This is a genomic window from Caballeronia sp. ATUFL_F2_KS9A (assembly GCF_023630765.1).
Taxonomy (GTDB): Bacteria; Pseudomonadota; Gammaproteobacteria; order Burkholderiales; family Burkholderiaceae; genus Caballeronia; species Caballeronia zhejiangensis.
This window is the reverse complement of sequence record NZ_JALQEK010000006.1, coordinates 1-56464: the sequence shown is the minus strand read 5'-3', so window position 1 is coordinate 56464 and position 56464 is coordinate 1. Positions and strand designations below refer to the sequence as shown.

Annotated in this window: 54 protein-coding genes (1 of these 54 cut by a window edge); 31 read left to right on the top strand and 23 right to left on the bottom strand. The window is 64.1% G+C overall.

Translation table 11 applies throughout. From position 1 onward, the window contains the following. From ligD to NCS67_RS06895, 8 genes are all read left to right on the top strand, one after another. Positions 1-417: the 3' portion of a DNA ligase D gene (ligD, locus tag NCS67_RS06930; protein WP_250434795.1), read on the top strand. 2298 nt of this gene lie to the left of the window's left edge; only the last 417 of its 2715 coding nucleotides appear in the window; its start codon lies off the left edge, out of view; it ends in the stop codon at positions 415-417. Positions 418-437: 20 nt separating this feature from the next. After that, positions 438-740 (top strand): hypothetical protein, encoded by a 303-nt coding sequence (locus NCS67_RS06925; protein ID WP_008349427.1) that lies wholly within the window; start codon positions 438-440, stop codon positions 738-740. A gap of 203 nt (positions 741-943) precedes the next feature. Beyond that, positions 944-1573, top strand: coding sequence for a biliverdin-producing heme oxygenase (locus NCS67_RS06920; RefSeq protein ID WP_008349429.1), 630 nt, complete (start codon positions 944-946; stop codon positions 1571-1573). Beyond that, positions 1570-3942 (top strand): ATP-binding protein, encoded by a 2373-nt coding sequence (locus NCS67_RS06915; protein WP_244807386.1) that lies wholly within the window; start codon positions 1570-1572, stop codon positions 3940-3942. Before NCS67_RS06920 ends, NCS67_RS06915 begins: the two co-directional genes overlap by 4 nt. Continuing rightward, positions 3935-4399 carry a response regulator gene (locus NCS67_RS06910; RefSeq protein WP_008349436.1) on the top strand — a complete coding sequence of 155 codons (465 nt, stop codon included), beginning with the start codon at positions 3935-3937 and terminating at the stop codon, positions 4397-4399. The genes NCS67_RS06915 and NCS67_RS06910 overlap by 8 nt, the downstream gene beginning before the upstream one ends. A 74-nt stretch (positions 4400-4473) precedes the next feature. Then, positions 4474-6411, top strand: a complete 1938-nt coding sequence (locus NCS67_RS06905; RefSeq protein WP_008349438.1) for a hybrid sensor histidine kinase/response regulator — start codon at positions 4474-4476, stop codon at positions 6409-6411. 132 nt (positions 6412-6543) lie between these two features. Continuing rightward, the gene (locus NCS67_RS06900; RefSeq protein ID WP_008349441.1) at positions 6544-7017 is read left to right on the top strand and encodes a VOC family protein; all 474 of its coding nucleotides are present in this window, start codon (positions 6544-6546) and stop codon (positions 7015-7017) included. 38 nt (positions 7018-7055) lie between these two features. Then, positions 7056-7532: a VOC family protein gene (locus tag NCS67_RS06895; RefSeq protein WP_008349443.1), complete on the top strand. Its 477-nt coding sequence runs from the start codon at positions 7056-7058 to the stop codon at positions 7530-7532. Position 7533: 1 nt separating this feature from the next. Here the strand turns inward: NCS67_RS06895 and NCS67_RS06890 are convergent, their stop codons facing one another. Beyond that, positions 7534-8349 carry an ABC transporter permease gene (locus NCS67_RS06890; RefSeq protein ID WP_008349446.1) on the bottom strand — a complete coding sequence of 272 codons (816 nt, stop codon included), beginning with the start codon at positions 8347-8349 and terminating at the stop codon, positions 7534-7536. Beyond that, a complete protein-coding gene (locus NCS67_RS06885) occupies positions 8346-9035 on the bottom strand; it encodes an ABC transporter ATP-binding protein (protein WP_250434803.1) in 690 nt (229 codons plus the stop codon). The genes NCS67_RS06890 and NCS67_RS06885 overlap by 4 nt, the downstream gene beginning before the upstream one ends. A gap of 124 nt (positions 9036-9159) precedes the next feature. Between NCS67_RS06885 and NCS67_RS06880 the strand changes: the two genes are divergently transcribed. Beyond that, positions 9160-11541: an AsmA family protein gene (locus NCS67_RS06880; protein WP_034473425.1), complete on the top strand. Its 2382-nt coding sequence runs from the start codon at positions 9160-9162 to the stop codon at positions 11539-11541. A gap of 15 nt (positions 11542-11556) precedes the next feature. Here NCS67_RS06880 and NCS67_RS06875 read toward each other — a convergent pair whose 3' ends face one another. From NCS67_RS06875 to NCS67_RS06845, 7 genes are all read right to left on the bottom strand, one after another. Continuing rightward, positions 11557-13644, bottom strand: coding sequence for a TonB-dependent receptor family protein (locus tag NCS67_RS06875; RefSeq protein ID WP_033537159.1), 2088 nt, complete (start codon positions 13642-13644; stop codon positions 11557-11559). A 161-nt stretch (positions 13645-13805) separates the two neighbouring features. Then, complete coding sequence (locus tag NCS67_RS06870; RefSeq protein ID WP_284504058.1) at positions 13806-14198, bottom strand: DUF2946 domain-containing protein; 393 nt, start codon at positions 14196-14198, stop codon at positions 13806-13808. A gap of 503 nt (positions 14199-14701) precedes the next feature. Further along, positions 14702-14944, bottom strand: coding sequence for a DUF2795 domain-containing protein (locus NCS67_RS06865; protein ID WP_034473428.1), 243 nt, complete (start codon positions 14942-14944; stop codon positions 14702-14704). A gap of 39 nt (positions 14945-14983) precedes the next feature. Next, entirely contained in the window at positions 14984-15250 is a 267-nt protein-coding gene (locus NCS67_RS06860) for a hypothetical protein (RefSeq protein WP_008349457.1), read from the bottom strand. Between the two features lie 228 nt (positions 15251-15478). Beyond that, positions 15479-17215, bottom strand: coding sequence for a ClcB-like voltage-gated chloride channel protein (locus NCS67_RS06855; RefSeq protein ID WP_008349459.1), 1737 nt, complete (start codon positions 17213-17215; stop codon positions 15479-15481). 154 nt (positions 17216-17369) lie between these two features. Beyond that, positions 17370-18173 carry an aldo/keto reductase gene (locus tag NCS67_RS06850; protein WP_250434789.1) on the bottom strand — a complete coding sequence of 268 codons (804 nt, stop codon included), beginning with the start codon at positions 18171-18173 and terminating at the stop codon, positions 17370-17372. Positions 18174-18199: 26 nt separating this feature from the next. Further along, positions 18200-18934 (bottom strand): glutathione S-transferase, encoded by a 735-nt coding sequence (locus NCS67_RS06845; protein WP_250434787.1) that lies wholly within the window; start codon positions 18932-18934, stop codon positions 18200-18202. A gap of 191 nt (positions 18935-19125) precedes the next feature. On the opposite strand from NCS67_RS06845, the gene NCS67_RS06840 reads away from it, so the two are divergent. Then, positions 19126-20367 carry a cystathionine gamma-synthase family protein gene (locus tag NCS67_RS06840; RefSeq protein WP_008349465.1) on the top strand — a complete coding sequence of 414 codons (1242 nt, stop codon included), beginning with the start codon at positions 19126-19128 and terminating at the stop codon, positions 20365-20367. Positions 20368-20388: 21 nt separating this feature from the next. Here the strand turns inward: NCS67_RS06840 and NCS67_RS06835 are convergent, their stop codons facing one another. The 4 genes from NCS67_RS06835 to NCS67_RS06820 all read right to left on the bottom strand — a co-directional run bounded on the left by NCS67_RS06835 (position 20389) and on the right by NCS67_RS06820 (position 26166). Further along, positions 20389-21327 (bottom strand): dimethyl sulfoxide reductase anchor subunit family protein, encoded by a 939-nt coding sequence (locus NCS67_RS06835; RefSeq protein ID WP_175982237.1) that lies wholly within the window; start codon positions 21325-21327, stop codon positions 20389-20391. A 19-nt stretch (positions 21328-21346) separates the two neighbouring features. Beyond that, the gene (locus NCS67_RS06830; RefSeq protein ID WP_175982236.1) at positions 21347-22078 is read right to left on the bottom strand and encodes a 4Fe-4S dicluster domain-containing protein; all 732 of its coding nucleotides are present in this window, start codon (positions 22076-22078) and stop codon (positions 21347-21349) included. A gap of 11 nt (positions 22079-22089) precedes the next feature. Next, positions 22090-25020, bottom strand: coding sequence for a molybdopterin oxidoreductase family protein (locus NCS67_RS06825; RefSeq protein ID WP_250434785.1), 2931 nt, complete (start codon positions 25018-25020; stop codon positions 22090-22092). 75 nt (positions 25021-25095) lie between these two features. Continuing rightward, a complete protein-coding gene (locus NCS67_RS06820; protein ID WP_008349474.1) occupies positions 25096-26166 on the bottom strand; it encodes a YeiH family protein in 1071 nt (356 codons plus the stop codon). 114 nt (positions 26167-26280) lie between these two features. Here NCS67_RS06820 and NCS67_RS06815 point away from each other — a divergent pair, with 114 nt between their 5' ends. The 8 genes from NCS67_RS06815 to NCS67_RS06780 all read left to right on the top strand — a co-directional run bounded on the left by NCS67_RS06815 (position 26281) and on the right by NCS67_RS06780 (position 34613). After that, a complete protein-coding gene (locus NCS67_RS06815) occupies positions 26281-27171 on the top strand; it encodes a LysR family transcriptional regulator (protein WP_008349476.1) in 891 nt (296 codons plus the stop codon). A 141-nt stretch (positions 27172-27312) separates the two neighbouring features. After that, the gene (locus tag NCS67_RS06810; RefSeq protein ID WP_051996656.1) at positions 27313-28122 is read left to right on the top strand and encodes a sugar phosphate isomerase/epimerase family protein; all 810 of its coding nucleotides are present in this window, start codon (positions 27313-27315) and stop codon (positions 28120-28122) included. Positions 28123-28178: 56 nt separating this feature from the next. Continuing rightward, positions 28179-29180, top strand: coding sequence for a sugar kinase (locus tag NCS67_RS06805; RefSeq protein WP_008349480.1), 1002 nt, complete (start codon positions 28179-28181; stop codon positions 29178-29180). A 44-nt stretch (positions 29181-29224) separates the two neighbouring features. Next, positions 29225-30508, top strand: a complete 1284-nt coding sequence (locus NCS67_RS06800) for an MFS transporter (protein ID WP_008349482.1) — start codon at positions 29225-29227, stop codon at positions 30506-30508. A gap of 745 nt (positions 30509-31253) precedes the next feature. Next, positions 31254-32222: a 2-hydroxyacid dehydrogenase gene (locus tag NCS67_RS06795; RefSeq protein WP_250434783.1), complete on the top strand. Its 969-nt coding sequence runs from the start codon at positions 31254-31256 to the stop codon at positions 32220-32222. Between the two features lie 103 nt (positions 32223-32325). Further along, the gene (locus tag NCS67_RS06790) at positions 32326-33417 is read left to right on the top strand and encodes a LacI family DNA-binding transcriptional regulator (RefSeq protein ID WP_034473442.1); all 1092 of its coding nucleotides are present in this window, start codon (positions 32326-32328) and stop codon (positions 33415-33417) included. Next, positions 33418-34209, top strand: a complete 792-nt coding sequence (locus NCS67_RS06785) for a YhfC family intramembrane metalloprotease (protein WP_034473443.1) — start codon at positions 33418-33420, stop codon at positions 34207-34209. It begins immediately after the preceding gene. Positions 34210-34247: 38 nt separating this feature from the next. Then, a complete protein-coding gene (locus NCS67_RS06780) occupies positions 34248-34613 on the top strand; it encodes a DUF3022 domain-containing protein (RefSeq protein ID WP_250434782.1) in 366 nt (121 codons plus the stop codon). A gap of 6 nt (positions 34614-34619) precedes the next feature. Here NCS67_RS06780 and NCS67_RS06775 read toward each other — a convergent pair whose 3' ends face one another. Both NCS67_RS06775 and NCS67_RS06770 read right to left on the bottom strand, forming a co-directional pair. Next, a complete protein-coding gene (locus NCS67_RS06775; RefSeq protein WP_008349493.1) occupies positions 34620-35048 on the bottom strand; it encodes a PGDYG domain-containing protein in 429 nt (142 codons plus the stop codon). Between the two features lie 118 nt (positions 35049-35166). Continuing rightward, on the bottom strand, positions 35167-35685 hold the full coding sequence (locus tag NCS67_RS06770) for a Spy/CpxP family protein refolding chaperone (RefSeq protein ID WP_034473444.1): 519 nt from the start codon (positions 35683-35685) through the stop codon (positions 35167-35169). A gap of 160 nt (positions 35686-35845) precedes the next feature. Here NCS67_RS06770 and NCS67_RS06765 point away from each other — a divergent pair, with 160 nt between their 5' ends. The 3 genes from NCS67_RS06765 (at position 35846) to NCS67_RS06755 (ending at position 38563) form a co-directional block, all read left to right on the top strand. Further along, complete coding sequence (locus tag NCS67_RS06765) at positions 35846-36736, top strand: LysR family transcriptional regulator (protein ID WP_034473445.1); 891 nt, start codon at positions 35846-35848, stop codon at positions 36734-36736. Positions 36737-36848: 112 nt separating this feature from the next. Next, a complete protein-coding gene (locus tag NCS67_RS06760) occupies positions 36849-37304 on the top strand; it encodes an Lrp/AsnC family transcriptional regulator (RefSeq protein ID WP_008349499.1) in 456 nt (151 codons plus the stop codon). 149 nt (positions 37305-37453) lie between these two features. Further along, entirely contained in the window at positions 37454-38563 is a 1110-nt protein-coding gene (locus tag NCS67_RS06755) for a saccharopine dehydrogenase family protein (RefSeq protein ID WP_175983248.1), read from the top strand. On the opposite strand, the gene NCS67_RS06750 is transcribed toward NCS67_RS06755, so the two are convergent. Both NCS67_RS06750 and NCS67_RS06745 read right to left on the bottom strand, forming a co-directional pair. Next, positions 38560-39138 (bottom strand): P-loop nucleotide/nucleoside kinase family protein, encoded by a 579-nt coding sequence (locus NCS67_RS06750; RefSeq protein WP_250434780.1) that lies wholly within the window; start codon positions 39136-39138, stop codon positions 38560-38562. The genes NCS67_RS06755 and NCS67_RS06750 overlap by 4 nt on opposite strands. 31 nt (positions 39139-39169) lie before the next feature. Beyond that, positions 39170-40483, bottom strand: a complete 1314-nt coding sequence (locus NCS67_RS06745; protein ID WP_250434778.1) for a cation:proton antiporter — start codon at positions 40481-40483, stop codon at positions 39170-39172. Between the two features lie 238 nt (positions 40484-40721). Here NCS67_RS06745 and NCS67_RS06740 point away from each other — a divergent pair, with 238 nt between their 5' ends. Further along, positions 40722-42107, top strand: coding sequence for an FAD-containing oxidoreductase (locus NCS67_RS06740; RefSeq protein ID WP_250434776.1), 1386 nt, complete (start codon positions 40722-40724; stop codon positions 42105-42107). 136 nt (positions 42108-42243) lie between these two features. Here the strand turns inward: NCS67_RS06740 and NCS67_RS06735 are convergent, their stop codons facing one another. From NCS67_RS06735 to NCS67_RS06725, 3 genes are all read right to left on the bottom strand, one after another. Beyond that, positions 42244-43485 carry an MFS transporter gene (locus tag NCS67_RS06735; RefSeq protein WP_034473453.1) on the bottom strand — a complete coding sequence of 414 codons (1242 nt, stop codon included), beginning with the start codon at positions 43483-43485 and terminating at the stop codon, positions 42244-42246. A 31-nt stretch (positions 43486-43516) separates the two neighbouring features. Then, positions 43517-44689: a hypothetical protein gene (locus NCS67_RS06730; protein ID WP_008349510.1), complete on the bottom strand. Its 1173-nt coding sequence runs from the start codon at positions 44687-44689 to the stop codon at positions 43517-43519. A 143-nt stretch (positions 44690-44832) separates the two neighbouring features. After that, entirely contained in the window at positions 44833-45399 is a 567-nt protein-coding gene (locus tag NCS67_RS06725) for an ankyrin repeat domain-containing protein (RefSeq protein WP_250434773.1), read from the bottom strand. Positions 45400-45747: 348 nt separating this feature from the next. Between NCS67_RS06725 and NCS67_RS06720 the strand changes: the two genes are divergently transcribed. Continuing rightward, entirely contained in the window at positions 45748-46395 is a 648-nt protein-coding gene (locus NCS67_RS06720) for a DUF938 domain-containing protein (RefSeq protein WP_008349514.1), read from the top strand. A 12-nt stretch (positions 46396-46407) separates the two neighbouring features. On the opposite strand, the gene NCS67_RS06715 is transcribed toward NCS67_RS06720, so the two are convergent. Then, entirely contained in the window at positions 46408-47325 is a 918-nt protein-coding gene (locus NCS67_RS06715) for a DMT family transporter (RefSeq protein ID WP_250434770.1), read from the bottom strand. 97 nt (positions 47326-47422) lie between these two features. On the opposite strand from NCS67_RS06715, the gene NCS67_RS06710 reads away from it, so the two are divergent. From NCS67_RS06710 to NCS67_RS06695, 4 genes are all read left to right on the top strand, one after another. After that, entirely contained in the window at positions 47423-48343 is a 921-nt protein-coding gene (locus NCS67_RS06710; RefSeq protein WP_250434769.1) for a LysR family transcriptional regulator, read from the top strand. Between the two features lie 118 nt (positions 48344-48461). Continuing rightward, positions 48462-49619 carry a Rieske 2Fe-2S domain-containing protein gene (locus NCS67_RS06705; protein WP_250434768.1) on the top strand — a complete coding sequence of 386 codons (1158 nt, stop codon included), beginning with the start codon at positions 48462-48464 and terminating at the stop codon, positions 49617-49619. A gap of 101 nt (positions 49620-49720) precedes the next feature. Next, positions 49721-49993: a hypothetical protein gene (locus NCS67_RS06700; protein ID WP_008349524.1), complete on the top strand. Its 273-nt coding sequence runs from the start codon at positions 49721-49723 to the stop codon at positions 49991-49993. Positions 49994-50551: 558 nt separating this feature from the next. Continuing rightward, entirely contained in the window at positions 50552-51799 is a 1248-nt protein-coding gene (locus NCS67_RS06695) for a porin (protein WP_008349526.1), read from the top strand. A 107-nt stretch (positions 51800-51906) separates the two neighbouring features. Here NCS67_RS06695 and NCS67_RS06690 read toward each other — a convergent pair whose 3' ends face one another. After that, a complete protein-coding gene (locus NCS67_RS06690; protein ID WP_008349527.1) occupies positions 51907-52665 on the bottom strand; it encodes an SDR family NAD(P)-dependent oxidoreductase in 759 nt (252 codons plus the stop codon). A gap of 160 nt (positions 52666-52825) precedes the next feature. Here NCS67_RS06690 and NCS67_RS06685 point away from each other — a divergent pair, with 160 nt between their 5' ends. From NCS67_RS06685 to NCS67_RS06675, 3 genes are all read left to right on the top strand, one after another. Then, positions 52826-53212 carry a hypothetical protein gene (locus NCS67_RS06685; protein WP_008349529.1) on the top strand — a complete coding sequence of 129 codons (387 nt, stop codon included), beginning with the start codon at positions 52826-52828 and terminating at the stop codon, positions 53210-53212. A 178-nt stretch (positions 53213-53390) separates the two neighbouring features. Further along, positions 53391-53600 carry a hypothetical protein gene (locus tag NCS67_RS06680; RefSeq protein WP_008349530.1) on the top strand — a complete coding sequence of 70 codons (210 nt, stop codon included), beginning with the start codon at positions 53391-53393 and terminating at the stop codon, positions 53598-53600. A gap of 172 nt (positions 53601-53772) precedes the next feature. Then, positions 53773-54888 (top strand): hypothetical protein, encoded by a 1116-nt coding sequence (locus NCS67_RS06675; protein WP_250434766.1) that lies wholly within the window; start codon positions 53773-53775, stop codon positions 54886-54888. A gap of 160 nt (positions 54889-55048) precedes the next feature. On the opposite strand, the gene NCS67_RS06670 is transcribed toward NCS67_RS06675, so the two are convergent. Beyond that, a complete protein-coding gene (locus NCS67_RS06670; RefSeq protein ID WP_008349535.1) occupies positions 55049-55375 on the bottom strand; it encodes a DUF4148 domain-containing protein in 327 nt (108 codons plus the stop codon). Between the two features lie 110 nt (positions 55376-55485). On the opposite strand from NCS67_RS06670, the gene NCS67_RS06665 reads away from it, so the two are divergent. Further along, complete coding sequence (locus NCS67_RS06665) at positions 55486-56079, top strand: DUF4148 domain-containing protein (protein WP_250434764.1); 594 nt, start codon at positions 55486-55488, stop codon at positions 56077-56079. The last annotated feature ends 385 nt before the right edge of the window (positions 56080-56464 follow it).

Sequence of the window (56464 nt, the reverse complement as noted above, 5' to 3'; positions counted from 1 at the left end):
GGCAAGGGCTTTCATGTGGTCGTGCCGCTTGCGAAGCAGGCGAGCTGGGACGACATGAAGGATTTCTCGCAGGCCGTCGCGCAGCATATGGCGAGCACGCTGCCCAAGCTCTTCTCCGCGAAAATGGGCATGCAGAATCGCAAGGGCAAGATCTTCATCGACTATCTGCGCAACAACCGCGGCTCCAGCACGGTCGCCGCATTCTCGCTGCGCGCGCGGCCGGGGCTCGGCGCATCGATGCCGCTTGCCTGGGACGAACTCGATTCCGTCACGAGCGGCGACCAATGGCATATCGGCAACGTGCGCGAGCGGCTCGATGCGCTGAAGAGCGATCCGTGGGCGGGCTATGACAAGGCGCGTCAGCGGCTCACGGCGGAGATGAAGAAGCGGCTTGGCATGAACGCATCGCGCAAGTGAGCGTTCACAAGGAGACGAACATGAAGCAGGCGAGCGCGGGCCCGGAGAGCGTGCCCGAACGCGGACGCGAAATGGCGAGCAAGGATCGCGAGAAGCAGGCGCGCGACGATGCGTCGAACGCGCCGCTGCCTCACGAGGCGGATCAGAACGTCGAATCGCAACGCGAACATGGCGCGCGCGATGTTGGCAAGCAGGCGCACGAGGACCTCGAACACGGTCTCGTCGACACGGACCGGCGCGGCGGCGGCGACTATCAGCGCGACACGCAGCGCGACGAACATGCGAATGCGAACAGCGGCGAAGGGCAGTCGAAGGAGCGCTGAACCGAACGGTGAAAAGCCTTCGCGGATGGCAGCGCGCGGGCCGCTTGCGTAGAATGATTCGTTGATCGGGAGCGGGCTTGAACGCAACGTTCGCCGCGTTTTTTCTACCGATGCGCGTATTTCAACAAGCGCGCAAACCGGTAAGCCCTTCCGATGCTTGCATCCCATGACCGCTTTGCGGACTGAAGCCAACACAACGGAACATGCCACTCGACCTTCTGTCCCGTCTGAAGAACGAAACCGCTGCGTGCCACGCGCGGCTGGAGAATGCGCTCGACCTGATGCGGGACGACCTTCAGCGCGACGAATACATCGCGCTGCTCGAACGATTCTATGGTTACGTCGCGCCGTGGGAAGACGCGGCGGCCGCGTGCCTGCCGTCGTCGCTCGCGGACTTTTTCGATGCGCGCCGCAAGGCGTCGCTCCTCGCCGCCGATCTCGCCGCGCTGACGGGTGAAACGCCGTCCGCCGGATCGCTGCCGCAAGCCGGCGCGCGCGATGACCTGCCGCGTATGGACAACATCGGCGATGCCATCGGCTCAATGTACGTGATGGAAGGCAGCACGCTCGGCGGCCGCTTCATCGCGCCGCATGTGGCCGCGCGTCTCGATCTCGCGCCGGGCATCGGCAACGCGTATTTCGACGGCTACGGCCCGCGCACGGGCAGCATGTGGAACGCGTTTCGCGAGACCGCGGCGGCAAGCGTGCCCGAACGCCTTCACGACGATGCGGTGAAAGCCGCCATCGCGACGTTCGAAAGTCTGCAAGCGTGGCTGTGTCCTGAAGCAATCGGCATCGAGTATTCGCAGCCCGCGCCGGGAGCGGGTTCATGAGCGAGTCCGCGAGCGAGCCGCCCATCGGGGCGAGGGCCGTGCGCGAAGCATCGCAAGGACCGCCCGATGCCGAAGCGCGCCGGCGCACGCTCAGCTCGGGCGTCGCCAGCCAGGACTGCGATGCCGAGCCGATCCACATTCCCGGCGGCATCCAGCCGCATGGATTTCTGCTCGTGCTGTCCGACGATCTGCACATCCTGCAGGTCAGCGAGAACCTCGTCTCGCTGACGAACGCGGGTGTCGACGAACTGCTCGGCGCTCCGCTCGATGTCGTGCTCGGCGCGGCGGGCGCGCAGCGCATCGGGCAGGCGGCCGCCACGTCCGCGCTCGACGACGCGCCGCTTTACATCGGCCCGATCGATCTCGCGCCGTCGTCGTCCGATAAGGCGTTGCGCCTCGATGTGACGATACATCGTCATGACGGCACGCTCATCGTCGAGATGGAGACCGCCGCCGCGACGGGCGATGCGTTCGCGTCGATGTATCCGCTCGTCCGCACGTTCGCGCGCGGGCTGCAGGAGGGCGGCAGCGTGCAGGCGCTCGCGGAGCTCGCCGTGCGCGAAGTGCGGGCGATCACGGGCTTCGGCCGCGTGATGCTCTATAGCTTCGACGAGGAAGGCCGCAGCCACGTGCTCGCGGAGGACCGCGACGCGAGTTATCCGTCGTTCCTGCATCAGTTCTTCCCGGCGTCGGACATTCCGCGTCAGGCGCGCGCGCTGTATCTGAAGAACCGTATCCGCCTCGTCGCCGATGTCGACTACACGCCCGCGCGCCTCGTGCCGAGCGTGAATCCCGTCACCGGCCGCCCCACCGATCTCACGTTTGCGACGCTGCGCAGCTTCTCGCCCGTGCATCTGGAGTACATGCGCAACATGGGCACGCATGCGTCGATGTCCGTGTCGATCGTCGTGCGGGGACAGTTGTGGGGACTCATCTCGTGTCACGATCACAGCGCGCGCATCGTGCCGTTCAATACGCGCGTCGCGGTCGAGCATCTCGGGCACATGCTGTCCTTGCAGATCGAAGCGAAGGAAGAGCGCGCCGAGGGCGAATATCTGAGCGCGCTGCGCCGCACGATGAGCCGCCTGATTTCGGCGATGGGCGAGCACGAGAACTTCGTCGCCGGCTTGCGCGCCGTGCCGGGCGACGTACTGAGTTTCGCGCGTTCCGCGGGCGCGGCGATCGTCTTCGACGATCAGGTCACGCTGCTCGGCGCGACGCCCGACGAGGACACCGTGCGCGCGCTCACGCACTGGCTCGCGGAAAACACCTCCGGCGTGTGGGCGACGGATTCGCTCGCGCGCGAATGGCCGCCCGCCAAGGCGCACGCAGACAAGGCGTGCGGCGTGCTCGCGGTGCCGGTCTCGCAGATCTTCCGCAACTATTTGCTTTGGTTCCGTCCCGAACTGATGCAGACGATCGAATGGGCGGGCGAGCCGGTCAAGATCGAAAGCGCGGATGGCTCGAGCGCGCCGCGCACGAGCTTTTCGCCGTGGCTCGAAACGGTGCGCGGCCATTCGGCGCTGTGGCGTCAGAGCGAGCTCGAAATCGCCGCCGAACTGCGCGGCGCGCTGCTGAACATCGTGCTGCGCCGCGCGGAAGAGCGCGCGGAACTCGCGACCGAACTCACGCGCGCGAACAAGGAGCTGGAGGCGTTCTCGTATTCGGTATCGCATGATCTGCGCGCGCCGTTGCGCCATATCGCCGGATATGGCGATCTTCTGCGCGAGCAGGAAGGCGAGCGCATGTCGGACAAGAGCCGGCGGTTTCTCAACAACATGCTGGAATCTGCGCGTTTCGCGGGCACGCTCGTCGACGACCTGCTGACGTTCTCGCAGATGGGCCGCGCCGCGCTCCGGCCCGCGCCGGTCGATCTCGGCCTGCTCGTGAAGTCGGTCGTGCAGGAAGTCGAGGTGGAAGGCTCCGGAAGAAGCATCGAATGGGTGATCGGCGATCTGCCGCGCGTGACCGGCGACGCCGCTTTCCTTCAGCTTGCGGTGCGCAACCTGATATCGAACGCGGTGAAATATACGCGGACGCGGGAATCGGCGAAAATCGAGATATTCGCGACCCGAAGCGGCGACGAATACGTGATCGGCGTGCGCGACAACGGCGTCGGCTTCGACATGAAGTACGGCGCGAAGCTGTTCGGGGTGTTCCAGCGCCTACATCGCGCGGAAGAGTTCGAGGGCACGGGCATCGGGCTCGCCAACGTGCGGCGCATCATCGAGCGTCATGACGGGCGCACGTGGGCCGAAGGGCGGCTGGGAGAGGGCGCGGTATTCTATTTCTCGCTGCCCGTGACATTCCGCAACGCGAACGGGACGCAAGGCGCGCCAAATACAAAGTCAAGAAAAAACCATGCTTAAACCGATATTGCTCGTCGAAGACAATCCGAACGATCTCGAGCTCACGCTCGTCGCGCTCGACAAGAGTCAGCTCGCCAACGAGGTGATCGTGGCGCGCGACGGTCAGGAAGCCATCGACTATCTCACGTCCGAAGGCGAGTGGAAGGAGCGCGCGCCCGGCAATCCGGCGGTGATCCTGCTCGACCTGAAGCTGCCGAAGATCGACGGCCTCGAAGTGCTCGACATGATCCGCTCGAACGCATCGCTGAAGAGCGTGCCGGTGGTCATGCTCACGTCGTCGCGCGAGGAGCAGGATCTCATCCGCAGCTATGAACTCGGCGTCAACGCATATGTGGTGAAGCCGGTGGAATTCGCCGAATTCGTCGAGGCGATCAGCGATCTCGGCGTGTTCTGGGCCGTGCTCAACGAGCCGCCGCCGGGCTCGACGCGCTTTCGCCGCCCGCCGCCCGCGCAATGACCGCTGCGCCCATGAGCACGAATCCGTCCCGGCCGGTGCGCCCGCAAGCGTCCTTTCAAGAGGACGCCTAGATCATGCAGCCTCTGCATCTGCTTCTCGTCGAAGACAACGCACTCGATGCGGAGCTGACGATCGCCCAGCTCGAACGCGCGGACTATGCGGTCGAGGCGTCGATCGTGTACGACTCCGCGGCGTTCATCGCCGAGCTGGAGAAAAAGCGCTTCGACGTGATCCTCGCCGACTTCGTGATGCCGACCTTCTCGGGCATCGAGGCGCTCACGATCGCGAGCGAGCGTTCCCCGGACACGCCGTTCATCTTCGTGTCGGGCTTGCTCGGCGAAGAGCATGCCGTCGATATGCTCAAGCGCGGCGCAACCGATTACGTGCTGAAACAGCGCCTGCAGCGGCTGCCCGCCGTCGTGCGCCGCGCGATGCGCGAGAGCGCCGAGCGCGCGCAACGCATCGCCGTCGAGCGGGCGTTGCGCGAAACGGAGACGCATTTCCGCCTGCTCATCGATGCGCTGAAGGATTACGCGGTCATCACGCTCGATCCCGAAGGCCGCATCCGCACATGGAACGCGGCGTCGGAGCGCATTCTGGGCTTTCCCGCGCAGGACGTGCTCGGCCAGTCCGCGAACATCTTCTATGCGCAGGAAGATCGCGAGGGCGGCGTGTTCGACGCCGAGCTGGAAACCGCGCGGCGCGAAGGCAGCGCGAGCGACGACCGCTGGCTCTGGCGCAAGGATGGCCATTCGTTTTTCGCCTCGGGCGTGACGACGGCGATCCGCAGCGAGCACGACGAACTGATCGGCTTTTCGAAGATCGTGCGCGACGCGACCGACGCCCACATGGCCGCCGACGCGCTGCGGCTCGCAAAGGATCAGGCGGAATCGGCGAATCGCGCGAAGGACCATTTTCTGGCGGTGCTCTCGCATGAACTGCGCACGCCGCTCACGCCGATTCTCGCCGCCGTGCGCCTGCTCGAAATGAAGCACTCGCTGCCGCGCGAGGCGCATCCGACGCTCGATCTCATCCGCCGCAATGTCGAGCTGGAAGCGCGCCTCATCGACGATCTGCTCGATCTCACGAGCATCGCGCGCGGCAAGCTGTCGCTGAATTTCGCGAGCGTCGCGCTCGATACCTTGCTGACGAGCGCGCTCGACATGTCCGAAGCCGATCTGCGCGCGAAGAGCCTCACGCTCGAAACGCATTTCGACGCGGGCCGGTTCGTCGTGCTCGGCGACGCGGCGCGCCTTCAGCAGATCATCTGGAATCTGATGAAGAACGCGGTGAAGTTCACGCCGGCGGGCGGGCGCATCGACGTGCGGACCTGGAATCCGGATCCGTCGACGATCGCCGTTTCCGTGACGGACAGCGGCATCGGCATCAGCGCGGAGGCGTTGCCGCGCATTTTCTCGGCGTTCGAACAGGCCGACGATTCCATCACGCGCTCGTTCGGCGGCCTCGGGCTCGGTCTCGCGATCGCGAGCACGCTCGCGCAGAAGCACGGCGGCACGCTTTCGGCCTACAGCGAAGGCCGCGACGCGGGCGCGCGCTTCACGCTGACGCTGCCGCTCGCGAAACTGCAACCCGCGCGCGAGGACGAGCCGCTCATCGAAGCCGCGAGCCGGGAACAGGGACGCGCGCTCAAGGTACTGCTCGTGGAGGACAACGAGCAGACGTCGTCGGCGATGGCCGAAGTGCTCGAAATGCTCGGCCACGAAGTGTCGGTTGCCGTAACGGTCGCTCAGGCGCTCGAACGCGCGAAGAGCGGGCCGTTCGATCTGCTCGTCAGCGATATCGGCCTGCCGGACGGCAGCGGACTCGATATCGCGCGCGCGTGGCAGAACCTGCAGCCCGACAAGCCGTCGGTGGCGATCACGGGCTACGGCATGGACGAGGACATCCGCCGTTGCCGCGAAGCCGGTTTTCGCGATCATCTGACCAAGCCGGTCAATTTCTCGCGGCTCGAAGCGCTGATTCAATCGCTCGCGGAACAGCATTCGAAATAAGCTATCGGCGCGCGCCGGTCGAAGAAATTTGACAGGCGTCTGCGGGCTTGTGTCGATTCGCGCGCGGCCCGTTCGTCGTAGGCTATGAGACCGCGCCAAACCCGGCGCGCTCACTCACTACACGGAGCCGACATGTCCCAATCCGCCGTCAAGCCGATTCCCGAAGGCATGCGTTCGCTGACCCCGCATCTCGTGTGCGCGGGCGCCGCAGAAGCGATCGAGTTCTACAAGCGCGCGTTCAACGCCATCGAGCTGGGCCGCATGCCCGGGCCCGACGGCAAGCTCATGCACGCGATGGTCAAAATCGGCGATTCCATGCTGATGCTCGTCGATGAGTTCCCGCAATTCGGCTCGGTCGGTCCGAAGGCGTTGAACGGATCGCCGGTCACGATTCACCTGTATGTCGAAGACGCCGACGCCACCGTGAAGCAGGCCGAAAGCGCCGGCGCGAAAGTCACGATGCCCGTCGCCGACATGTTCTGGGGCGACCGCTACGGGCGTCTCGAAGACCCGTTCGGTCATCAATGGTCGGTCGCGACGCATACGCGTGACATGACGCCGGAAGAAATGAAGCAGGCGATGGCGCAGCAGCCTTGCGGTCAATGAACGAAACCACGCACGCTAGTGAGAACGGAGCAACGCACATGCACAAGATTTCGCCCTGTCTGTGGTTCCAAGGCGGCAACGCCGAAGAGGCAGCGAACTTTTATGTCAGCACGTTCAGGAACGCGCGCATCAAGGACATCATGCGCAGCACCGAGTCGGGCCCGAAGCCGGTCGGCAGCGTCATCGCCGTGATGTTCGAGCTCGAAGGCGAAGACTTCCTCGCGCTGAACGGCAATCCGGAGTTCGCGTTCACGCCGGCCGTTTCTATGTTCATCAAGTGCGAGTCGCAGGAAGAAGTCGACCATTACTGGGACAAGCTGATGGACGGCGGCCGTTCGCTGGCCTGCGGCTGGCTCACGGACCGCTTCGGCGTGACGTGGCAAGTTGCGCCGACGCGTCTGCTCGGCATGTTGCAGGACCCGGACCCGGTGAAAGCCGACCGCACCATGAAAGCGATGCAAGGGATGATCAAGCTCGATCTCCCGGCGCTCGAGCGGGCGTACAACGGCGAGTGAGCTACGCGGCGCGTTTGCGGGCTTTTCGTTCGACGAGCTTCGACGCCATGAACCGATGGTCCCGCGAAAACAGCCGCCGATACGTCAGCACGACGGCCCCGACCACGCCGAGCCCCGAGCCCGCCGCAATCAGAAACATGATGACGATCTGATACCGCACCGCCTGCAATGGCGACTGCCCGGCGAGCACCTGGCCGGTCATCATGCCGGGAAGGCTGACGAGACCGACCACGGCCATCTGATTCAACGTCGGAATCATGCCCGCGCGCACGGCCTGGCGCGCGGGTCTCTGCGCCGCTTCCCAGCGCGAGGCGCCGAGTGCGAGCGACATCTCGACCGCCGCGCGTCCCGAAGTCAGTTCTTCCGTCATGCGCTCGATGCCGAGCGACACGCCCGTCAGGCAATTGCCGAGGATCATCCCGAGGATCGGAATCGCGTATTGCGGCTCATACCACGGATGAATCCGGATCACGACGAACAGCCCGAACGCGCCGATCAGCCACGAACTGCCCCAAATCGACAGGATGCTGTCCGCGCGCTGTCCGCGATAAGTGCGCCGTCCGCGATCGGAGGCGGCGAATCCGGCGATGACCGTCATCAGCGCCATCAGCGGCAGCACGACATACCAGCGATTGAACGCGAACACCCAGCCGAGCACGTATCCAATCAGCAGCAATTGCACGACGGTGCGGATCGCGGCGACGAAGAGCTTGCGTTCGAGACCGAGGTCGAGCGCAACCGACAGCGCGCCATTGACGACGATCAGCGCCGCCGCCAGGCCGATATCGAAGAGACTGAGGTTCTGATAGCCGCTCATCGCTTGTCCTCGCCGAGTACGCCCGCGTTCATCGTCAGATGACGCGTGGCGACGCGCCGCGCCTGATCCGGATCGTGCGATACCCAGATGCACGCGCGCGCTTCATCGGCGTCGAACCACGCGGCCACGAGCGCTTCGATCGAGCGTGCCGACGCCGGATCGAGCGATGCGGTCGGTTCGTCGAGCAGCAGCACGTCGGGCGCGAGTTGCAGCACGCGCACGAGCGCGGCGATCTGCGCCTCGCCGCCGGACAGATCGCTTGCGAACTTGTCGAGGAAGTCCGCGTTGCGTCCGGCCGCCTGCGCGAGCCGCATCGCGATATCGCGATCGAAATGCGCGTCGCGATAAGCCTTCAGCGAAAACGGATAGCGCAAATTGTCTTCGACGGTGCCGTCGAGCATCGCGGGCCGTTGCGCGATATACGCGACGCGCCGCCTGTAAGCCGGAATCTGCGCACGCGCGATGCGCTCGCCGCGCCACGTAACGAAACCGGCATCGCACGCATCGAGCAGCGCGAGCGTGCGCAGAAACACGCTCTTGCCCGAGCCCGACGGTCCGGTGATCGCGGCGCGCTGGCTTTTGTCGAGTGCGAAATCCGTGGCATGCAGCAGCACCGTGCCGCGCGCGGCGTCCCGGCGCATCACGCCATGCGTGGCGACCAGTTCGGTCGATGTCGCGTCCTGCATCGTGGGTGTGTGTGTCGTTCTTTGGATGAGCATCTTACGGACATTCGGCATTCAGCGGACGCATAAGCCGCGGGCACACGATGTGCTGCCGCAATCATAATCAGCAAAAAAGGATGGAGCCGTCATGGCGCAGGCCCGAACGACCGGAAAAAAAATCGGAAGGATCGTCGCATGGATTTTTGCCGTTCTGGCGGTTCTGATCGCAATACTGGTGGTCATTTTTCTGACGTTCGACTGGAACCGGCTGCGGCCCTGGGTGGACGACAAGGTATCGGAAGCAATCGGCCGCCGCTTCGAAATCACCGGCGATCTGAAAGTCGGCTGGCAGCGTCCGCCAAACGAGACGGGCTGGAAACGCTGGGTGCCGTGGCCGCGCTTCTCCGCTGAAAAAATCACGATCGCGAATCCGGACTGGGCGCGCCAGCAGCACTTCGCCACGCTCGATGAAATCGACTTCCAGGTCGAAGTGCTGCCGCTGCTCGCGCACGACATCGTGATTCCGACGATCAATCTCGTGAATCCGTCGATCGATGTCGAGCGGCTCAAGGACAATCGCAATAACTGGACGTTCAAGTTCAAGCAATCGACCGAGCCGTCGACCTGGAATCTCAAGCTCGGCGATATTTCACTCGCGAAGGGCACCGTCGATATCCACGATGAAGTCACGAAGGCCGAGATGCAGGTCGTCATCGATACGCTCGGCCAGGCCGTGCCGATCGGCGAGGTGATGAAGCAGCAGGAAGCGGCGTCGGCGAAGTCGTCGGCGGAAATGGTCGGCAAGAGCGGCGCGGCGAAGCTCAACAAACAAGCGGATGCGGCCGCGGCCTCGGAAGCGTCGGCGGCGTCGGCTGCATCGGCGGCGGCTGCGGCGAACGCATCGGCGCCGAATCCGGCGAGCACGTCGGCCAATACCAGCATCACGACCAAGGAAGGCCCGAAACCGCCGATTCCGCCGTACGCATTCGGCTGGACCGTGAAGGGCACGTACAACAACGGCAAGGTTTCGGGCGAAGGCAAGCTCGGCGGCGTGCTCGCCGTGCAGGACGCGAAGCGCCCGTTCCCGGTTCAGGCGGACGTGCGCCTCGGCGACACGCATATCGCGTTCGTCGGCACCGTGACCGATCCGGCGCATCTGGCCGCGCTCGATCTGCGCCTGTGGGTTCAGGCGGTGAGCATGGCGCATCTGTATCCGTTCACGGGCGTGACCTTGCCCGAAACGCCGCCGTTCGCGACCGAAGGGCGTCTGACCGGCCAGTTCCGCGAGGACGGCAACGTGTTCCACTACGAGAACTTCACCGGGCGCGTCGGCGGCAGCGATATCAACGGTTCGCTCGTCTATGCGGGCAAGAAGCCGCGTCCGCTCCTGAAGGGCGAGCTCGTGTCGCATCTGCTGCAGTTCAAGGATCTCGCGCCGATCATCGGTGCCGATTCGAACGCGAGCAAGGCGAAGCGCGGCGAGACGGAGAAGCAGCCTTCGTCGAAGGCGCTGCCGACCGAAGAGTTCAAGACCGATCGCTGGAAGGCCATCGATGCCGACGTCAAGTTCACCGGCCAGCGCATCATCAAGGATCCTGATCTGCCGATCACCGATCTGTACACGCACGTCATCATGAACGACGGCGTGCTGTCGTTCGAGCCGCTCAAGTTCGGCGTGGCGGGCGGCTCGCTCGCATCGAACATTCATCTCGACGGCAGCGCCGCGCCGCTCAAGGGCCGCGTGTCCGCGCAGGCGCGGCATCTGAAGCTCAAGCAGCTGTTCCCGACCGTGAAGACGATGCAATCCGCGCTCGGCGAGGTCAACGGCGACGCCGCGCTTTCCGCGACCGGCAATTCACCCGCAGCGCTCGCGGCGACATCGAACGGCGAGGTGAAGGCGCTCATCACGGAAGGCACCGTGAGCCGTCTGTATATGGAAGCGGCGGGGCTGAACGTGGCGAACGTGGTCTACGAGAAGCTCTTCGGCAAGCGCGACGTGAACATCAACTGCGCGGCGGCGGATTTCGTCGTGACCGACGGCGTGCTCGATTCGCGCGTGTTCGCGCTCGATACCGACGATGCCGTCATCAATGTCGACGGCACGATCAATCTGAAGACCGAGGACATGGATCTCGGCATCCATCCGCACACGAAGGGCCTGCGCATTTTCTCCCTGCGCTCGCCGCTGTACGTGAAGGGCACGTTCAAGGATCCGCACGTCGGCGTGAGTCCGGTGCTCGCGCTGCGCGGCGCGGCCGCCGTGGGTCTCGGTCTCATCAATCCGTTCGCGGCGCTGATTCCGCTCATCGCGCCGAGCAACAACAAGCCGCTGCCTTGCCAGCAGATGCTCGCCGATATCGGCAAAGCGCCGACCGCGCCGCCCGCAGGGCAGAAGCAGAAGGCGAAGGCGGCGCCGGCGTACATGTCGTCGGATGCGGCGGCGACCGGCGTGGCCAAGTCCAAGGATAAGGACGCGAAGAAGCCGGCGGCGCCGGCGCCCGCCAGCGCCGCGCAGTACCGCGGCAGCTAAGTCGCCGCCGCGCGCTCAGAACGCGTAGCGCACGCCCGCGAAGATGCTGCGGCCTTCGCCCGGATAGAAGATCGCGGTCGACGACGCGGTGCGCGCATCCGCGATCGTGCTGATGTCGCTCACGTAGCGCTTGTTGGTCAGATTGCGCGCGTCGAGAAACACCGAGAGGCCGTTGCGAAAGTCCATCCCCGCCTGCACGCCGATGAGCGTATAGCCCGGCACGCGCAACGTGTTGGCGTCGTCGGCCCACGCGCCCGCCGGCACCCAGTCGACGGATGCGGAAATGTGAAAGCCGTTCGGCCGCGCATAGCCGAGCACGGCGCGCAACACGTTCACCGGCACGCCCGCGATGCGGTTGTTGCCGTACTGCGGATCGTCCTTGAAGCGGAAATCGCTCAGGTTCCACAAGCCCGACAGCGTGATCCTGTCGCCCGCGCCCGCGTGCGTGACGTCGCGCCACACATCGACCGATACGCCGGCTTCGATGCCCTGCAGCACCGTCTTGTTCGCATTGAACGTCGATGCCGGTATGTCGGGATTCGTCGTGTACTGAAGCAACTGGTCGCGCACGAGCGAGCGATACGCGGTGACGTCCCAGCTCACGCGATCGCGCGTGCCGCGCGTGCCGAGCTCGAGCGTCCACGCATGCTGCGACGTGAGCGGCGTGAATTGCGTCGTGCTCGAAAAGGTCTGCGTGAGATCGCCGAAATCCGGCACGTCCTGGCTGCGCGTAATGTCCACATACGCCTGGATGTCGCGATTCGGCTGCCACATCAATCCGAGCTTCGGATTCACGCCGCTGAAGGTCTCGCTAGCCGACTTGTAGTTCGGATCGGCCGCGAGCCCGCCGTGATCGACATACTTGCGCACGTCGCGCAACGCCTTGAAGCCGGCCATCAGCGCGACGGTCGGCAGGAAGAACAGACGGTCTTCGACGTACGCCTCGTAGTTGTAGGCGCTTTGCGTCGAATCGAGCGTTTGCGCGCCTTCGTTGCCCGACACGTTCACGTACTGCCGCGCCTGCGTGTTGCCGCCGAAGAAACGCGCGCCCGCGATGACATCGTTGCGCATCCCGCTCACGTTGAACGTCGCGGTATAGCGCGGCGCGATGCCGTAGGTCCAGCCGTCCTGATCGATGACCTGGAAGATCGGGTGATACAGACTCTTGTGGATTGCCCACGTGACGATATCGAGCTGGCCGACATCGAGCTTGACGGTCGTCTTGTTGGCGATGCGCTCGGTGCGCGTATCGCGCGCCTGATCGCCCGCCAGCGCGCTCGCGGATGCCTTCGTCGGATTGTTGAGCGCGTCGGAAAGCGAGAGCGTGCCGGGAAGCTGCTGATCGACGACATACGCGCCGAGATAGAAGCGCGTCTCCACATCCGGCGAGAATCGATAGCCGATATTCGCGTTGAACTGCTCGTACTGGCCGCGCTCGTGATCGCGATAACCGTCCGCATGATTCACCGAGAAAGTGCCGATGAAATCCAGCGGACCCATCACGCGCGAAAACTGCGCGCTGCCCCGGATCGTGCCGAAGCTGCCGCCTTCGAGCCGCACGATGTTCGGCGCATCGGCGGTGTAGGCGGAAGGCGTGACGAAATCGATCGCGCCGCCCATCATCGACGAGCCGTACGCGAGGCCGTTGCCGCCCTTGTAGACATCGACGGATTGCAGCGCGAGCGGGTCGATCTGATAGTAGTCGCCGCTGCCATCGGCGAGATTGGTCGGGATGCCGTCCTGCAGTATCTCCAGCCCGCGCGTGTGATAGCCGCGCGCGAGGCCCGAGCCGCGAATCGAGAGGCGCAACTCCTGGCCGTAGCGGTTCTGCACGAACACGCCGGGCACGTTCTTGAGGACGTCGCGCAACGTGAAGGCGTAGGTGTTCTGGTAATCGGCGCTATCGACGAAGCCGACCGAGCCGACCGTCGCGTCGAGCGTGCGCTTCTGATCGGCGACGTTTTGCGATGTCAGCGAATGTTGCGCCTGTCCTTGAACGATGACGGCGGGAAGCGTCGCGGGTTCGGCCTGCGCGAATGCGCGGGTCGCGGCGAGCGCGGTGAGGCCCGTCATGAGGGCGCGTTGTCGGGCGAGTCGCTTCATGGCAGCGTCCTCGCTTCTGCGTGTGCGGACGGCACGACGCCGCCCCTTGCTGAAAGTGAGCATGGTTCTTCTTCGAATTCGTGATGAATGAGCGCGGCGCGACGCGATGGACGCGCGGCGCCGTTCGATGCCGCGAAAGGCATCGATTCGTTAGAACGAAATCAGACGAGAACCGGAGGGGCGCGAGGCTGCGCAGTGGTGAAAGGAGGCGCGGGACGCTCGATGCGAATCCGCGCGACCGCGACGCTGCGGCGTGCAGGAACGTCGAGCGCTGCGGGGGCGCGTGCAGCGGAGATGGCGGGCGCGTGCGCGAAGAAGTGACAGTAGCCGCAAGCCTGGTCGTCGAGATGCGCGAGCGTGTCTGTCGAATGCGTCGAATGATGACCGCCCCAACGCTCGACTGTCGACGCATGCGCCGAACAGAGCTCGGCGGTGAGTTCGTCGGCATGCGCGCTGGCGGCGATCAGTTGCGAGACCATCGGCGCGAACGTGATCAGCAGCATTGCGAGCAATGCCAGCAGTGAACCCGTTCGTTGATGGAAGCGACTGCGCATGAGGACGAAGATTTGCAATCCCGAGTGGCGGGATTATGCCACCCGCTTACTTTGTATTACAAAGCAAAGCGGACATAAATTTTCGCCATCAGCGCGCGGACATGTTGTCCCCATCGATTGGGGAGCACCCTGTTGAAAACGCGCCTAAAAGTCTGCTAAATGACTGATGCCGAAGGAAAAGTCATGCGCGCTTCAGGTTGCATCAATGCGTATCGGGCTTTGCATAACTTATCCCCAGCGCACGGGGAAAGGGCTGTGGAAAACCGCTTGGTGACTCATCTAGTTTCTTGATTTCGCGCTGAAATCCCCGCGCGACGCGCATCGCGCCACTTTTTCGCTCGCGCGCGCGACATCGATGCGATGCCCGACTTATCCACAATTTCTGTGGACAGTAGTGTTGAAAAGCCTTGCGTAGACGCGTTAAGTCTCTGATGAATAAAGATTTGTACGACCTGATCGAAGACGGGCGAGCGCGTGCATCGCGATCGTGCCGCGCGCCAGGCTCAGATCGAAATGCCGGGACCGCCGTTGCTGCCCAGCAGTTGTTCGACCGAATTCGCGTCCGTGTAGTCCTGCTCGGGCAGGCCGTCGAACACGGTGATGACGTCGTTGGATACGCCCGCCTCGCGCGCGGCATCGACGATCGCGTCCTTGTTGGCGGGGTACTTCACGAGACGTAATACCTGGGCGATCTCGTTGTCGATCGGCTCGTCGTTCAAGGCGTGTTTTGCGTGCGTGTCGGTCATTCCGAGGTCCGGTGTCGAGTCAGTGAATGAGGAGGCGCGTCAGGTCTGGACCTGAATCGTCTGGCTCGCCATGCCGTGACTCGGCGTGCGCGATTTCGGCAGCGGCACATGACGCCAGCGCGCGTGATCGAGATCCTGCGCCGCGACTTCGGGCGCGGGCGGCGATACGGGCGCGGCGTTCACGCGCAGCGCGGCGCGCGTCGCGGCAATGGCGGCGGTGGATTCGTCGGTCGAACTCGTGTGCAGCGGCGCGGCATAGCACGAGACGGAAACCAGAGCCATCGACAACAACGTTGAGGTCTTCATCGGGCAACCCCTCCTCACGTAGGCAGCAGAAAAGACCAAGCAAAGCCTATGCCGATGGATATTTCCGCCACCCGCCGTGCGCTCGGACCATGACAGCGCCGCGCACACGGGCGCGACGAGTGGGCGTCGCGCAGACATACTTCGAGTGAATTGTGAAGTCGATCCGACCCGCGCGAAACGCGCGCACGCGAAGCGTGACGCGCCGCGAAATTGCACGGCTGCGCAGTTTCAGCGCGACGTCGGGTTCAGACGGAAGTATGCGTCCAGAAGTGAGGTTTTGTACACGACGCCGAGCAGCAACGGCTGCGTCTTTTTTTCGATGACCGGCAGGCGTTCGCCCTGGAACGCGAGGAAGTGCTGCAGTGCTTCGCCGAGCGACATGTCGGGCGTGAGCACGTCGAATTCCGGCTGAAGATAATCCGCGGCGGTTTTGGATGCGCAGGTCTTGTCGTCGAGCAGATCCGACGTGATGTTCTTCAGCGCCACCACGCCCTGAAAGCGCCCGGCGTCATCGACGACGTACAGATACTTCACCGGATATTCGAGGAACACGCGCGTCATGTCCTTGATGTTCGCGGACAGCGGCACGACGGTATCGGCGGGCTTGACGAGCTCGCGCATCTGCGTCGCGGCGAGACGCAGGCGCTCTTTCTCTTCACGCGTGCGCCGCAGCGTGACTTCGTACATCGACGTCTGCTCGGACGTGCGCGCGATGAAGTACGCGATCACGCACGAAACCATTAGCGGCAGCATGACCTGATACGACAGCGTCATCTCGAAGATCATCAGGATGGCCATGAGCGGCGCGTGCGTGGCCGCGGCGAGAAACGCGCCCATGCCGACCATCGCGTAGGCGAAGGGCGCGGACGTGGAGTCCGGCCAGATCGAATGCACGCCGATGCCGTAAAGACAGCCGAGCACCGCGCCGACGAAGAGCGTCGGCGTGAAGATGCCGCCGACCGCGCCCGAACCGGCGGTGGCCGCCGTCGCGATGATCTTGAAGACGAGCACGGTGAGCAGCGCGGTCCAGGTCCACGGTTCGTGCAGCAGCGAGTTCACGACTTCGTAACCGTTGCCCCAGACTTCGGGCCACCAGATCGATATCACGCCGACGATCAGCCCGCCCAGCGCGAGGCGCACGGGCAAGGGCAGGGGCAAGGTCGAGAAGCGTTTTTTCGATTCGGCGAGCAGCCGCAGGAAGTGCGGCGCGAGCGTGCCGCAGAGCAGTCCGAGCACGACGAAGAGCAGCACTTCGATGCCGGTGACGGTCGGGAACACCGGCATCTCGTACGGCGGCCTGTAGCCGGCGAACTCGCGCATCGTGATGTTGGCGACGACCGACGAGACGACGATCGGGCCGAAGCTTTCCATCGCCATCGAGCCGAGCACGAGTTCGGTGACGAAGAACGCGCCGGCGATAGGCGCGTTGTACGCCGACGTGATTCCGGCCGCCGCGCCGCACGCGACGAGCAGACGCAGGCGCGGCGGATCGAAGTGCACCCAGCGCCCGATCAGCGACGACACGAGGGCGGCGAGTTGCACCATCGACCCTTCGCGACCGATCGAGCCGCCGCTCGAAATCGTGATGAGCGACGACAAACTGCGCCATACGCTTTGCCAGACGGGCACGACGCCATCGCCGATGGTGACGGCTTCCATGTAGTCCGTGCTCGCATTCTTGCTCGCGCGCTTGCGGGCGATCAGCAGGCAGACGCCCGCGATGAGACCGCCCACGGCGGGCAACAGCACGCGCACGGGCCAGGGCAGGCTTTGCGCGAGCGCGACGAGACCTTCCGAATGATTGCCGAGGAGCCGCTGAAGGATCTCAATGCCTTCGCGAAAGACGGAGGTGGCGAAAGCACCGGCCACGCCGACGACCACCGCCCAGACGAGCATCGTATGCGAGTCCGACAGACGGAAAAGCCGTTGTGCCCGTGTACGGAGCTTGAGCAGAAAGGAGAGCACTTTTGCGAAATCGTGGAATGCTTAGAAGCAAATGGAATAAGGGACTCGCAAGGATAGCATTGCAGGGCGGCGCTGCGGACGTCGAAACGCGTTCGTCAGGGTCGAAAAAAAGCCCGGCACACGCCTGGCCGGGCTTCGTCGGAGCAATCGCGCGTCACCACTTCGGCGCGAACGGCGGATTCGCATTGCGCTTGCCTTCGTCGAGCGCATCGATTTTCGCGATGTCGTCGGCGTCGAGCTTCAGTTTCTGCGCGTCCCAGTTGGCTTTCTGATGCTCCGGATTCGTCGATGCCGACAGCACCACGATATCGCGCGAAAGCAGCCATGCGAACGTCACCTGCGCGGGCGTCGCGCCATGCTTCCCGGCGATCGCCTTGAGCGTCGCGTCCGTATGCGCGCGCCCTTCGCCGAGCGGCATGTACGCGGTCACTTTCACGCCGAGCTTTTGCGTCGCATCGACGAGCGCGCGGTTCGCGAGAAACGGGCTCACTTCAATCTGGTTCGTGACGATCGCGTCGCCGCCCGGCGCCTTCAGCGCTTCTTCGAGCAACGGCGCGGTGAAATTCGACACGCCGTAATGGCGAATCAGCCCGAGCTTCTGCGCTTCCTGCATCGCCGCGAGCGTTTCGGCGATCGGCACCGCGCCGTCGGGCGACGGCCAGTGCACGAGCGCGAGATCGATCGTGCCGATGTCGAGCTTCGCGTGACTGTCCGTGAGGCTCGCGACGAGCGCGTCGTGCGAGAGCCGTTCCCACCAGACTTTCGTCGTTACCCAGATATCGTCGCGCGCCACGCCCGATTCGCGCACGCCCTGACCGACAGCCGCTTCGTTGTTGTAGTACTGCGCGGTGTCGATATGGCGATAACCGAGCTGCAATGCGCTCTTCACCGCGTTCGTGGTCTTCGCGGCATCGACGCGAAACGTGCCGAGACCGAATGAAGGAATCGTTTCTACCATGCTGGCTCCTGGTGAGTGTCGAGGTTTCAAGCGTCCTGATCGAGTTCGGGATAGTGCCTGAAAATGCCCGATTCGTTGAACGGGATGCGCCGTTCCGAATCGACGTAAGCCGCGATGTTCGGCCGTTGCAGCACCGCATCATGAATCGCGGCCACGCGCGGATACTGCGCGCCGAACTCCTTCATCGCGCGCGGAAAGGCGTAATGCAGGCCATCGACGATCTGGAAGATGGACAGATCCACGTAAGTCGCCGTATCGCCGATCATCTGCGTATCGCCGTGCGGGTTCTGCGCAAGCACGCGGTCGAAGTACTTCATGAACTTCGGCACGCGCTTGTCCAGAAAATTCTGCGTACGGATTTTCGCCGCGTCCTTTTGATCTTCGTAATAGAGATCGGTCGCGAGCGGATGATGCGTGTCGTGCACTTCGGCGACGAAATCCGCGATCGTCAGTTGCAGGCCGTGCGCGACGTAGCGCAGGCCCTCGTCCTTCGGCGCGAGGTTCAGTTTCGGCCCGAGATAAAGAAGAATGTTCGCGACGTGCGGGACGATCAGCTCGCCGTCCCTGAGAAACGGCGGCGCAAACGGAATATGCGGCTCAGTCTTGCTGTTCAGGACTTTCATCATCGCGTCCATGCCGTAGCCGCTTTTCTTCGATTCGCGCGCGACGTCGATATATTCGGCGCCCGCATCTTCGAGCGCGAGCCGGACGAATTCGCCTCGGCCCTGCAATCCGTCCCAATAGTAGAGTTCGTAAGCCATGAGAAAGGGCTCCTCGTCGGGGCATGCCGCATCGGCGGCGAAGCGTGAGTGTGCGCGTTTTTGACGTTCGGCGGGAAACGCGCGAACGAAGAGGCGGACGAGCAACACGCGTTCCCGTCGCGCGGCGATGCCATGACTCGTCGCGAATCGTGCAAAATCGATGTTTTGCGTTTTCGAGTAGCGGAGAAGAGATGAACAAGCAAGGCTTCACCACAGGCATCGTTCACGGCGACAGAAACGCGGGCGGCGAGCACGGCGGCGTGCGCCAGCCGATCCACACATCGGTTCAGTACGGATTCGAGCGCGTGGAAGATCTGATCGGCGTCTTCCAGGGCACGAAGAAAGGCGGTTTCAACTACGCGCGTCAGGGCACGCCGACCACCGCCGCGCTCGAACGCAAGATCACGAGCCTCGAAGACGGCATCGGCTCGATCTGCTTCGGCACCGGCATGGCGGGAATCACCGCCATTTTCCTGACCTTGCTGCGCGCGGGCGATCATCTCGTATCGAGCCGCTACGTCTTCGGCAACACCAACAGCCTGTTCGGCACGCTGCGCACGCTCGGCATCGAAGTGACGATGGTCGATGCAACTTCCGCCGAGAACGTCGCGAACGCGATCAAGCCGAATACGCGCATGGTGTTCGTCGAGACCATCGCGAACCCCGGCACGCAGATTCCCGATCTCGAAGGCATCGGCGCGTTGTGCCGCGAGCGCGGCCTCGCGTATGTCGTCGACAACACGATCACGTCGCCGGCGCTGTTCCGGCCCAAGGCGGTCGGCGCGAGCCTCGTCGTCAATTCGCTGACGAAGACCATCGCGGGTCATGGCGCGGCGCTCGGCGGTGCGGTGACGGACACGGGCCTCTTCGACTGGAGCGCCTATCCGAACATCGCCGATGATTACCGCAAGTCGCCGTCCAAAGAGCAGGGCTTGCTGCAAGTCCGCAAGAAAGGGCTGCGCGACATGGGCGCGTCGCTGTCGTCTGAGCAGGCGCATTCCATCGCGATGGGCGCGGAAACGCTCGCCCTGCGCGTCGCGAAGTGCAGCGAGAACGCGCTCGCGCTCGCCCAGTATCTGGAGAAGCACGAGGCCATCGGGCGCGTGTTTTATCCGGGATTGAAGAGTCATCCGCAATACGAGATCGCTCAGGCGCTGTTCAAGGGTGCGTCGTGGCTGCTGTCGTTCGAGTTGCGCCGCGCAGACCGCATGATCGATGTCGTCAACGCGCTGCAGTTGCCGGTCAAGGCGACGGGCCTCGGCGACACGCGCACGCTCATCATTCCCGTTGCGCCGACGATCTTCTTCGAAGCCGGCCCCGAAGTGCGCAAGTCGATGGGCATTTCCGACGGCATGCTGCGGCTTTCGGCGGGCATCGAAGATATCGACGATCTGATCGCCGATTTCGAGCAGGCGCTCAAGCTCGCGGCATGACCTTGGTGCGCGCCTCGCGCACTACGAGGCGCGCGCGTAGTAAATGTTCTGCGGATGGCGCGCTTCGGCGAAGAAGAACCATCGCTCGGCGACGAGCCCGAGATACTGCGTGACGCACGCGAGGCAGAAGAGCGCGACCGATTGCGCACCGATCCCGAGCAGCATCAGCACGAAGGGCACGGCGAACGCGCCGACGAGAAACGTCCACTTGATGCGCGCGATCGCCTGCGCCGAGCGTCCGTGAAAGAACTCGCGCAGATTGAACGCGCCCGCCGTGAAGCCCCGCGACTTCTGCACGACGTTCGGCCCCTTGATGCCGGTCGCGCTCTGCACGGTCGATTTTGGCCGCAGCTTCGCATTGCGCTTGAGCGCGGCGACGCGCGTCGCGCAGCCCGCGAGCGTCAACGTGCACGCACAAGCGGCGAGACCCGCCGCCAGCGACGGCGCGAGCCACGCGGCGCACGCGGTCGCCAGCGTGAATCCCGATGCGCAGCCGAGCAGCACGAAGTTGACCATCGTGAGCGGCGTCGCCCATTCCTGCAGGAAGCGCAGGCATGCGTAGATCATCGCGGTGCAGACGAAAAGCGCCGCCGACGCGATCACGCCGATCACGCCGACGGCAAGCGACCACGGCGCGCCGAGCCAGTGCGCGAAGCCGTACAACGCGGCGCATCCGAGGAACGCGGGCAGGCACAGGCATTCGCGCGACAGCCACGACGTACGCCACATCGCGATGGCGCGCCACGCCCGCTCGGGATGCCCGAGATGGAAAAACGATGCGACGAGGCCCAGCCCGCCGAGCACGACCGACAACGCCGCGCCGAGGATGAAGAACAGTTGCGAAGGCGCGTCGATCAGACCGAGCTTCGCGCACGCTTCGACACCGACGAGCGCAATCAGCAAGCCTTGCGCGGCGCCGCTCAATGTCGTGAGAAAAACGACGGAAAACGCGGGTTTCATGTTCGAGCTCCGATGAAAGTCAGACGCGCACGGCCATCGACGCGAGATTGAGTTCGCCGTGCGCTCCGGGTGCGTCCGGCGCTTCGGCGTCTTGAGACTGACAGCCGCACGAGCCGCCGCCGCTGCTGCACGCATTCACGGGACGACGCGGCAAATAATGATTCGCGGGCTTCGTGTCCCATTCGGGCATCAACTGATAGCCGCCGCGCTCCTCGATCGCCTTCGACACGACCGACTCCGGATCGTGGATATCGCCGAAGAGCCGCGCCGACGTCGGACACGCGAGCACGCACGCCGGCTTGCGATCGCGTTCGGGCAGCGCCTCGTTGTAGATGCGATCGGCGCACAGCGTGCACTTCGTCATCTCCTTGCGCGCTTCGTCGAGCTCGCGCGCGCCGTACGGACACGCCCACGCGCAGTACTTGCAGCCGATGCACTTGTCGAAGTCCACGAGCACGAGTCCGTCTTCCTTGCGCTTGTAGCTCGCGCCGGTCGGACAGACGGGCACGCACGGCGGATCCTCGCAGTGCAGGCACGACTTCGGAAAGTGGATCGTATCGGCGAGCGGAAATTCGCCGGCTTCATACGTCTGCACGCGGTTGAAGAAGGTGCCGGACGGATCGGCGTCGTACGGGCGCTGATCCGCGAGACTGCCAGCTTCGCCGGACGTGTTCCATTCCTTGCAGCTCGTCACGCAGGCGTGGCAGCCGACGCAGACGTTCAGATCGATCACCAGGGCCATTTGAGTCATGCCGGTCTCCTTCAGTTTTTTACGTCGCGCTTGATGGCGTTGCGCAAGCGCGCCGCGAACTCGCCGCGTCCGGCGAAGTACGTCTGCACGACGCGTTGAACCGATCCCGTCATGCCGGGCGATGGACGCATCGGCGCGAATTGCGGCAGCGTGTGGTCGGCATCGCTTTCGGCGGGATAGACGCGCACGCGCACGTCGTACCACGCGGCTTGTCCGGTGATCGGATCGGAGTTCGAAAAGCGCAGGCCTTCGCGCGCGGACGCAGGAAGCTCATCCGTGATGAGGTGATTGAGCAGAAAGCCCCGCTGCGATTCGTTCGCGTCGGGACCGAGGCTCCACGCGCCCGATGCCTTGCCGATCGCGTTCCACGTCCACACCGTTCCGGGCTCGACGGCTTCGCTATAGCGCGCCATGCAGCGCACCTTGCCCCATTGCGATTCGACGTAAATCCAGCCGCCGTCCTCGATGCCGTTCGCCTTCGCCATGCGCGGATTCATGTACAACAGGTTCTCGGCGTGAATCTGCCGCAGCCACGCGTTCTGCGAGTCCCACGAGTGATACATCGCCATCGGGCGCTGCGTGACGGCCGCGAGCGGATACTGCGCGAGATCGGTCGTATCGAGTTCCAGCGGCGCGTACCAAAAGGGCAGCGGATCGAAATATTCCTCGATGCGTGCGCGCAAGTGTTCCGGCGGCTGCCGGCCTTTCGTGCGACCCTGCGCGGCGAGGCGGAACTTCTGCATCACGTCGGAATAGAGCTGGATCAGGATCGGCTCGTTGAACTTGCGAAAACCTTTATCGACGGCGAATTGCAGGTACGGCCCGTTCTGGCCGCGCATGTATTGCAGCTCTTGGGGCAGCGTGTAGTGGTAGACGCAATCGTGGTTTGCGTACTCTTCCCATTGATTCGGATTCGGCTCGCCGACGAGCGCGTCCTTGCCGTCCTTGCCGCGCCAGCCGATCAGAAAGCCCACGCCCGACCCCGGCGCCGTCTGATGATTGACGATGAAATCCGGATAGTCGCGATACTTGCGCGTGCCTTCGGGCGTCGTGAACGCGGGCAGCTTCAGGCGGCTGCCGAGCTCGACGAGCACTTCCTGGAACGGACGGCATTCGCCGGTGCGCGGCACGACCGGCACGCGCACGGAATCGACGGGACCGTCGAACTCGGAGATCGGGCGGTCCAGCATCGACATTGCGTCGTGTCGTTCGAGGTAGGTCGTGTCGGGCAGGATGAGATCGGCGAATGCGGTCATCTCCGACTGGAACGCATCGCACACGACGATGAACGGAATTTTGTATTCGCCGTTGCCGTGCTTGTCGGCGAGCATGTTGCGCACTTCCATCGTGTTCATCGACGAGTTCCATGCCATGTTGGCCATGAAGATCATCAGCGTGTCGATGGGGTACGGATCGCCGCGCCATGCGTTCGTGATGACGCTGTGCATCACGCCGTGCACCGCGAGCGGATATTCCCACGAGAACGCCTTGTCGATGCGAACCGGCGTGCCGTCGTCGTGGATGAAGAGGTCCTCCGGCGCGGCGGGCCAGCCGAGCGGCCCGCTCGCGAGCGGCGTGTTCGGCTTCACCTGATCGGGGTGATTCGGCGGTTTCGCCGATGGCGGCACCGCGCGCGGAAACGGCGACTTGTGCCGGAAACCGCCCGGACGGTCGATCGTGCCGAGCAGCGACATCAGCACGGCGAGCGCGCGGATCGACTGGAAGCCGTTCGAGTGCGCGGCGAGACCGCGCATCGCGTGAAAGGCGATCGGGTTGCCCGTCACGGTGTCGTGCTTCCTGCCCCAACAATCGGTCCATTGAATCGGCAGCGTGATCTTGTGATCGCGGCTCGTCTGGATCATTTCGGCGGCGAGGCGTTCGATCGTCGCGGCGGGAATACCGGTGATGTCCGCGGCCCATTCCGGCGTGCACGTTGCGACCTGCTCGCGCAGCAACGCGAAGGAGGGCGCGACGCTCGTGCCGTCGTCGAGCGTGTAGCGGCCATCGAGCGCGGGCGCGGCATCGTCGGCGTGATGCGCGACCGCGCGATTCGTCTTCGTGTCCCACCAAAGATGATTCTGCGGAAAGAGCGGATTCGATTCGGCCGCGCTTTCGTCCTTCACGAAAAGGCCGAACGTGTCGCTCGCTTCGTTCATATCGAGCAGTTCGGCCGCGTTCGTATAGCGCGTGACGAATTCGTGATCGTAGGCGTCGGCGGCGATTAGTTCGTGGATCAGCGCCATGAAAAGCGCGCCGTCTGTGCCGGGGCGGATCGGCACCCATTCGTCGGCGATGGCCGCGTAGCCCGTGCGGACCGGATTGATCGCGATGAAGCGTCCGCCCGCGCGCTTGAATTTCGATATCGCGATCTTGAGCGGATTCGAGTGATGATCCTCCGCCGTGCCAATCATGAAGAAGAGCTTCGCGCGGTCGAGATCCGGGCCGCCGAATTCCCAGAACGAGCCGCCGATCGTATAAATCATGCCCGCGGCCATGTTCGCCGAGCAGAAGCCGCCGTGGGCCGCGTAGTTGGGCGTGCCGAAGTTCTTCGCGAAGAGGCCGGTCAGCGCCTGCATCTGGTCGCGTCCGGTGAAGAGCGCGAATTTTTTCGGATCGGTGGCGCGCAGGTGTGCGAGACGCTTTTCGAGCGTATCGAGCGCGACCTCCCACGAGACCGGCTCGAACTGCGCTTCGCCGCGCAGTGCGCCGGGTTTTCGCATCAGCGGCTGCGTGAGGCGTGCGGGCGAATACTGCTTCATGATGCCCGACGCGCCTTTCGCGCAGATCACGCCTTGATTGAGCGGATGGTTCGGATTGCCGTCGATGTATCTGACTTCGCCGTCGCGCAGATGCACGCGGATGCCGCAACGGCACGCGCACATGTAGCACGTCGTGGTCTTGACATCGAGCTTCTCGTTCTGGGTACGAGCGCCGTGTTCCATGAGTGCTCCTTCTAAAGCGTTATCGCGCGACGGGGACGTTCGCGCGATTCCGTACTTCACTGCATCGGCGATCGATCAGCCGAAGAGGCGTTCGACGCCGAGCGTGATCGCGAGGCCGCCGCCGACCAGCCACGCATACAGGATCGCGCCGGTTGCAAGCGCACGCGGGCCGGCCTGACGGATCTGCGCGATGCGCGTCTCCATGCCGAGCGCGGTCATGGCCATCGTGAGCGCGAAGGTGTCGAGCGTGTTGATCGTGCTCGTGGCGGCATCGGGCAGAACGTGCAGCGAATTCACGACGACGAGCGCGAGAAAGCCGAGCGCGAACCAGGGCACCGCGATCTTGCCGTTGCCTTGCGCCGCGCCGTCCGCCGTGTTGCGCGAGCGGCTGATCCAGAAACCGATCACGAGCAGCACGGGCACGAGCAGCATCACGCGCGTCATCTTGACGATGGTCGCGATATGCGTCGCTTCCGGGCTGACGTTGCTCGCCGCACCGACGACCTGCGCCACTTCGTGAATCGTGCCGCCGAAAAAGAGGCCCGCGCCGAGCGTATCGAGATGCAGCCAGCCGGCGTTGAACGCGAGCGGGTAGAGGAACATCGAGAGCGTGCCGAACAGCACGACGCTGCCCACCGCCATCGCGCTCTTGTGCGGCTTCGATTGCAACGTCGATTCGAACGCGAGCACCGCGGCCGCGCCGCAAATCGCGCTGCCGGCTGCCGTGAGGAGTGCGGTATCGCGATCGAGCTTCATCAGCTTCATGCCGGCCCACGTACCGATGACGAGCGTGCTGACCACGACCAGCACCGACACCGTGAAACCCGACACGCCGACTTGCGCGATTTCCTGAAGGCTGATGCGCAGCCCGAAGAACGCGACCGCGATGCGCAGCAGCTTGCGCGCGGAGAAGTTGACGCCGGCCGCCCAGCTTTCCGGCATGCCGTGACGCAGCGCATTGCCGTAGATCGCGCCCGCGACGATGCCGACGATCAGCGGGCTGATGCCGAGCCCGGCGATAGCGGGCAGCGAAGCGAGGCGCGTGACGGCGGCGGCGAACAAGGCGACGAAGAGAATGCCGTTGAGTTGCCCGCGTCTGGATGATGCGGCCGGCGCGAGCGTTTGGGCGGACTGAACCGTGGACATGGATGAACCCGTTTGATGATGATGACTCGATGGGCTAATCCTATTCTCGATATATCAATATGAAAAATCGTGATTTAGAATGGCAAGTATCGGACCACCTTATATTTGAAACAGATGACCCCGGAACAACTGATAACGTTCGCAACGGTCGCAGAGCACGGCAACATCAGCCGGGCGGCGGTGGCCTTGCATTTGTCGCAGCCCGCCGTGTCGGGGCAGTTGCGCCTGCTCCAGGAGGAATTCGGCGAGCCGCTTTATCAGCGTGATGGCCGCGGCGTGCGCCTGACCGCAGCCGGCGAGCAGTTGCTCGGCCATGCGGAACGCCTGCGCGAGACATTTCGCGCGGCGCACGCGCTGCGCGACGCATTGCGCGGGCTGGAGCGCGGCACGCTGCGCATCGGCGCGAGCACGACGCCCGCGAGTTATTTGCTGCCGTATCTGATCGCTGCGTTTCACAAGCGCTTTCCGGAAGTCGTCGTGACGACCATCGACGGCAATACCGCCGACATCGTCGCTGCGCTCGGCTCGCTCGATATTGCGCTGGTCGAAGGCGCGCCGGGACACGATCTGCCGCTCGGCACCACCGTCACACCGTGGCGCGAGGACGAAATCGTCGCGATCCTGCCGAATGGTCATCCGCTTGCCGACGGGCGCGATGCCGCCACGCTCGATCAGTTGAGCGAGCATCCGCTCGTGCTGCGCGAGCCCGGCTCGGGCGTGCGGCAGATCATCGAGCGCGCGTTCGCCGATTGCGATGCGCCCATGCGGGTCGCGCTGGAAATCGCGGGCGTCGAGGGCGTGAAGGAGGCGGTGCGCGCGGGCATGGGCATCGGCTTCGTATCGGCGATGTCGATCCGCCACGAGGACAGCGCGTTGCGTCGCGTGCGTATCGCGCCGCGACCGCTCACGCGGCGTTTTTCGATTCTGCTGCCGCACGCGGCAACGCCGTCACGCGTCGCGGCGCGTTTCCTGGAGTTGTGCGAGGAACCGGGTCTCATCGGCTAGGGAATTCCACTATGGCGCGTCGATGGCGGTCTGACGCACCATTCGTTCTCAACAGGGGCGCTGCGGCGTCCTTTTCGAAAATCGTTTATGGAACCGGTTCCACCGAGGAATTTCGAGGCCAAAACCCATAGTGAGAAGCGAGTGAATCAAAAATCCCGCATCGATGAAAAGCGCGCAGAAGTCGTGATCGTGGCGAGCGCGTTCGGCGCCGATGCGATCCGTCGCGATGGCCACGCCGCGTGGGCGGCGGTCGCGGCGCGCGCGGGTGCGGATGGCTTCGAAGTGCGTCGCGAGTTGTTCGCCGATGACGCCGATTCGCAGCCCGATGCACTCGCGCAGCTCGGCGCACGGATTCGCGCGCACGGCTTGTGGGCGGTCCATTCGACGCCCGCGACGCTGTTCCGCGACGACGGCGCGCTCGATCTCGATTCGCTGCGGCTCGCCATCGACGAGGCAGCGGCGATGGACGCGCGCATCGTCAAGCTGCAACTGGGCGGCACGGAGCGTGGTGTCGCGACCGATCCGGCCACGCTCGATCGCCTGATGTCGGCGATCGCCGCGTCGAAAGCGCGCGTGGTCGTCGAAAACGGACAACTGAAGGCAGGCGGCACGATCGGCGCGTTCGATGCGCTCTTCGCCGCGCTGCCCGCGCGAAGCGGCCTCGCGATGACTTTCGACACCGGAAACTGGCACTGGGCGGAGCAGGATCCGCTCGACGCGGCGCAGCGCCTCGCGCCGCACGTCGCGTATGTGCACTGCAAGGCGGTGATGGGCGAGGGCGCGCGCCGTTTTGCCGCCGCGCCCGCGAACGGCGACGCGCGTTTCGCGACGCTGCTCGCGCAGTTGCCGGGCGATGTGCCGCGCGGCATCGAATATCCGTTCATTCCGGGCGCGGACGGTTCGCTCGACGCCGACGCGGCGCGCCAGGTCGCACGAATCGCGGCATTTTGAATGCCACTTTGAATTACGCATTTTGCATTCAGCATTCATCTGCAAAGGAACCCGACATGCAAGCCAAGCCTGAAGTCCTCGACGTCGTCACTTACGGCGAAGCGATGACGATGTTCGTCGCCGCCGTTACCGGCGATCTCGCGAAGGCCGGTCAATTCACGAAGCGCGTCGCGGGCGCGGATCTGAACGTCGCGATCGGTTTGTCGCGCCTTGGCTTCAAGGTGGGCTGGATGAGCCGCGTCGGCAACGATTCGTTCGGGCGCTATGTGCTCGACGTACTCGCATCCGAAGGCATCGACGCGCGCCGTGTGACGATCGACGAGCGTTATCCGACGGGCTTTCAGCTCAAAGGCAAGTGCGACGACGGCAGCGATCCGGCCGTCGAGTATTTCCGCAAGGGTTCGGCCGCGAGCCATTTGTCGCTCGACGACTACGCCGCCGATTACGTGCTCGGCGCGCGTCATCTGCATCTGACGGGCGTGGCGCCCGCGATCTCGGCGACCTCGCGTGAGCTTGCGTTCCACATGGCCCGCGAAATGCGGGCAGCGGGCAAGACGATCTCGTTCGATCCGAATCTGCGTCCGACGCTGTGGCCGTCGCGCGAGGCGATGGCCGAATCGCTCAATGCGCTCGCCGCGCTCGCCGACTGGGTGCTGCCGGGGGTGTCCGAAGGATTGACGCTGACGGGCTACGCGAAGCCCGAGGACATCGCCGCGTTTTATCTCGATCGGGGAGCGAAGGGCGTCGTCGTGAAGCTGGGCGCGCACGGCGCGTATTTCCGCACGGCGGACGGCGAGCAGGGCATCGTGCCGGGCGTGCCGGTCGAGAAGGTCGTCGATACGGTCGGCGCGGGCGATGGCTTCGCGGTCGGCGTCGTGAGCGCGCTGCTCGAGGGACGCGATGTGCGTCACGCGATCGCGCGCGGCAATCGCATCGGCGCGCTGGCGATTCAGGTGATCGGCGACAGCGAAGGACTGCCGACGCGCGCCGCGCTCGATCTGCTCGAAGCACAGGATTCCAACGACAAGACGGCCAAAGCCGCGTTCGATCTGGCTTGAAAGCCACCAACCGAGACTCAACCGAATTGCGTTCGGAGACAACCATGCAAAGTTCTTCCAATCCCACGCTGGCCGTGCGCCGCTGGTGGGCGATCATGCCGATCGTCTTCATCACGTACAGCCTCGCGTATCTCGACCGCGCCAACTACGGTTTCGCGGCGGCGGCGGGCATCAATCAGGATTTGGGCATCAGCAAGGGACTGTCCTCGCTGATCGGCGCGCTGTTTTTTCTCGGCTATTTCTTCTTCCAGATTCCGGGCGCGATCTATGCCGAACGGCGCAGCGTGAAGAAGCTCGTCTTCTGGAGTCTCGTGCTGTGGGGCGGCTGCGCGACGCTCACGGGCATGGTGAGCAATATCCCTTCGTTGATGGCGATCCGCTTCGTGCTCGGCGTCGTCGAGGCTGCGGTCATGCCGGCGATGCTCGTCTTCATCGCGAACTGGTTCACGAAGTCGGAGCGCTCGCGTGCGAATACGTTTCTGATTCTCGGCAATCCGGTGACGGTGCTGTGGATGTCGGTCGTATCCGGTTATCTCGTGAACTCGTTCGGCTGGCGCCACATGTTCATCGCGGAAGGTTTGCCGGCGGTGGTGTGGGCGGTGATCTGGTGGTTCATCGTGAAGGACAAGCCCGCACAGGTGAGCTGGCTCACGGATCAGGAAAAGAACGATCTCGATGCGACCTTGCGCGCCGAGCAGGCCGCGATCAAGCCGGTGAAGAACTATCGCGAGGCGTTCAAGTCGCCGGCGGTGATCAAGCTGTGTGCGCAGTATTTCTGCTGGAGCATCGGCGTGTATGGGTTCGTGCTGTGGCTGCCTTCGATTCTCAAGAGCGGATCGACGCTCGGGATGGTCGAGACGGGCTGGCTGTCGGCGGTGCCGTATCTTGCGGCGACCATCGCGATGCTGCTGGCTTCGTGGGCCTCAGACAAGCTTCAGGCACGCAAGGCTTTTGTGTGGCCGTTTCTGCTGATCGGCGCGGTGGCGTTTGCAGGTTCCTACCTTCTCGGGTCGACGAACTTCTGGGCTTCTTATGCGTTGCTCGTGATCGCAGGGGCTGCGATGTATGCGCCCTATGGGCCGTTCTTTGCGATCGTGCCGGAGTTGCTGCCGAAGAATGTCGCCGGGGGGGCGATGGCGCTCATCAATAGCATGGGGGCGTTGGGGTCGTTCGTCGGGTCGTATTTTGTGGGGTATTTGAATGGGGCTACTGGATCGCCCTCTGCCTCTTACGTTTTCATGAGCGCCGCGTTGTTGATGGCTGTTTGGCTTACGCTGGCGGTTAAGCCGCAGGCGGCGGTTCGGGCTGGGGTTGTTGTGAGGCCTTGAGGTTTTTGCTTTCGCTTTTCGCTTTTGCTTTCGGTTTCGCCGGATCCCGTTGTCGTGTCGGTCTATTGGCACTGCCCCTGTGCGGGGCGGCAGTCACTTTCTTTGCTGCTGCAAAGAAAGTAACCAAAGAAAGCAGCTCGTCACGGCCCGCGGTCACACGCACGTTGGGTAGTACTCTCGTCCTAGGTGGCACTCGCCTAAAGAGTGCCCTCAAACACCTAATCGGGCTTGGATCGCGCGCGGTCTGACGAGCTAGTTTTCCAAGGACACTGGTTCAGCACGAAACTGCTTCGGCACAGCGCTACGCGCTGCCGCCGGGTCTGCAAGGGAAACCAAAGGGCGGCAAGTGCAGTGAGACGGAGACATTAGTAGAGAAGCACATGCATCCCCGATTGACCGGTCGGCCGCGAAGCGGGCTGGAGCCATATGGTGCTGAACCAGTTTGTTGTGTGGTGCGATGAGACGGACCGTGCGCGAGCCAAGCCCGATTAGGTGTCTGAGGGCACTCTTTAGGCAGCCCACGATGGACGAGAGGACTACCCAAATTGCGTGTGACCGCGGGCGTATCGGAAGCTGCTTTCTTTGGTTGCTTTCTTTACACAGGACCAGAGTAAGCGCTAAAGCGCTAACTCTGGTCGACGGCAAAGAAAGTGACTGCCGCCCCGCACAGGGGCAGTGCCAATAGACCGACACGAAAACGGGATTCCACAGAAGCCCGAGCCAACCAACCCGGACAAAGCAAACCATGACCAAAAAAATCGTAGCTTACAAGGCGTTGCCAAGCGACGTAGAAGCCTATCTCCGCGCCCACGCGGAAGTGGTGAACATCGATCCGAAAAACCACGCCGCATTCGTGCAAGCGCTAACAACCGCCGACGGCGCCATCGGTGCGAGCATAAAGATCTCCCCCGACATGATCGAAGGCGCCCACCGCCTGAAAGCACTGTCGACGATCTCCGTAGGCTTCGACCAGTTCGACGTGCAAGACCTCACCCGCCGCGGCATCGTGCTTACGCACACGCCGGACGTGCTCACCGAATCCACCGCCGACACGGTCTTCGCGCTGATCCTCGCAAGCGCGCGCCGCGTCGTCGAACTCGCCGAATGGGTCAAGCAAGGCAACTGGAAGGCAAGCATCGGTGAAGCGTGTTTCGGCGTCGACGTGCAAGGCAAGACACTGGGCATCGTCGGCCTGGGACGCATCGGCGGGGCCGTCGCACGGCGCGCGGCGCTCGGCTTTCGCATGAACGTGCTCTACACGAATCGCAGCGCGAACGAGCAGGCCGAAAAGGAATACGGCGCAAAGCGTGTCGAGCTCGACGAACTGCTCGCGCAATCCGATTTCGTCTGCCTGCAAGTGCCGCTCACGCCGGAAACGCGCGGTCTCATCGGGGCGAACGAATTGCAGAAAATGAAACGGAGCGCGATTCTGATCAACGCCTCGCGCGGACCGACCGTCGATGAAAACGCGCTCGTCGATGCGCTAAAAAACGGCACGATCCGCGGTGCAGGCCTCGACGTGTTCGAGCAGGAACCGCTTCCCGCCGACTCGCCGCTGCTCGCGATGAAAAACGTCGTCGCACTGCCGCATATCGGCTCGGCCACGCACGAAACGCGTCACGCGATGGCGCGAAACGCCGCGAAAAATCTCATCGGCGCACTGAACGGCACGCTCACGCAGAACATCGTCAATCCCGACGTGCTCGCGCGCTGAAACCGTGGGTCGCCCGGTCATGCGCTAACATGCGCGATGCGAGGAGAACGATAATGACGGCATCGCGACTCGCTTCACGGCGAAGCGCGCGCCCACGACCACTATGTCCGACGACCCCACATTGACGAACCGCCCGCCTGCATTCGGCGCGCGCCGCGCGACCATCACCGATGTCGCCCGCGAAGCAGGCACCGGCAAGACCAGCATCTCGCGCTATCTGAACGGCGAGCTCGGCGTGCTGTCGCCCGATCTGCGCGAGCGCATCGAGGCGGCCATCGCCAAGCTCGACTATCGGCCGAATCAGATGGCGCGCGGCCTGAAGCGCGGCCGCAATCGTCTGATCGGCATGCTGCTCGCCGACCTCACGAACCCGTATTCCGTCGAAGTGCTGCAAGGCGTCGAAGCAGCGTGCCACGCGCTCGGCTATATGCCGCTCATCTGTCACGCAGCCAACGAGATCGACATGGAGCGGCGCTATCTGCAATTGCTGACGACGTATCGCGTCGAAGGCGTCATCGTCAACGCGCTCGGCGTGAAGGAAGAACTGCTGCAAGGCTTTGCGCGCGGCGGCATTCCGGTCGTGCTCGTCGATCGCTCGGTCGAAGGTTTCATCACCGACATGGTCGGGCTCGACAATCCCGCCGCCGTGCAGATCGCGACGCGTCATCTCGTCGACGAAGGTTTCGACGAGCTGCTGTTCGTCGTGCAGCCGGTCACGCATGTCAGCTCGCGGCGTCTGCGCGAAGCCGCGTTTCGCGAAACCGTCGCGGCGCTCCATGCAAGCGGCTCGACGCTCGTGATCGATCTCGCCGATGCGGCGCCCGCGCTCGCGGAACTCGACACGCGCGTCACGGCGGCGAAAGCCGCGGGCAAGCGCGTCGCGCTCTTCGCGGCGAACGGGCCGGTCGCGCTGCGCGTCGCGGTGCATCTGAAGGAACGCCACGGCGCGGACTGGCAGGCGAGCGTCGCGCTGATGTCGATCGACGATTCCGAATGGGCGCAGCTCGCCGGCATGACGGCGGTCCGCCAGCCGACGTACGATATCGGCCGGCGCGCGGTCGAATTTCTGCATGAGCGTCTCGGCGGCGCCGCGATGCCCGCGCGCGAATGTCTGCTGCCGGGCGAACTCGTCGTGCGCGCATCGACGACACGCGCGAATCACAACGACGAGCAACAAGCTTCACAAGGAATCTGAATGATCAGTGTTACGACGTTGCTGAGCCTCGCGCTCGCGACGCTCATCATCGCGGCCATGCCCATCGTGCTGTACAGGAAGCTGCGGCCGCGCTTCGCGATCGTGCCGCGCTACGCGATTCTCGGCATCGCCGTGTTCGCGCTCTTCGCGATGGTCATCGAACGCGCGCTGCACGGCTTCATGCTGAGCAATCCCGTCACGTCGGCGTGGCTCGTCAATCCGGCCGTGTTCGTCGTTTATGGCGCACTCGCGGCGGGGCTGTGCGAGGAAGTCGGACGCTTTCTCGCGATGAAATGGCTCATTTCGCGCGAGCCTGACGCGCTCGACCGGCACGGTCCGGCGCTCGGCTACGGCATCGGGCACGGCGGGGCGGAGGCGTGGATCGTCGGCGTGCTCGTGCAGGTGCAATGGATCGTCTATGCGGTGCTCGCGAATCGCGGCACGCTCGACGCGCATTTCGCGACCGCGCCGCTCGAAGCGATCGCGCGCATTCATCTCGTGCTGATGAGTCTGTCGCCGGTGTCGGCGGGCATCTTCCTCGTTGAGCGTGCGAGTGCGTTCGTGCTGCAACTCGGCTTTTCCGCGCTGATGTGGCAAATGCTGCGCGAGCGTTCGCGCCACGCGCTCGCAGTCCTCGTTGCCGCGCATGCGCTCGTCGGCTTGCCAGCCGCGCTTTTTCAGGCGCGGCTCGTGCCGCTCATCGCCGCCGATGCGGTGTATCTCGTGCTCGGCGCGATCGTCGCGGTGGCGCTCGTGCGCTACTACCGGCGAGCCGCGGCGCGCGGCGGTTGAGCGCATCCGCGCCTGCCTGAATCAAATATCGACATCGAATGGACGACTATCAATACGACTGCCCGAGCGCGGATATCGACATGCTCGCGCATGTAATCTGCGATCTCTTTCCCGAGCAGACGCAGTTCGCCGAACGCAAGGACGATGAAGGCCGCACATCGCTCGTGATTCATTACGTGGCGATGCGCTTTGGTTCGAGCGCGCGGCGCATCACGATCGACGTGCGTTTCGATCCGGCCGCGCTCGCGCGTTATCGCGCATTGCCGCCACGCATGCACGCGCGCAGTTACGCGGTGCTGCGTGCCTATGTCGAAGCGACGCTCGGATCGCTCGAAGAGATGTACGCGGACGGCCAGATCGTGCCGCGCGAAGTGGACATCGAGATGGGCGAGGACTTCGCGTGAGCGCGCTCAGGCTTCGCGATAGACCTTCGCGAAGCGCGCTGCCTTCACGACGCCGAAATCGCCCGGCGCGTATTGCATGACCCAGTCGCCGGCATCGCCGGTGAGGATGTCGCCTGCCGCGGATCGCGCGATCGAGAAGGGTTCGTGCATCTGCTTCGCGAGCACGACGCTCGGACGGTTGCGATAGATGCCCGCCTCGCCGTGCGCGATGCCGCCTTCCGGCACGTACTTCGGATCGAAGCGTTCGCGCGACACGACCCAGCGCTCGCCGCTGGAAGCGGTGACGATCGCATCGCCGCTTGCATAGCGGTTCGGCCCTTCGAGGCTCATGAGTTCGCCCGCGGCAGCCGCGAATTCGACGGTGACGGCTTCGTCCTTCACGACGCGGCGTGCGGCGGGATCGGTGGCGAGATCGAGTTGCGAAAGATGGAGCATGGTGCGATCGGCGAAGATGGTGAGGGAGCGGATCGTAACGGCATTCGCGTCATTTTGCACTCGGCGGACGCAAAAAAGCCCGCATCATGCGATGCGGGCTTTCCGATCCGGCGCTCGTTCAGGGCTTCGTCGTCGATGCCGCATCCGCGCCCGCCGCGCGCGAACGATGATGCGCGCCGCCGCGGCGCGCCTTGCCGTGCTCCGAGCGGAAGCTCGTATCGGCGAGTTTCTTCTGCTCGGGCGAAAGGCTCGCGTAAAGCGGCTCGAAAGCTTCGACGAGCCGCTTCGTGCCGTCCGCGTTGGCTTGCGTGATCTGCTCGTATTGCTTCATGTCGTCGAGCGCGGACATCGTGTCGCGCTGCGCGATGCGCTGGCGGTACAGATCGGCCATGGTGCGGCCGTTGTCGCGCATTACATCGGCGAACTTCGACCACTGCGCTTCCTGCTGCGGCGTGATCTTGAGGCTCGAATGCAGTTCCGCGATACGCTCCTCGACGCGCGCCTCGCGCTTGCTGGCGGCCGGTGCGGACGCAGCGTCCTGCGCGGCGGGCGCCGATGCGGCCGTGGGCGCCGAACTCTGCGCGAAAACCGGGCTCAGTGCGCAGAAAGCGGCCAATGCAACGAGTGTTCTTTTCATTCAAAGTACCTTCGATCGATATAGGAAGCGGCGTGCTTCGTAAGCTGCATGCAAAGCAGCGAAGATCACGCCATCGGCGGATATTAGTATCACGATTGCATGCGGATTCGCCCGCATTGCCACAACTGCTTACATTCGAAACGTCTCTGGAAAAAACGCAGTGGATACCTTGTTGAGCATGCGGGTCTTTGTCGCGATCGTCGAGGCGGGCAGTCTGAGCGCCGCGGCCGAGCGCTTTTCGATCTCGGCGCCGATGGCGGGCAAGCACTTGCAGGCGCTGGAGGCGCGGCTCGATGCGCGTCTCATTGTCCGCACGACGCGTCGTCAGAGCCTGACCGAGATCGGCCGTGAATATTACGAACGCTGCCGCCGCATTCTCGCGGAAGTCGATTCTGCCGACACCCTCGCCGAATCGATGAGCGCGACGCCGCGCGGCGTATTGCGCGTCACCGTGCCGCTGACTTACGGCGTGCAGTTCGTCACGCCCGCCGTGACCGAGTTTCTCGCGGCGTTCGCGCAGATCAGCGTCGAGCTCGATCTGACCAACCGCATGGTCGATATCGTCGAGGAAGGATTCGACGCCGCCGTGCGTATCGGCACGCTCGCCGATTCGAGCTTCGTCGCGCGGCCGCTCAAGCCGTATGCGATGACGGTATGCGCGTCGCCTTCCTATCTTGCGCGCGCGGGCACGCCCGCGACCCCCGCCGATCTCGCGAGCCACGAGTGCCTCGGCTTCTTGCATCTCGGCCGCGAGGCGAGCTGGCGGCTCGAAGGCGAGGACGAGGCGATGCATGCGCGCCGCACGCAGTCCGCGCGCTTTCGCACGAATAACGGGCAGGCGCTCAGGAAGGCCGCGCTCGCCGGCTTCGGCCTCGTGCTTCAACCGCATGCGCTCGTCGAAGACGAACTGAAGAGCGGCGCGCTCGTCGCGGTGCTCCAGGACTTTCTGCCGAAGCCTTCGCCCGTTCATCTCGTCTATCCGCGCGATACGCGCGCGACGCCCAAGCTCGCGAGTTTCGTCGATTTCATGGTGACGAAGCTCGGTGTCTGACCGGCGTTCGTATCGCAGCGTCTCGGCGATAATGCAAAACACAAAATGCCGGATGCCAGATGGCATTCAAAACGCATAACCCAAAACACAAAACGCCAAGGACGACGCCCACATGAGACCGCCGCGCCTCGATCAGCTCGACGACATCGATCGCAATCTCGTCGCGCTTCTGCAGATGAACGCGCGCGAGAGCGTCGCGAATCTCGCGCGGCAACTGGGCGTTGCGCGCACGACGGTGATCGCCCGCATGGCGCGGCTCGAAAAGAACAACGTGATCGCGGGCTACGGCGTGCGGCTCGGCCAGGATGTGCTCGACGCGAGCATTCAGGCGTACGTCGGCATCAAGCTCACGCCGAAATACGGCCGCGATCTGCAGAAGCGCTTCGCACGCATGCCGGAGATTCAGTTGCTCTGCGCGGTGAGCGGCGAATTCGATTACGTCGCATGGCTGCGCGCCGATTCGCCGGACCGCCTGAACGACCTGCTGGACGAGATCGGCGTGCTGGAAGGCGTCGAACGGACGACGACGTCGATCATCCTCGCGCGCAAGATCGATCGCGCCGGTTGAGACTCGACGATACAAATGGGATCGATCGATCGTCGAAACGACGAAAACCGTCGTCGAAGCGCATCATTTTGCGTCTAGGATGAATATTCGCGCGCTCCTAAACTGTGTGAACAGGTGTATCGGCTAACTCGCACATACAGGAGACGAATATGAAAGTGGCCCTCGTCGGCGCCGGACTGATCGGTCAAAGCATTGCGCATTTGCTGCGTGAAACGGGGGATTTCGACGTCGTCGCCTTCGATCGCGACGAACACGCGCTCGCGCTCATCGATGCGCAAGGCATCCCGACGCGCCGCGTCGATTCCGCCGATACGCCCGCGCTTCGTCAGGCGCTGATCGGTTTCGACGCGCTGATCAATGCGCTGCCGTATTACCTCGCGATCAACGTCGCATCGGCGGCGAAAGCGGCGGGCGTGCATTACTTCGACCTCACCGAAGACGTGCGCGCGACGCACGCGATCCGCGCGATCGCCGACGACTCCGAGCTCGCGTTCATGCCGCAATGCGGTCTTGCGCCGGGCTTCATCGGCATCGTCGCGCACGATCTGGCGAAGCGTCTCGACGACGTGCGCGAAGTAAAGATGCGCGTCGGCGCGCTGCCCGAGTTTCCGACCAATGCGCTGAAGTACAACCTTACATGGAGCATCGACGGGCTCATCAACGAGTATTGCCAGCCGTGCGAGGCGATCCGCGAAGGCCGCACGCAATGGGTGCAGCCGCTCGAAGGCGTCGAGCATTTTTCGCTCGATGGCATCGAGTACGAGGCGTTCAATACATCGGGCGGGCTCGGCACGCTCTGCGAAACGCTTGCCGGCAAGGTCGAGACGCTCGACTACAAATCGGTGCGCTATCCGGGGCATCGCGATCTGATGAAGTTCCTGCTCGACGATCTGCGTATGTCCACCGATCGCGACGGTCTCAAGACGATGCTCAAGCGCGCGGTGCCTTCGACGGCACAGGACGTCGTATTGATCTTCGTCACGGTGACGGGCATGCGGCGCGGGCAACTCGTGCAGGACGTGTTCACGCGCAAGATCTTCGCGAAGGATGTGTGCGGCGTGCCGATGAGCGCGATCCAGATCACGACCGCCGGCGCGATCTGCGCGGAACTCGATCTCTTCCGCGAAGGCGTGCTGCCGCAGAGCGGCTTCGTGCGTCAGGAGCAGGTGCCGCTCGACGCGTTCCTCAACAACCGCTTCGGCAAGCTGTACGAAGGCGCCAACGCGGTCGCGACGGCACGCCAGCTCGCGGCGGCTTAAGCGACGAGGCGCGCGACCAGTTCGCCGCCGGCTTCACCGGATGGCGTCGTGTTGTCGAACATCACGAGCGTCCGCGCGAGCGCTTCATCGGGGACGAAGAGGCGCTTGCGATATTCCTCCCAATGCGCAAGCTTGTACGCATCGTTCGGATCGCCGCGCGCGACGATCCGTTCGCGCGCCACATCTTCATCGACATGCACCCAGACGACGCTTATGGCGACATCGTCATCGATGCCGAGCCACGCGCGATCGAAAAGGCGTCCATTGCGCACCTCGCGCGTCAGCGGCGCGACGATCACGACGCTCACGCCGAGCGCGAGATTTTCGGCGGCGGTATCGATGAGACAGCGATACTCCGCATCGCGAAAATGTTCTATGAAAAGCGGGCTGTCGCGATCGTGCGGATCGCCGGTGAGCGCGCCGATCGCCGCGGCGCTGTATGCACCGTAGAGCGTGTCCTTGTCGAGCAGGCAGAAGGGCTCGCCAGTCGCATGCATGAGCGGCGCGAAGAGTTGCTTCGCGAGCGTCGTCTTGCCGGTGCCGGCATGACCGCAGAAGAAAATCAGATGCTTCACGCCGGGTCGGTCCTGGATGATAGTTGCATCGCTAAATATCGGTTCGCGCGCGCTGATATCGCTTCATGAGCGGCGTCGCGGTGATGCCGTGCACGATGACAGACGCAGCGATCGTCGCGATGACGAGCGGCACGAGCGGCGCGGCCACGTCATGCGGCGCTTGCTCGAGTGCAAAGAGCAAATAATAGAACGAGCCGACGCCGCGTATGCCGAACCAGCTCATGAGACGTCTTTGCGCGCCCGTCGCCTGCGAGCCGATGAGCGACGCCTCGACCGCCGCCGGCCGCAGCACAAGAAAGAGCGCGACGATGAGCGCGCAGGTCCGCCACGAGAGCAGTTCGCGCCACATCGTCGCGAGCACGGCGCCGACCATCAGCATGATCGCCACTTCGGCGATGCGCTCCAGTTCGATCGTGAAGCCGTGCACGCGCTCGGCCATGAAGGCGTGCGCGCGTTCGGGATCGGCTGCGGCGGCGCCGACGTCGTCCGCATCGATCTTGCCGACCGCCTGGCGCGGGGACTTGTCGCCGCTTTCTTTTTGCTCGACGCGGCGCATGGAGAGACCGGCTGCGAAGACCGCGAGAAACGCGTACGTGTGCAGCAATTCGGCGACGCCGTACGACAGCGCGATGAGGCCGAGCGCAAAGAAACCTTCCGGTCCGAGCGCCTGCCCGTGGCGCGTGCGCAGATACGCGACAAGCCGCACCGACAGCGCGCCGAGCAGCCAGCCGCTCACGAGCGCGCCCGCGATGCCCCATATCGCCTGCAATGCGAAGTTCCAGTGCAACGCTTCGCTTGGCGACGCCTCGAAGCGGCACACCGCGATGCCGAGCAGCGCGAAGGGCAGCGCGATGCCATCGTTGAGTCCGCCTTCGCCCGTCAGCGAAAAGCGCAGCAGGTCGACGTCGCCGGGCGTCTCGACCTGAACGTCATGCGCGAGCACGGGATCGGTCGGCGCGAGCATCGCTGCGAGCAGCAGCGACGGTCCCCAGGTGAGACCGAGCACATAGACGCCGAACAGCGTGAGCGCGGCGACGGTGAGGATCATGGCGACGAAGCCCAGGCGTACCGGGAGAAGCCAGATGCGATCGGTGGGCGGCACGCGCAGCCGCAGGCCGATCGCGAATAGCGACACGAGCATCGCCACTTCGGTGATGCGCCGGAGGACCGTTGCATCGGTCGCGAGGTCGAGTGTCAGCAGATTGGCGAGCGCGGGACCCATCGCGAAGCCGATCGCCAGGTAGCACATCGCGGTGCTGACCGGCAGGTGCTTGAACGTCGAACTGGCGAGGCCCATGAAAATGAGCACGCCGCCGACGACGAGAAACCACATCGTCTCGATCATGAATGCCTTCGGACTTCATATGCTGATGGTTGAGCGGACCGCGCCGCGATGCGCGGGACGTTCTGTTCGGACGCAGCACGCGCCGTGCCCGTGTCCGAATCACGCGCTTCGGGCAGCGCGCCTGCCTGTTCGCCGACTTGCGCGTAAGATGCATTCGGTTCCCGCATGGGCATTCTTCATCCGCTTCATTCGCACGGTCTTTTGCGTTACGAATGCAAAAAACCAGGGGAGAACGAGCATGTCACAGCACTTCGACGCAGTCGTGATCGGTACGGGGCAGGGCGGTTCGCCGCTTGCCGTGCGGCTCGCGGAAAGCGGCAAGCGCACGGCCATCATCGAGCGGCATCTTTTTGGCGGCACCTGCGTGAACGTCGGTTGCACGCCGACCAAGACTTATGTCGCGAGCGCGCGGGCCGCGCATGTCGCGCGCACGGCGGCGCAGTACGGCGTGATGATCGGCGGCGACATCCGCATCGACATGGCGCGTGTGAAGGCGCGCAAGGACGAGGTGATCGGCGGCTCCCGCACGGGCATCGAGAAATGGCTGCGCGGCACGCACAATCTCACGGTCTTCAAGGGACACGGGCGCTTTACAGGGCCGCGAGCGCTGTCCATCGAGGCGGCCGACGGTTCCACGCAGGAGATCGACGCCGATCTCATCATCATCAACACGGGAACGCGCGCGGTGGTGCCGAAGGTCGATGGGCTCGAACGCGTCCCGTATCTGACCAACTCGACGATTCTCGAACTGACCGAAGTGCCGGAGCATCTGGTGATTGTCGGGGCGAGTTATATCGCGCTCGAATTCGGGCAGATGTTCCGGCGCTTCGGCAGCCGCGTGACCTTGCTCGTGCGCGGCGAGCGGATCCTCACACGCGAGGACGAGGATGTCGCCCGCGCGATGCAGGACGTGTTCGTGCGTGAGGGCATCGACTTTCGCTTCGGCGCGGAGATGTCGCGCGTGGAGCCGATGGCAGGTGGCGTGCGTATCGTCAGTGGCGATGATGAGGTCATCGATGCATCGCATCTGCTGTTCGCGACGGGCCGCACGCCGAACACCGACGATCTCGGTCTGGAGCATGCGGGCATTGCGGTGAGCCGGCACGGCATGATCGATGTCGACGGCCAGTTGCGCACCAAAGTCGATGGCGTGTATGCGCTCGGCGATGTGAACGGGCGCGGCGCGTTCACGCATACGTCGTGGAACGATTACGAGATCATCGCTTCGAATCTGCTCGACGGCGAATCGCGCAGCGTCGATACGCGCATCATGGCTTATGCGGTTTTCGTCGATCCGCCGTTCGCGCGTGTGGGGATGAGCGAGGAAGACGTGCGCAGGGACGGACGCGAGGCGCTTATCGCGACGATGCCGATGTCGCGGGTGGGGCGCGCTCGGGAGCGCGGTGAGACCGATGGCTTCATGAAGGCGCTCGTGGATGCGCGGACGAAGCGGTTCTTAGGGGCGGCGATTTATGGCATCGAAGGGGATGAGGCCATTCATGCCTTCATCGACATCATGAATGCGGATGCGCCCTATACGACGTTGCAGCGGGCGATGCATATTCATCCGACGGTGAGTGAGTTGATTCCTACTTTGCTTGAGGGGTTGACGCCTTTTGAGTGAGTTTTTCTTTGTTTTCGCCGGATCCCGTGTTCTTAGTGGTCTAGTGGCGTTGCCCCTGTGCGGGGCAACGCTAATAAACCGACACGAACGCAGGATTTCACCGAAGCATGAGCAAGAGACAATAGAAACGAAGCCCTCAAACCTTCACCGACGGCTCAGCCTCATCCTCCTTCACCGCATTCGCGATACGCGTCTCCGGCATAGCAAGCCACACCATCAATACCGCAAGCGCCCCGGCCCCGGCGAGCCCAAAAAAGCTCATCGCAGTGCCGAAGCGATCCGCGGCAAAACCGGCCGCCGCCGTCGAAAGCGTCGCCCCGACGCCCGCAGCCAGCCCAAAAAACCCGATCGTCAGGTTGTAATGCCCGCGCCCGCCGGCGACATCCGCCGCAATCAGCGGAAGCATCACACCGAACACGGCTGCGCTGATGCCATCGAGCATCTGCACCGGCACGAGCAGATACGGGCTGCTCACGCCCGCGAACAGAATCGCGCGTATAGGCAACGCGCAGAACCCGAGAATCAGCACCGGCCGGCGTCCCCACTTCTGCGCCTGCCGTCCGACCCACGGCGACAACGCCGCGACGATGAACTGCGGCACGATGATGCACGCCGCAATCACGAGTTGAACGTTGTCGCCCATGTGCGCCGTGACTTCGCCCGCGGCGAGATTCAGCATCGCCGCGTTCGACAGGTGAAAGAGCACCACGCACGCCGCGAAAATCAAAAGACGCCTGTCCTTCAGCAACTCGCGCAACGATTCGCGTTCCTCGCCTTCAGGCGTGAGCTTGGGTTTGCCCGGCGGTGCGCGCGGCACGACGGGCGGCGCATCGTAGTGAATCATGCGCAGCGCGACGATCGCCGGCAACGCGAGCGCGGCCGTCAGGAAGAACACCGAGCGCAGCGACAGATACTCGCCGAACGCGCCCATCAACGCCGCTGTCAGCGCACTGCCGATCGACGCCCAGCGCGCATTGCGGCCGAGCCGGTCGCCGAGATCGGCGCGTGAGACGAGGGCGAGCGAGATCGCCGCCATCGCCGGGACGAGCATGCAGCTCGCGAAACCGTGCAGCACTTCGGCCGCAAAAACCGGCACGAACGTCGGGCTCGCAGCGAGCAACAGCGCACTCACGATGATCGCGATGATCGCCGAGAGAGCAGCGAACTTCTTGTTGCGCATCGCATCGACGAGCGCGCCTGCCGGCAACTGGCTCGCCATCGCGCTGATCGTGCCGACGGAAAGCATCAGGCCGATCTCGCCCTGCGTCCACTTGTTGGCCGCAAGATACGAAGCAATGAAAGGGCCGAAGCCGGTCTGCACGTTGGCGACGAAGAAGTTCAGCCAGTCGAGCGCGCGCAGACTGCGTGCAATTACCATGTTGTGATTCTGTTATCGATGTCGTTATCCGCTATCTCGTCAGGCGCGCGCCGGAAGCGGGCGCTTGCGCCGGCGCCGCGCCTGAAGCCGTCGCGCTCGCCGCGCCAGTCGATGCCGATGCCGCGCTCGCAGCCGTCGCCGGCGCGGGCACCACAGGCGACACGATCTTGATCGGCTGCTCGGGCGAGTAGGTGGGCGCGGCCTTCAGTTGCGCGTCGTTGAAATCCATCTGCAGCAGCCACTGCTTGTTGCGCGAAAACACATGCAGGTCGCCCCAGTTGGCCGCGACATGCCGCTTGTCGCCCGCGAGCGAACTCGATAGATCGAGCACCAGCGCCTGAGGCTGCGCCTGAGCGTCGACGAGCACGTCGACCACGCGTCCGATGCGCGCGCCGCTTCTTTGCGTCACCGTCGAATCGACGAGCTGCATGAAGTTCGCGGGCGCCTCCGCAACGGGCTGCGGCTTCGGCACCGGTTCGGCCGGCTTGCCCTTCGCGGGCGGTGGTGGCGGCACGAAGGTAATCGGCGCGGTCTTCGAATTCGGCGTGAAGCGGAAGGCGGTCCACGGGAAGTTGACCTTGCGGTCGCCGACGCCGAGGAAGCCCGCGAGATTGACCATCAGAAGCTTCGGCTTCGCGGATGCATCGACGTACATGTCCACCGCACGGCCGACGACCTTGCCGTCCGGACGCTGCACTTCGGCGTCGAGCAGGCCGTGCAGCTGATCGTGCTGCATGATGCGCGTCGAGATGATCTGCGGCGGAGGCGGCGGCTCGGGCGGTTCAGGCGGTGGCGTGACGGCCGGCTCCGGCGGCTTCGGCTTGACGATGCGGCGCTTCGGTTTCGGCGCCGGCGCGGGTTTCACGGCAGACGCGGGCTCCGGCGCCTGCACGGCGGGCAAAGGTTCTTCGGGCTCGGCAGAGCCGGCTTCTTCCGGCGCCGGAATATAAGAGTGTTCGACGATCGGCGCGGGCACCTGTTGCTGCATCAGCCCGCATGCGGAGAGCGCGAAGGCGGCGATGACCGGAAGGCTCGCGGTGACGCGCAGCGCGCGCAACGTTCTCGCGATGGCGACGATGAACGCGGCCACGCACAGCGACAGACGTGCGGCTGCATTGAAGACGCGGCCCGCCCGGCATGCGCGCCCAAGCGCGTGAAGGTCTGTCGGCGACGCATCACCCCGATGCGAGATACCGCCTGTCATCGCAAAAGCTCCATGGTTCCGAGTCACCTGCTTGTCTGGTTCGTTGTTGGATCGGTGCTTGTCAGATCGATTCGACGCGCGCGAGGCGTCGTTCGTTCGCGGATTGAATCATGCATGCAAAGTGCATTGTGCCAATCGACGCTTCACGCTTCGGATGGCCGCGCATGGCCGTTCGATGCCTTCGCGAGCCGTGCCGCGGTGTCGGGCGCGCCCATCTTCTCGGCGGCATCGCGTGCGCTGAAGCCGCCGGCATCGCGCGCATCCGGGTTCGCGCCGCGCGCGATCAACAAGTCGACGATCTCCACGCGATTGAACATCGCCGCGATCATGAGCGCGGTGCGCCCGTCGGGCGATGCGCCTTCCACATCCGCGCCATGTTCGAGCAGCGTTTCGATTACCTCGCGAAAGCCCTTGAACGCGGCGCCCGCAATCGGCGTCTGGCCATTGTCGTTGCGCAGGTTGGCATCGGCGTTGTGCTGAAGCAGGACGCGCACGGCGTCGGCGTGACCGTGATAGCTCGCGAGCATCACGAGGCTGTCGCCCTTGTCGTTGCGCAGATTCGGCGGCAGGCCCTTGGTCAGGAGCGCGTCGAGCATCGCGGCGTCGCCGCGGCGAGCGACATCGAAGACCTCGCTCGCGAACGCGATCATGTCGTCATCGGGGCCATCGCTGGATTGCTTCGTCGCGGGCTCTTTCGGATCGTGCTGCATGGTTCACTCCAATTCGATCGCGCCGCGTGCGCGGGCCAGAGTTTGTCGGGATGCATCGGCGCGCTCGATGTCATGCTGCGCCGGCGGTTTGCACGCGTTCGGAATGCATTCAATCTGGCATTCAGAATGCACGGCGCATGCATGCAAAATGCGAAAGCGGACGCGGGATCAACCGGGAGCATACACAGGTTTGCTTGCAATCCGCGCTTTCCGCGCGCTTCGGGACAGCACGAATCGCGCCATGCCGGTCAGCATTGGCGGCTCGCCGTTATGTCGCTTGACGCGTCTTCGTGCGTCCCATTAGGCTCGTCGCGAATCGACCGTTAAGCGCCCGCACGCGCTCTCGCAATGAATCCGACACCATCCGCCTCCGGCGATACGCCGCCTCCCGACATTGCCGTGCGCCGCCGCGCGCCCGCCGCCGAACGTAATCGCGATGCGATTCTATCGGTCCTCAAGCGCGTCCTGCCGCAGAGCGGCGTCGTGCTGGAGATCGCAAGCGGCACCGGTCAGCACGCCGTGCACTGCGCGGCTGCACTGCCGGGCCTCGTCTGGCAGCCTAGCGATGCCGATGTCGAAGCACGCGAATCCATCGCCGCATGGCGCGCTCACTCGGGGCTCGCCAACCTGAATGCGCCGCTCGCGCTCGATGTGTGCAACGACGACTGGGGCATCGCGAACGTGGCGGCCATCGTGTGCATCAACATGATCCACATCGCGCCGTGGGAAGCGGCCGAGGCGCTCTTTCGCGGCGCGGGCGCGCGTCTCGATGCGGGGGGCGTACTGTACCTGTACGGGCCGTATCGGCGCAATGGAGCGCATACCGCCCCGAGCAACGAAGCCTTCGATCAGCAACTACGCGCACGCGATCCGCGCTGGGGCGTGCGTGACATGGAAGCAGTCGAGGCGCTTGGCGAGAAGGCCGGCCTCGCGTTCGTCGAGACGGTCGCGATGCCGGCCAATAACTTCAGCGTGGTATTCAAAAAACCCGCGTAACGACGTCCGCGTTCACGCTTCGCCCGGACGCGCTGCGAACATGCCGCGCCAGGACACCGTCGCCATCAGCGAGGCCGCGACGATCATCCCGCCGCCGATCCAGCCCGCCATCGACACACGTTCGCCTAGCCACGCGCTCGCGAAGAGCGCGCCGAACGCGGGCTCGCTGCCCATCAGGAGCGAGACGCGCGTCGGGCTGCTGCGGCCGATCGCGTAGTTCTGCGCGAAGAAGGCGAAAAGGGTGCAGGCGCACACGAGATACAGCACCGATCCCCAGAACATGCCGTGACCGGCGAGAGCGGGCAGCGACTGCCATTGCGATGGCGCGAAAACCAACGCGATGACCGCGCTGCCCGATGCGACCACGCCCGCCTGCACCGCCGTCACCGTAAGCGCGGGCAGGGGAGCCGCGCGCAACACGCGCTTCGTCACGCAAACGGACAGCGCGCGCAGCACGGCGGCGGCGAGGATCAGTCCATCGCCGGCATTGAAGTCGAAGGACAGCGCGCCGTCGCTCGCGAGCAGCCACGCGCCCGCGAACGACACGCCGACCGCCAGCCACTCGGCCGCGCCGGGGCGTCGCCTGAGCAGCGCCCATTCGACGAGCGGCGTCAGCACGACGCACAAGCTGATCAGAAACGCGGCGTTCGCGGCGCGCGTATGGAGCACGCCGAACGTCTCAGCTAGAAAAATCGAAAGCAGCAGCAAGCCGAGAACGAGCACGCCGCGAAGGGTCGCCGCGCTCGCGTGCCGCAGATGCCGCAGGTTGACGGCGAGCAGACAGAACGTGATGCCGAAGCGCAGCGCGAGCAGCCCCAGCACCGGATAGAACGCGAGCGCGCTCTTGACGATGCCGTAGCTGCTGCCCCACACCATCGCGACGGCGAAGAGCAGGAGATCGGAAAGAGGAGGCAGGCGTCGGACGGTCATGGAGCGGCTCCGTGAGAAAGTAGCCGTCATTGTCGAATGATGCGTTCAGCGCGATAATCGGCTTCAGTCGCACAGCTTTCTTGTCACGAATGCACAAATGAATCCCGCCGATCTTTTCGACCTGATGCCGGACATGGCCGTATTCGCGCGCGTCGTCGATGCGGGCAACTTCTCGGTCGCGGCGCGGCAACTGGGCAGCACGCCGTCGACGGTCAGCCGCCAGATCAAGCGTCTTGAAGAGGCGCTCGCCACGCGGCTGCTCGAGCGCTCGACGCGCAAGATCCGCGTTACCGAGTCGGGGCTTCAGGTGTATCGGCATTGCCGCGACATGGCCGCGGCGGCGTCCGGCGCGGTCGATGCGGCGGGGCAGGTGTCGGGCAAGCCGCAGGGCCGCGTCGCGCTGTCGGCGCCGACGGCTTACGCGAAGTCCGTGATTCATCCGCTCGTGCCGGCGTTTCTCGCGGCGTATCCGGATGTCGATCTTCAGCTCGTCTTCAGCGATCACGATATCGATCCGCTCGACAGCGACGTCGATCTCGTCATCCGCGCGACGAGCCATCCGCCGCAAGGGCTCGCCGCGCGCCCGCTCGGACGCGTGCGCTGGCTGCTGTGCGCGTCGGCGGGCTATCTGCGAGAGCGTGGCGCGCCGGCGCATCCGCGCGAGCTGGCGCTGCACGATTGCATCCATCTGGGCGAAACCGCCGACGACAACCGCTGGCGCTTCAGCAACAACGGCGAAACGGTGACAGTCGCGGTGCGCGGGCGCTATATCGCGAATCACGCGGGCGCGCGGCTGGACGCGGCCGAAGACGGGCTCGGCATCGCGGCGCTGCCGGAATTCGCCGCCCGCGATGCGCTCGCGTCGGGCAGCGTGCAGGCCGTGCTCGCGGACTGGGACATGCAGGCGCGGGCGTATCAGGGACCGGTGTGGCTGCTTTATCCGCCGAATCGCTTTCTGCCGCCGAAGGTGCGCGCGTTGATCGATCATCTGCACGCGCAGCTCGGGCAGCAAGCGTGAGCGCGAGAATCCGGCGCGCGCCGAAATGAGCGACGCCGTGTAGACTGCGAATGGTCGTTCATTGCGCCGCGCGGCTCGCGGCGTTCAAACCGATCTCCCTTCACCGGAGGCGTCGTACATGCACGCAGCGTTGCCGCAAGGCGAGCAGGAAGCCGGATCAACCGATACACCCGCCAAGCCGCCGCGGGATCTGCGCCGCGTCGACATTCATCCCGATCACTGGTATCCGCTCGCGTGGTCGCGCGAGGTGAAAGCGGGGCGTGCGCACGGCGTGCGTTTCGCGGGCGATCCGATCGTGCTCGTACGCACCGCCTCGGGCAAGGTCTTCGCGCTGGAAGACCGCTGCGCGCATCGGCAGGTGCCGTTGTCGGCGGGTGTCGTCGACGGGGAATCGATCCGTTGCTGCTATCACGGCTGGACCTACGACTGCACCGGCCGCTGCACCGACATCCCTTATCTCGGACGCGAACGCCTGCCCAACGGCGTGCGCGCGTATCCGTGCCGCGAGGCGGGCGGGCTGGTTTTCGTGTTCACGGGCGACCCGGCGCTCGCCGATGCCACCAAGTTTCCCCATCTCGGCTCCGCCACCGATCGCGCATACAAGACGCGCCGCTTCGGCCGCGCGGTGAAGTGCCACTACTCGTTCATGCACGAAAATCTGATGGACATGAACCATCAGTTCCTGCATCGGCGGCAGATGGGCAGCATGCGCGCGCGCTCGCTCGGCAGACGGCGCGGCGAGGACTGGATCGAAGTCGATTACACGTTCGCGCGCGAAGCGGGCAAGCAGCCGATCGGCGAAGCGCTCGTCTTCGGGCAAAAGCGCGGCTCGAAGCCCGACGACGGCCAGAAGGACGTGATGACGATCCGCACCGAGTACCCGTATCAGACGCTCAAGATCCGCACCAAGGACGACACGATGGTGATGGACCTGTGGATCGCCTACGTGCCGCTCGACGCCGAGCAGCGCACGAACCGCACGTTCGGCCTGTTGTCGATTCGCCGCCCGAAAATCCCCGGCCTGCTCGATGCCGCGTGGCCCTTGCTCGTGTGGTTCACCGAGCGCATCTTCAAGGAGGATCGCTGGATCGTCGAGCGCGAGCAGGAGGCGCACGACCGGCAGGGCGCGGACCACAATCACGAGGTGTTCCCGGTCATCGTCGAGCTGCGCGCGCTTTTGATGGAGCGCGGCGTGCCTCACGGCGCAGGCAGGGGCCCGCGGGACGCCCGGCGCGTGCACGTCATCCAGCCGGTGCAGGAACTGCCCGCATCCTGAGGCGTGCGGCGCTGTGCCTCGCTCGCACCCGATTGCACGCTTCGCGCCGCGGCGCTATACAGAGAGCAGAGAGCGGAAACCACACACGGAGGACCATCATCATGAACAGCGACCCGACCAAGCCGCGCGACGACGCATCGGGTATCGGCGAGGCGCATCCGGACGTCGAGCATTTCGATGCGGCCATCTCGCACGTCGACGAGTCCTACGCCGCGGGCAAGATGGCGGCGGGCGCGGCGAAGGGCATTCTGTACAGCATCATCGAGACGCTCGGCACGCTCGTCGGCGATCCCGATCTGCCCTCGCATGCGCGTTCGGGCTACGAAGGCCTGCTTGAAACGGCGCGCGAACTGCGCTCGAAGATCGAGCACTAGCCGACCCGGTCGGGCGACGCAAGCTTGCAGCGCGTTCGCCCGATGTCAATTTCGCGTCTGCGCATCGTCGGGTAACTGTCAGATCTATTCCGATGCAGCGCCGTCGACCGTCGCCTGCACGACGCACGCGAATTTTCCGCGAGCCTGTTCGGGCTATCGCGTTTCCCGTCCCCAAAGAATGGCAATTGGCTGGTATCTCAGAAAGCGGACAAGCCTTGTCCCGTCAAGCCGCGTCCTTTCTGACTGCGGTCGAATCCCTCGTTATCTCTAGCCGCCGCGCCGTCGATTCCGCCCCGCTCGGACCGTCATCGCGCCACATTGCTGTCAGCTTTCTGTCAGTTTCGTGACCGTTTGCCCAATATCTGCGAACCAGAAAATACTGGTTAACCAGACAGTGAAAAAAAACGACACAAAACCGCGTCTTTCTTTCGCATTCGGACTGTAAGCCATACACTTGCCAGCGATAAAAGTTACGAGTTGAAACATAAGAAGTCGCCACGGCGGCACCGGTTCCAAGACTCGCATGCAAGTAAATTGCCCACCGCTTGAGGAGAAAAAATGAAGGGTTTCACGATGACCAAGGCAGCAATCGTCGCAGCCACGGCGTTCGCCGCCGCGGCACCGGCGTTCGCGCAAAGCAGCGTCACGCTGTACGGTATCGTCGACGATTCGATCGTCTATCAAAGCAGCCAGACCAACCTGGCCAAGACGAATCCGGGCCGCTCGAACATCAAGACCGGATCGGGCATTTGGGCCGGTAGCCGCTTCGGTTTGAAGGGCGCCGAAGATCTGGGCGGCGGCAACAAGGCCATCTTCCAGTTGGAATCGGGCTTCGACATCAACAGCGGACAAGCGCAGTTCACCAACGCGCTGTTCGGCCGCCAGGCATGGGTCGGTCTGACGAACCCGGCATACGGTACGTTGACTGCGGGTCGCCAGTACACCTCGTACTACACGCTGCTCTCGCCGTACAGCCCGACGAACTGGCTGACCGGCTACTTCGGCGCGCACCCGGGCGATCTGGACGGCTTGGACACGATCTACCGCGCGAACAACTCGATCGTCTACACGTCGCCGAAGTTCTACGGCCTGACGGTGAGCGGCTCGTACTCCTTCGCTGGCGTGCCTGACAGCGTGTACCAAGGCTCGACCTGGACGGCTGCGCTGCAGTATCAGCAAGGCCCGATCGGCGGCACGGTGGCGTTCTCGCGCATCAACAACGCGGCGGAAGGCGGCGGCATCTACAGCAGCAGCTCGACGACGATCAACAGCACGGCAGCGACCGATGGTTCGGGTCAGCCGGGCGTGTCGGCGGTGACGGCTGGCTACCAGCGCGCACAAGCGCAGCAGCGCTTCGCGGTTGCAGGCGGCTACCAGTTCAACAGCGCGTGGGACATCTCCGTCACGTACACGAACGTTCAGTACATTCCGGGCGTGAACTCGCGCTTCACCGACGAAGCCGTGTTCAACACGGCCGGCACGGTGCTGCACTGGAAGGCGACGTCGGCATGGGATTTCGCAGCGGGCTACAGCTACACGTGGGCCAGCAAGGCGAACGGCATCAACGACGCAGCGTCGTACCACCAGTTCAACCTCTCGCAGTACTACTCGCTGTCGAAGCGCACGGGCCTGTACGCACTGGAAGCATTCCAGCGCGCGAACGGCAACACACTGGCTGTTCCGTCGAACACGTCGACCAACCGTCAGACGGCCGCCAACGCGACAATCGGCGATGGCTTCCAAAGCGCGCCGTCGGCATCGCGCAGCATGTTCGCAGCGGGCGTGGGTATCATCCACCGCTTCTAAGCGATGCTTCGCGGCGTGATGCATTAGGCATTACGCATGTGGCATGCAAAAAACCGGACGCCTCGGCGTCCGGTTTTTTTTGTCCGCGCGCGGCGCATTTCCTCGTGTCAGATGAACATCCCGCCCGATACCTCGACGCGCTGCGCCGTCATCCAGCGATTGCCGTCCGAGAGCATCGCCACGATCGCGCCGCCGATATCGTCCGGCACACCCGCGCGCCCGAGCGCCGTGTTGTCCGCGACGAACCGGTTGGTGTCGTGATCGTCGCGCACGACGCCGCCCCCGAAATCCGTCTCGATCGCGCCCGGCGCGATGGTGTTCACCGTGATGCCGTGCGGCCCGAGTTCCTTCGCGAGATAGCGCGTGAGCACCTCGATCCCGCCTTTCATCACGGCATAGGCCGCGAATCCCGGCAACGCGAAACGCGTGAGTCCGCTCGACACATTGAGAATCGCGCCTTCCTCATGCAGATAGGGCAGGAGCGTCTGCGTCAGAAAGAACGGTCCCTTCAGCTGGATATTGACGAGTTCGTCGAACTGCGCGGGCGTCGTCTCCGCGAAGAGCGCATGAATGCCGATGCCCGCGTTGTTCACGAGAAAGTCGAAGTTCTCGCGCTCGAACGTATCTTCGAGCGTCTTGCACAGCGCGTCGCCGAAAGCGGCAAAGGTGTCGCAATGCGCGACGTCGAGCGGCAGCATGGCCGCCTTGCCGCCGGATTTCGCGACCTCATCGACGAGCGAGCGCGCCGCGTCCGCGTTGCGGTTGTAGGTGCCGATCACGCCGGCGCCTGCCTGCGCGAGCTTCAATGCGGCGTTGCGTCCGAGTCCGCGGCTCGCGCCGGTGATGACCGCGATTTTGCCGCTCATGGTTCCATTCACGGTGACAGCTCCTTCGATTGCGTGGCCGATGGTTCATCGTAGGACGGCGCGACGTGCGCAGAAAGGCGCGTCGATGCTGCAATGCACAGATTGCGGGCGCGGCCTTTGCTGCACCGTCTCGATCAATGTGCAAACCGGAGAACGCACCATGGCCGATCGTGAAAGCAGGGAAATCCCTTCGGAGCCGCCCGCAAGTCTCGAACGCCCGTTCAGACTCTTTGCGGTGGAGCAGCGCGTGCTCGCGCAGAACGTCGACGGCAAGGTGATCGACATCGGCGGAATGGATTCGAAGAACGGCCAGTTCTGCGCCTGCATGGATTCGGGCGATATCGCCACGGAGCCGAAGCGTAGCGCCGAACTTGCGTTGAAGGCGCTCGTCGGCAAGCTGACGTTCGATTATCTCGACGGGCTGTTCACGAGCGAACGCGAAGCGGAGGTGAGCGGCCGTCTGCAGGATTATCCGAGTGTGGAGTTCGAGCTCGACGAGACCTTGCCGCGCGACATGACCGACCGCACGCCGCCGCATCTTTTCTAATGATCACATGCGCGCGAATGAAAGCGACTTATTGATACGGGTTGCTAAATAATTCCGAGACCATGCCGTCCAGCGTTTGTACGACAAAAGCGCCGCGCCGCGCAGCATTTCCCTCGATGTGCGATGCTAGTCGAGCGGCGACGCCCGGGGCTTGCCGCGCTCAATCGCGGGGTGAATCATGAAAAGAACGCCTTTCGCCACGGTCATCGTCCTTGCGGCGGCGACGCTCGCCGCACCAGCTTTCGCACGCGACGACGGTCCGCGCTTCGCGCAGGACCGGCTCGATGCGCTCGTCGCGCAACACGAGGAAGCGAGCCGGCACATCGCTCAGCCATCCGCACCGGCTGAGCACGCGCAGTCGAACACGCCGCACCACGGCGCTTCGTGATCTGACGTTGCTCGGGGCCTGACGAAGGGTCGGGTCGCCACGTCGTTGATGAGACGGCGCGCAACGCGCCGGATGGGATCGTTCGTGTCCAAAGGTATGAAATTTGCGGACGCCGCCCGGGCGTTCCGCGGCTGCGTGCCGACGATCCTCCTCATCACCCTCATATAAAGCCATGACAAGGAAAGCCGTATCGATCGCAATTCTCTCCGTCGCCTTTCTCGCAGCGGGATGCGCTGGCATCGGCCCGGGTCGCCTGAAGGCCGATCAGGTCGATTACGCCCGGGCGCTCGGCGATGCGAAGAAGCGTGAAATTCTTGCCGCGATTGTCGGCTTGCGCTTCGCCGATGCGCCGTCGTTTCTCACGGTGAGCAGCATCATCGCCGCGTACACGTTCGATACGACGGGCGGCGTCGTGCTCAACGCCGGCTCCGGCGCGCAGCCGAACTACGCGCAGGCAACGGGCAGCGTCTCCTACTCGAATCATCCGACTTTCACGTTCACGCCGACCACGGGCGACGCCTACGCCAGCGCGTATATCCGGCCGCTTTCGCCGACACTCGTCTTGCCGCTCGCCGAAAGCGGCATTCCGATCGATCTGCTGTTGCGCATCACCGCGCAGTCGATCAGTGGCTTGCAGAACGGCACGGCGTTGGGCGGGCCGAACGCATCTGGATCGCCCGAGTTCTTCCTGCTTCTGCAGGCGCTTCGCAGGCTGCAGCTAGCGGGCGAATTGAACATCGAGACGCGCAACGCGGATGACGACAAGAGCGGCAAGCCCGACAAGGCCGCGAAGGGCAACAGCGCCGACAAGGGCGGCGTATTCATCACGCTCGGCGCGACGCGCAGCGGTTCGAACAAGGCTGTCGTCGACGATCTCACGCTCGTCAGAAAACTGCTGCACCTCTCGCCAAAGATGAAGACTTACGAAATCGTCTATGGGCAGTCGTCGGACCACAACCGCATCCCGATGGTCACGCGCTCGGTGCTCGGCATCCTCACCGATCTCGGCGCGCAGATCGCCGTTCCTGACGAGCAGGTGGGCAGCGGCGCGACCAAGCCGGGCATCGGGTTGATCGGCGGAGAAACGCGGCCGACGATCATCGTGAAAGTTGGCGAGGAGGCGCCGCAGGATGCGTACGTGAGCGTGCTCTACGACAAGGCCAACTACTGGATCGATCGCAGCGACTTCGATTCGAAATACGCGTTCACGGTCGTGCAGAATCTGATGGCGCTTGCGGAAGTCACGGACACGGCGAAGTCGCCGGTCGTGACTATTCCGGCGAACTGACATCGAGCGTCTGAACCGGCAACGTCGGTAGCGATCATGCAAAGTGCGAAATGCCATCATGCATGATGTATTCCGCACGCAAAATGCATAGGGCGACATCGATACGATGTCGCCCTATGCATTGCTGCTTATGCGATGCGTCTGTCGACGCTATCTGAACTTACTGGCCGAAGTATGTACCGAGCGCCCGCGGCTGAACGCCGGTGATGCGGCCTGATTGCGACGAACCATTGGCGACCGAACCGTAGGCGCTCGATTGGGGTGTCACTTGCGCAAGCTGCTCCGAGCTCACGCGGGCTTGCGCTGCCTGGATGTTCGACGGATAAGACGGGTCGCTGATGTTCGGGTTGTAGCCTGCCTTTTCGAGTTGGACCAGTTCGGCGCGTACCTGAGCGCGGCTCAGCGGCGCATCCGATTGCTGCGCGAACGACAGAGCGGGAACGGCGAGGGCAGCGGCGACGGCGACTGCGGAAATGAACGTCTTCATGATGACTACCTCCGATTCGGATTTCTGATCGTGCTGCCCGTTTCGTCTTAAGCAGCTTGTGAACGGAGTGTAAAGACGCGCTTGCCGAAGATCATTCTCGTTTCCGTTGAATGATCTTTGTCGATATCGGAATAATTGCGCGAGTCTTCATTGCATTGCGCGAAACTGACCGCGCGATGACGGTGACGGCTGGCTTGGTCGACGGTCTTTTCGCTCCACTGCATCGTTGGCGCCACCACGCGCCGATCGATCCTTACCAGTTCCGTAAAGATGCTTCTTCTTCACGACGAATGATTGCTTGCAGCTGTGCACTCACACTCTGCGTCGTCCATTCGGCATGGCTCGAACCGCGAGTCGGCCGATTTATCGAAAACGGGGAGAGCCGGATCATGAAATCGTGGGTCAACGCAGTCGTCGCAGTCCTGGTGATGTCCGCACCGCTCGCATCGTTCGCCCAGTTCAGCGCGGCAGTGGGCCGTGCAGAACTTAGTGGTGAACTCGTTCAACTTCAGAAGGCAGGTTATTCGCCGGTCGCGGAAGACGCGTCGTACCCGGCGAAACTGCAGGCGGCCGAAATGCGCGTCGGCGATATGCGTGCGGCGCAGGCGCGGGCAGAAGGATACGGATCTTCGACAGGTGCGGCGGCGCAATCGGGCCGTGCGAGCATGCGGGTCGATACGAAAGGCGCGTTCTTCGGGCAGTGAGCGTCAGGAAGCGGCGGTGAGCCCCGCAATGCGAGCGGTTCTGGTCGATTGCATACAAAACTCGAAATGCGCTTTCGCACGATTTGCGTGAACGTGAAGCGACCTCTGCCACCCAATCACCGGTGGTTTTCCCAGTCCGGCTTTCGGCTGGGCTTTTTTGCGTGCGGATGACTTCATGGGTCAGACTCGGTTCCGGGTTAACGCGACGCTATCTATATCGACATAGTTGCATGCAAAATTAATCAACCGGACGGTCGGTTAATGGATATACTCGCTCCATCGCATCTCAAAAAGACGGCGGAGCCCCGCATGTACACGCAATCCCTCGACCTCCCCAGCGCGACGTCCGCAGCCGAAAGCCACGAAGCCGCAGCCTCCGCCGCCC

Excerpts from the sequence above, each read along its gene's own strand:
- NCS67_RS06925 (WP_008349427.1), top strand. The coding sequence starts at position 438 with ATGAAGCAGGCGAGCGCGGGCCCGGAGAGCGTGCCCGAACGCGGACGC.
- NCS67_RS06920 (WP_008349429.1), top strand. The coding sequence starts at position 944 with ATGCCACTCGACCTTCTGTCCCGTCTGAAGAACGAAACCGCTGCGTGC.
- NCS67_RS06915 (WP_244807386.1), top strand. The coding sequence starts at position 1,570 with ATGAGCGAGTCCGCGAGCGAGCCGCCCATCGGGGCGAGGGCCGTGCGC.
- NCS67_RS06910 (WP_008349436.1), top strand. The coding sequence starts at position 3,935 with ATGCTTAAACCGATATTGCTCGTCGAAGACAATCCGAACGATCTCGAG.
- NCS67_RS06905 (WP_008349438.1), top strand. The coding sequence starts at position 4,474 with ATGCAGCCTCTGCATCTGCTTCTCGTCGAAGACAACGCACTCGATGCG.
- NCS67_RS06900 (WP_008349441.1), top strand. The coding sequence starts at position 6,544 with ATGTCCCAATCCGCCGTCAAGCCGATTCCCGAAGGCATGCGTTCGCTG.
- NCS67_RS06895 (WP_008349443.1), top strand. The coding sequence starts at position 7,056 with ATGCACAAGATTTCGCCCTGTCTGTGGTTCCAAGGCGGCAACGCCGAA.
- NCS67_RS06890 (WP_008349446.1), bottom strand. The coding sequence starts at position 8,349 with ATGAGCGGCTATCAGAACCTCAGTCTCTTCGATATCGGCCTGGCGGCG.
- NCS67_RS06885 (WP_250434803.1), bottom strand. The coding sequence starts at position 9,035 with ATGCAGGACGCGACATCGACCGAACTGGTCGCCACGCATGGCGTGATG.
- NCS67_RS06880 (WP_034473425.1), top strand. The coding sequence starts at position 9,160 with ATGGCGCAGGCCCGAACGACCGGAAAAAAAATCGGAAGGATCGTCGCA.
- NCS67_RS06875 (WP_033537159.1), bottom strand. The coding sequence starts at position 13,644 with ATGAAGCGACTCGCCCGACAACGCGCCCTCATGACGGGCCTCACCGCG.
- NCS67_RS06870 (WP_284504058.1), bottom strand. The coding sequence starts at position 14,198 with ATGCGCAGTCGCTTCCATCAACGAACGGGTTCACTGCTGGCATTGCTC.
- NCS67_RS06865 (WP_034473428.1), bottom strand. The coding sequence starts at position 14,944 with ATGACCGACACGCACGCAAAACACGCCTTGAACGACGAGCCGATCGAC.
- NCS67_RS06860 (WP_008349457.1), bottom strand. The coding sequence starts at position 15,250 with ATGAAGACCTCAACGTTGTTGTCGATGGCTCTGGTTTCCGTCTCGTGC.
- NCS67_RS06850 (WP_250434789.1), bottom strand. The coding sequence starts at position 18,173 with ATGGTAGAAACGATTCCTTCATTCGGTCTCGGCACGTTTCGCGTCGAT.
- NCS67_RS06845 (WP_250434787.1), bottom strand. The coding sequence starts at position 18,934 with ATGGCTTACGAACTCTACTATTGGGACGGATTGCAGGGCCGAGGCGAA.
- NCS67_RS06840 (WP_008349465.1), top strand. The coding sequence starts at position 19,126 with ATGAACAAGCAAGGCTTCACCACAGGCATCGTTCACGGCGACAGAAAC.
- NCS67_RS06835 (WP_175982237.1), bottom strand. The coding sequence starts at position 21,327 with ATGAAACCCGCGTTTTCCGTCGTTTTTCTCACGACATTGAGCGGCGCC.
- NCS67_RS06830 (WP_175982236.1), bottom strand. The coding sequence starts at position 22,078 with ATGACTCAAATGGCCCTGGTGATCGATCTGAACGTCTGCGTCGGCTGC.
- NCS67_RS06825 (WP_250434785.1), bottom strand. The coding sequence starts at position 25,020 with ATGGAACACGGCGCTCGTACCCAGAACGAGAAGCTCGATGTCAAGACC.
- NCS67_RS06820 (WP_008349474.1), bottom strand. The coding sequence starts at position 26,166 with ATGTCCACGGTTCAGTCCGCCCAAACGCTCGCGCCGGCCGCATCATCC.
- NCS67_RS06815 (WP_008349476.1), top strand. The coding sequence starts at position 26,281 with ATGACCCCGGAACAACTGATAACGTTCGCAACGGTCGCAGAGCACGGC.
- NCS67_RS06805 (WP_008349480.1), top strand. The coding sequence starts at position 28,179 with ATGCAAGCCAAGCCTGAAGTCCTCGACGTCGTCACTTACGGCGAAGCG.
- NCS67_RS06800 (WP_008349482.1), top strand. The coding sequence starts at position 29,225 with ATGCAAAGTTCTTCCAATCCCACGCTGGCCGTGCGCCGCTGGTGGGCG.
- NCS67_RS06795 (WP_250434783.1), top strand. The coding sequence starts at position 31,254 with ATGACCAAAAAAATCGTAGCTTACAAGGCGTTGCCAAGCGACGTAGAA.
- NCS67_RS06790 (WP_034473442.1), top strand. The coding sequence starts at position 32,326 with ATGTCCGACGACCCCACATTGACGAACCGCCCGCCTGCATTCGGCGCG.
- NCS67_RS06785 (WP_034473443.1), top strand. The coding sequence starts at position 33,418 with ATGATCAGTGTTACGACGTTGCTGAGCCTCGCGCTCGCGACGCTCATC.
- NCS67_RS06780 (WP_250434782.1), top strand. The coding sequence starts at position 34,248 with ATGGACGACTATCAATACGACTGCCCGAGCGCGGATATCGACATGCTC.
- NCS67_RS06775 (WP_008349493.1), bottom strand. The coding sequence starts at position 35,048 with ATGCTCCATCTTTCGCAACTCGATCTCGCCACCGATCCCGCCGCACGC.
- NCS67_RS06770 (WP_034473444.1), bottom strand. The coding sequence starts at position 35,685 with ATGAAAAGAACACTCGTTGCATTGGCCGCTTTCTGCGCACTGAGCCCG.
- NCS67_RS06760 (WP_008349499.1), top strand. The coding sequence starts at position 36,849 with ATGAGACCGCCGCGCCTCGATCAGCTCGACGACATCGATCGCAATCTC.
- NCS67_RS06755 (WP_175983248.1), top strand. The coding sequence starts at position 37,454 with ATGAAAGTGGCCCTCGTCGGCGCCGGACTGATCGGTCAAAGCATTGCG.
- NCS67_RS06745 (WP_250434778.1), bottom strand. The coding sequence starts at position 40,483 with ATGATCGAGACGATGTGGTTTCTCGTCGTCGGCGGCGTGCTCATTTTC.
- NCS67_RS06740 (WP_250434776.1), top strand. The coding sequence starts at position 40,722 with ATGTCACAGCACTTCGACGCAGTCGTGATCGGTACGGGGCAGGGCGGT.
- NCS67_RS06735 (WP_034473453.1), bottom strand. The coding sequence starts at position 43,485 with ATGGTAATTGCACGCAGTCTGCGCGCGCTCGACTGGCTGAACTTCTTC.
- NCS67_RS06730 (WP_008349510.1), bottom strand. The coding sequence starts at position 44,689 with ATGACAGGCGGTATCTCGCATCGGGGTGATGCGTCGCCGACAGACCTT.
- NCS67_RS06725 (WP_250434773.1), bottom strand. The coding sequence starts at position 45,399 with ATGCAGCACGATCCGAAAGAGCCCGCGACGAAGCAATCCAGCGATGGC.
- NCS67_RS06720 (WP_008349514.1), top strand. The coding sequence starts at position 45,748 with ATGAATCCGACACCATCCGCCTCCGGCGATACGCCGCCTCCCGACATT.
- NCS67_RS06715 (WP_250434770.1), bottom strand. The coding sequence starts at position 47,325 with ATGACCGTCCGACGCCTGCCTCCTCTTTCCGATCTCCTGCTCTTCGCC.
- NCS67_RS06710 (WP_250434769.1), top strand. The coding sequence starts at position 47,423 with ATGAATCCCGCCGATCTTTTCGACCTGATGCCGGACATGGCCGTATTC.
- NCS67_RS06705 (WP_250434768.1), top strand. The coding sequence starts at position 48,462 with ATGCACGCAGCGTTGCCGCAAGGCGAGCAGGAAGCCGGATCAACCGAT.
- NCS67_RS06700 (WP_008349524.1), top strand. The coding sequence starts at position 49,721 with ATGAACAGCGACCCGACCAAGCCGCGCGACGACGCATCGGGTATCGGC.
- NCS67_RS06695 (WP_008349526.1), top strand. The coding sequence starts at position 50,552 with ATGAAGGGTTTCACGATGACCAAGGCAGCAATCGTCGCAGCCACGGCG.
- NCS67_RS06690 (WP_008349527.1), bottom strand. The coding sequence starts at position 52,665 with ATGAGCGGCAAAATCGCGGTCATCACCGGCGCGAGCCGCGGACTCGGA.
- NCS67_RS06685 (WP_008349529.1), top strand. The coding sequence starts at position 52,826 with ATGGCCGATCGTGAAAGCAGGGAAATCCCTTCGGAGCCGCCCGCAAGT.
- NCS67_RS06680 (WP_008349530.1), top strand. The coding sequence starts at position 53,391 with ATGAAAAGAACGCCTTTCGCCACGGTCATCGTCCTTGCGGCGGCGACG.
- NCS67_RS06675 (WP_250434766.1), top strand. The coding sequence starts at position 53,773 with ATGACAAGGAAAGCCGTATCGATCGCAATTCTCTCCGTCGCCTTTCTC.
- NCS67_RS06670 (WP_008349535.1), bottom strand. The coding sequence starts at position 55,375 with ATGAAGACGTTCATTTCCGCAGTCGCCGTCGCCGCTGCCCTCGCCGTT.
- NCS67_RS06665 (WP_250434764.1), top strand. The coding sequence starts at position 55,486 with ATGATCTTTGTCGATATCGGAATAATTGCGCGAGTCTTCATTGCATTG.